At 38.4% G+C, this 55,922-nt stretch carries 62 protein-coding genes and 2 tRNA genes (1 of these 64 running past the window's edge); 26 read left to right on the top strand and 38 right to left on the bottom strand.

Going from position 1 to position 55,922, the window contains the following annotated elements; translation table 11 throughout:
• Positions 1-2,246: the 3' portion of a PQQ-dependent sugar dehydrogenase gene (locus tag ACLCDL_RS16150; protein ID WP_423149440.1), read on the top strand. 640 nt of this gene lie to the left of the window's left edge; only the last 2,246 of its 2,886 coding nucleotides appear in the window; its start codon lies beyond the left edge, outside the window; the stop codon is at positions 2,244-2,246.
• Between the two features lie 68 nt (positions 2,247-2,314).
• Here the strand turns inward: ACLCDL_RS16150 and ACLCDL_RS16145 are convergent, their stop codons facing one another.
• A complete protein-coding gene (locus ACLCDL_RS16145) occupies positions 2,315-3,022 on the bottom strand; it encodes an NUDIX hydrolase (RefSeq protein ID WP_423149439.1) in 708 nt (235 codons plus the stop codon).
• 343 nt (positions 3,023-3,365) lie between these two features.
• Between ACLCDL_RS16145 and ACLCDL_RS16140 the strand changes: the two genes are divergently transcribed.
• Positions 3,366-3,734 carry a hypothetical protein gene (locus ACLCDL_RS16140; protein ID WP_423149438.1) on the top strand — a complete coding sequence of 123 codons (369 nt, stop codon included), beginning with the start codon at positions 3,366-3,368 and terminating at the stop codon, positions 3,732-3,734.
• An 84-nt stretch (positions 3,735-3,818) separates the two neighbouring features.
• On the top strand, positions 3,819-4,181 hold the full coding sequence (locus tag ACLCDL_RS16135) for a response regulator (RefSeq protein ID WP_423149437.1): 363 nt from the start codon (positions 3,819-3,821) through the stop codon (positions 4,179-4,181).
• A gap of 104 nt (positions 4,182-4,285) precedes the next feature.
• Here the strand turns inward: ACLCDL_RS16135 and ACLCDL_RS16130 are convergent, their stop codons facing one another.
• The 3 genes from ACLCDL_RS16130 to ACLCDL_RS16120 all read right to left on the bottom strand — a co-directional run bounded on the left by ACLCDL_RS16130 (position 4,286) and on the right by ACLCDL_RS16120 (position 7,530).
• The gene (locus ACLCDL_RS16130; protein ID WP_423149436.1) at positions 4,286-5,827 is read right to left on the bottom strand and encodes a vanadium-dependent haloperoxidase; all 1,542 of its coding nucleotides are present in this window, start codon (positions 5,825-5,827) and stop codon (positions 4,286-4,288) included.
• A 59-nt stretch (positions 5,828-5,886) separates the two neighbouring features.
• Positions 5,887-6,819: a hypothetical protein gene (locus ACLCDL_RS16125; RefSeq protein ID WP_423149435.1), complete on the bottom strand. Its 933-nt coding sequence runs from the start codon at positions 6,817-6,819 to the stop codon at positions 5,887-5,889.
• Between the two features lie 273 nt (positions 6,820-7,092).
• Positions 7,093-7,530, bottom strand: a complete 438-nt coding sequence (locus ACLCDL_RS16120) for a hypothetical protein (protein WP_423149434.1) — start codon at positions 7,528-7,530, stop codon at positions 7,093-7,095.
• Positions 7,531-7,831: 301 nt separating this feature from the next.
• Between ACLCDL_RS16120 and ACLCDL_RS16115 the strand changes: the two genes are divergently transcribed.
• Together ACLCDL_RS16115 and ACLCDL_RS16110 are read left to right on the top strand one after the other, a co-directional pair.
• Entirely contained in the window at positions 7,832-8,236 is a 405-nt protein-coding gene (locus tag ACLCDL_RS16115; RefSeq protein ID WP_423149433.1) for an EVE domain-containing protein, read from the top strand.
• A gap of 16 nt (positions 8,237-8,252) precedes the next feature.
• Positions 8,253-8,750 (top strand): hypothetical protein, encoded by a 498-nt coding sequence (locus ACLCDL_RS16110; protein WP_423149432.1) that lies wholly within the window; start codon positions 8,253-8,255, stop codon positions 8,748-8,750.
• 4 nt (positions 8,751-8,754) lie between these two features.
• Here ACLCDL_RS16110 and ACLCDL_RS16105 read toward each other — a convergent pair whose 3' ends face one another.
• The 4 genes from ACLCDL_RS16105 to ACLCDL_RS16090 form a co-directional block, all read right to left on the bottom strand.
• Complete coding sequence (locus ACLCDL_RS16105) at positions 8,755-9,270, bottom strand: acyl-CoA thioesterase (protein WP_423149431.1); 516 nt, start codon at positions 9,268-9,270, stop codon at positions 8,755-8,757.
• A gap of 52 nt (positions 9,271-9,322) precedes the next feature.
• Positions 9,323-10,606, bottom strand: coding sequence for a type IX secretion system plug protein (locus ACLCDL_RS16100; protein WP_423149430.1), 1,284 nt, complete (start codon positions 10,604-10,606; stop codon positions 9,323-9,325).
• Positions 10,607-10,620: 14 nt separating this feature from the next.
• Positions 10,621-12,543, bottom strand: coding sequence for an ABC-F family ATP-binding cassette domain-containing protein (locus ACLCDL_RS16095; protein WP_423149429.1), 1,923 nt, complete (start codon positions 12,541-12,543; stop codon positions 10,621-10,623).
• Positions 12,544-12,612: 69 nt separating this feature from the next.
• Entirely contained in the window at positions 12,613-13,041 is a 429-nt protein-coding gene (locus ACLCDL_RS16090) for a VOC family protein (RefSeq protein WP_423149428.1), read from the bottom strand.
• An 87-nt stretch (positions 13,042-13,128) separates the two neighbouring features.
• Between ACLCDL_RS16090 and ACLCDL_RS16085 the strand changes: the two genes are divergently transcribed.
• Positions 13,129-14,157, top strand: coding sequence for a quinone-dependent dihydroorotate dehydrogenase (locus ACLCDL_RS16085; protein WP_423149483.1), 1,029 nt, complete (start codon positions 13,129-13,131; stop codon positions 14,155-14,157).
• Positions 14,158-14,266: 109 nt separating this feature from the next.
• On the opposite strand, the gene ACLCDL_RS16080 is transcribed toward ACLCDL_RS16085, so the two are convergent.
• The 3 genes from ACLCDL_RS16080 to ACLCDL_RS16070 all read right to left on the bottom strand — a co-directional run bounded on the left by ACLCDL_RS16080 (position 14,267) and on the right by ACLCDL_RS16070 (position 15,336).
• Positions 14,267-14,446, bottom strand: coding sequence for a spore protein (locus ACLCDL_RS16080; RefSeq protein WP_423149427.1), 180 nt, complete (start codon positions 14,444-14,446; stop codon positions 14,267-14,269).
• A 25-nt stretch (positions 14,447-14,471) separates the two neighbouring features.
• Positions 14,472-14,542: transfer RNA gene (locus ACLCDL_RS16075), tRNA-Cys, on the bottom strand.
• A 53-nt stretch (positions 14,543-14,595) separates the two neighbouring features.
• Complete coding sequence (locus ACLCDL_RS16070) at positions 14,596-15,336, bottom strand: TrmH family RNA methyltransferase (RefSeq protein WP_423149426.1); 741 nt, start codon at positions 15,334-15,336, stop codon at positions 14,596-14,598.
• On the opposite strand from ACLCDL_RS16070, the gene tamL reads away from it, so the two are divergent.
• Positions 15,327-17,666 carry a translocation and assembly module lipoprotein TamL gene (gene tamL / locus ACLCDL_RS16065; RefSeq protein WP_423149425.1) on the top strand — a complete coding sequence of 780 codons (2,340 nt, stop codon included), beginning with the start codon at positions 15,327-15,329 and terminating at the stop codon, positions 17,664-17,666. The genes ACLCDL_RS16070 and tamL overlap by 10 nt on opposite strands.
• Here the strand turns inward: tamL and ACLCDL_RS16060 are convergent.
• Positions 17,663-18,199, bottom strand: a complete 537-nt coding sequence (locus ACLCDL_RS16060) for a hypothetical protein (RefSeq protein ID WP_423149424.1) — start codon at positions 18,197-18,199, stop codon at positions 17,663-17,665. The genes tamL and ACLCDL_RS16060 overlap by 4 nt on opposite strands.
• A 128-nt stretch (positions 18,200-18,327) precedes the next feature.
• Positions 18,328-19,005 (bottom strand): outer membrane beta-barrel protein, encoded by a 678-nt coding sequence (locus ACLCDL_RS16055; protein ID WP_423149423.1) that lies wholly within the window; start codon positions 19,003-19,005, stop codon positions 18,328-18,330.
• Positions 19,006-19,258: 253 nt separating this feature from the next.
• Between ACLCDL_RS16055 and ACLCDL_RS16050 the strand changes: the two genes are divergently transcribed.
• Positions 19,259-19,411: a hypothetical protein gene (locus ACLCDL_RS16050; RefSeq protein WP_423149422.1), complete on the top strand. Its 153-nt coding sequence runs from the start codon at positions 19,259-19,261 to the stop codon at positions 19,409-19,411.
• A gap of 117 nt (positions 19,412-19,528) precedes the next feature.
• Here the strand turns inward: ACLCDL_RS16050 and ACLCDL_RS16045 are convergent, their stop codons facing one another.
• From ACLCDL_RS16045 to speB, 7 genes are all read right to left on the bottom strand, one after another.
• Positions 19,529-19,939: a VOC family protein gene (locus ACLCDL_RS16045; RefSeq protein ID WP_423149421.1), complete on the bottom strand. Its 411-nt coding sequence runs from the start codon at positions 19,937-19,939 to the stop codon at positions 19,529-19,531.
• Between the two features lie 308 nt (positions 19,940-20,247).
• On the bottom strand, positions 20,248-20,571 hold the full coding sequence (locus ACLCDL_RS16040) for a DUF3817 domain-containing protein (protein WP_423149420.1): 324 nt from the start codon (positions 20,569-20,571) through the stop codon (positions 20,248-20,250).
• Between the two features lie 613 nt (positions 20,572-21,184).
• The gene (locus ACLCDL_RS16035) at positions 21,185-21,775 is read right to left on the bottom strand and encodes a TetR/AcrR family transcriptional regulator (RefSeq protein ID WP_423149419.1); all 591 of its coding nucleotides are present in this window, start codon (positions 21,773-21,775) and stop codon (positions 21,185-21,187) included.
• A 294-nt stretch (positions 21,776-22,069) separates the two neighbouring features.
• Entirely contained in the window at positions 22,070-22,720 is a 651-nt protein-coding gene (locus tag ACLCDL_RS16030; protein WP_423149418.1) for a hypothetical protein, read from the bottom strand.
• A gap of 143 nt (positions 22,721-22,863) precedes the next feature.
• A tRNA-Arg gene (locus ACLCDL_RS16025) sits at positions 22,864-22,935 on the bottom strand.
• Between the two features lie 88 nt (positions 22,936-23,023).
• Positions 23,024-24,124: a redox-regulated ATPase YchF gene (ychF, locus tag ACLCDL_RS16020; protein ID WP_423149417.1), complete on the bottom strand. Its 1,101-nt coding sequence runs from the start codon at positions 24,122-24,124 to the stop codon at positions 23,024-23,026.
• Between the two features lie 48 nt (positions 24,125-24,172).
• On the bottom strand, positions 24,173-25,078 hold the full coding sequence (gene speB / locus ACLCDL_RS16015; protein WP_423149416.1) for an agmatinase: 906 nt from the start codon (positions 25,076-25,078) through the stop codon (positions 24,173-24,175).
• 118 nt (positions 25,079-25,196) lie between these two features.
• On the opposite strand from speB, the gene ACLCDL_RS16010 reads away from it, so the two are divergent.
• Entirely contained in the window at positions 25,197-25,667 is a 471-nt protein-coding gene (locus ACLCDL_RS16010; RefSeq protein ID WP_423149415.1) for a hypothetical protein, read from the top strand.
• Between the two features lie 74 nt (positions 25,668-25,741).
• Here the strand turns inward: ACLCDL_RS16010 and ACLCDL_RS16005 are convergent, their stop codons facing one another.
• Together ACLCDL_RS16005 and ACLCDL_RS16000 are read right to left on the bottom strand one after the other, a co-directional pair.
• A complete protein-coding gene (locus ACLCDL_RS16005) occupies positions 25,742-26,071 on the bottom strand; it encodes a DUF3276 family protein (protein ID WP_423149414.1) in 330 nt (109 codons plus the stop codon).
• A gap of 91 nt (positions 26,072-26,162) precedes the next feature.
• Complete coding sequence (locus ACLCDL_RS16000; protein ID WP_423149413.1) at positions 26,163-27,947, bottom strand: ABC transporter ATP-binding protein; 1,785 nt, start codon at positions 27,945-27,947, stop codon at positions 26,163-26,165.
• 109 nt (positions 27,948-28,056) lie between these two features.
• Between ACLCDL_RS16000 and ACLCDL_RS15995 the strand changes: the two genes are divergently transcribed.
• The 9 genes from ACLCDL_RS15995 to ACLCDL_RS15955 all read left to right on the top strand — a co-directional run bounded on the left by ACLCDL_RS15995 (position 28,057) and on the right by ACLCDL_RS15955 (position 34,126).
• Complete coding sequence (locus ACLCDL_RS15995; RefSeq protein WP_423149482.1) at positions 28,057-29,142, top strand: Glu/Leu/Phe/Val dehydrogenase dimerization domain-containing protein; 1,086 nt, start codon at positions 28,057-28,059, stop codon at positions 29,140-29,142.
• Positions 29,143-29,176: 34 nt separating this feature from the next.
• Complete coding sequence (gene nusB, locus ACLCDL_RS15990; protein WP_423149412.1) at positions 29,177-30,124, top strand: transcription antitermination factor NusB; 948 nt, start codon at positions 29,177-29,179, stop codon at positions 30,122-30,124.
• A gap of 16 nt (positions 30,125-30,140) precedes the next feature.
• Positions 30,141-30,575 carry a DUF1573 domain-containing protein gene (locus tag ACLCDL_RS15985; RefSeq protein WP_423149411.1) on the top strand — a complete coding sequence of 145 codons (435 nt, stop codon included), beginning with the start codon at positions 30,141-30,143 and terminating at the stop codon, positions 30,573-30,575.
• Positions 30,576-30,586: 11 nt separating this feature from the next.
• Complete coding sequence (gene yajC / locus ACLCDL_RS15980) at positions 30,587-30,895, top strand: preprotein translocase subunit YajC (protein WP_423149410.1); 309 nt, start codon at positions 30,587-30,589, stop codon at positions 30,893-30,895.
• A gap of 104 nt (positions 30,896-30,999) precedes the next feature.
• Positions 31,000-31,947, top strand: coding sequence for a CdaR family protein (locus tag ACLCDL_RS15975; RefSeq protein ID WP_423149409.1), 948 nt, complete (start codon positions 31,000-31,002; stop codon positions 31,945-31,947).
• A complete protein-coding gene (gene coaE / locus ACLCDL_RS15970) occupies positions 31,947-32,549 on the top strand; it encodes a dephospho-CoA kinase (RefSeq protein WP_423149408.1) in 603 nt (200 codons plus the stop codon). The genes ACLCDL_RS15975 and coaE overlap by 1 nt, the downstream gene beginning before the upstream one ends.
• Positions 32,546-33,496 (top strand): MBL fold metallo-hydrolase, encoded by a 951-nt coding sequence (locus tag ACLCDL_RS15965; protein WP_423149407.1) that lies wholly within the window; start codon positions 32,546-32,548, stop codon positions 33,494-33,496. The genes coaE and ACLCDL_RS15965 overlap by 4 nt, the downstream gene beginning before the upstream one ends.
• Positions 33,486-33,641, top strand: a complete 156-nt coding sequence (locus ACLCDL_RS15960) for a C1orf53 family protein (RefSeq protein ID WP_423149406.1) — start codon at positions 33,486-33,488, stop codon at positions 33,639-33,641. The genes ACLCDL_RS15965 and ACLCDL_RS15960 overlap by 11 nt, the downstream gene beginning before the upstream one ends.
• A 38-nt stretch (positions 33,642-33,679) precedes the next feature.
• Positions 33,680-34,126, top strand: a complete 447-nt coding sequence (locus tag ACLCDL_RS15955) for a MarR family winged helix-turn-helix transcriptional regulator (RefSeq protein WP_423149405.1) — start codon at positions 33,680-33,682, stop codon at positions 34,124-34,126.
• Between the two features lies 1 nt (position 34,127).
• Here ACLCDL_RS15955 and ACLCDL_RS15950 read toward each other — a convergent pair whose 3' ends face one another.
• The 3 genes from ACLCDL_RS15950 to ACLCDL_RS15940 are packed head-to-tail and all read right to left on the bottom strand — an operon-like array spanning position 34,128 to position 36,227.
• Positions 34,128-34,841, bottom strand: a complete 714-nt coding sequence (locus ACLCDL_RS15950; protein ID WP_423149404.1) for a ZIP family metal transporter — start codon at positions 34,839-34,841, stop codon at positions 34,128-34,130.
• Positions 34,823-35,404 carry a phosphatase PAP2 family protein gene (locus tag ACLCDL_RS15945; protein ID WP_423149403.1) on the bottom strand — a complete coding sequence of 194 codons (582 nt, stop codon included), beginning with the start codon at positions 35,402-35,404 and terminating at the stop codon, positions 34,823-34,825. The genes ACLCDL_RS15950 and ACLCDL_RS15945 overlap by 19 nt, the downstream gene beginning before the upstream one ends.
• On the bottom strand, positions 35,397-36,227 hold the full coding sequence (locus ACLCDL_RS15940; RefSeq protein WP_423149402.1) for an SAM-dependent methyltransferase: 831 nt from the start codon (positions 36,225-36,227) through the stop codon (positions 35,397-35,399). The genes ACLCDL_RS15945 and ACLCDL_RS15940 overlap by 8 nt, the downstream gene beginning before the upstream one ends.
• A 17-nt stretch (positions 36,228-36,244) precedes the next feature.
• Between ACLCDL_RS15940 and glmM the strand changes: the two genes are divergently transcribed.
• Both glmM and ACLCDL_RS15930 read left to right on the top strand, forming a co-directional pair.
• Complete coding sequence (glmM, locus tag ACLCDL_RS15935) at positions 36,245-37,633, top strand: phosphoglucosamine mutase (protein ID WP_423149401.1); 1,389 nt, start codon at positions 36,245-36,247, stop codon at positions 37,631-37,633.
• Between the two features lie 90 nt (positions 37,634-37,723).
• A complete protein-coding gene (locus tag ACLCDL_RS15930; protein WP_423149400.1) occupies positions 37,724-38,848 on the top strand; it encodes a cysteine desulfurase family protein in 1,125 nt (374 codons plus the stop codon).
• 17 nt (positions 38,849-38,865) lie between these two features.
• On the opposite strand, the gene ACLCDL_RS15925 is transcribed toward ACLCDL_RS15930, so the two are convergent.
• Complete coding sequence (locus ACLCDL_RS15925; RefSeq protein WP_423149399.1) at positions 38,866-39,420, bottom strand: GAF domain-containing protein; 555 nt, start codon at positions 39,418-39,420, stop codon at positions 38,866-38,868.
• A 9-nt stretch (positions 39,421-39,429) separates the two neighbouring features.
• On the bottom strand, positions 39,430-39,570 hold the full coding sequence (locus tag ACLCDL_RS15920; RefSeq protein ID WP_423149398.1) for a hypothetical protein: 141 nt from the start codon (positions 39,568-39,570) through the stop codon (positions 39,430-39,432).
• Between the two features lie 206 nt (positions 39,571-39,776).
• Here ACLCDL_RS15920 and ACLCDL_RS15915 point away from each other — a divergent pair, with 206 nt between their 5' ends.
• Together ACLCDL_RS15915 and ACLCDL_RS15910 are read left to right on the top strand one after the other, a co-directional pair.
• Positions 39,777-40,217 (top strand): hypothetical protein, encoded by a 441-nt coding sequence (locus ACLCDL_RS15915; RefSeq protein ID WP_423149397.1) that lies wholly within the window; start codon positions 39,777-39,779, stop codon positions 40,215-40,217.
• A 10-nt stretch (positions 40,218-40,227) separates the two neighbouring features.
• Positions 40,228-40,410: a hypothetical protein gene (locus ACLCDL_RS15910; RefSeq protein ID WP_423149396.1), complete on the top strand. Its 183-nt coding sequence runs from the start codon at positions 40,228-40,230 to the stop codon at positions 40,408-40,410.
• A gap of 51 nt (positions 40,411-40,461) precedes the next feature.
• Here ACLCDL_RS15910 and accD read toward each other — a convergent pair whose 3' ends face one another.
• The gene (gene accD, locus ACLCDL_RS15905) at positions 40,462-41,307 is read right to left on the bottom strand and encodes an acetyl-CoA carboxylase, carboxyltransferase subunit beta (protein WP_423149395.1); all 846 of its coding nucleotides are present in this window, start codon (positions 41,305-41,307) and stop codon (positions 40,462-40,464) included.
• Between the two features lie 145 nt (positions 41,308-41,452).
• Here accD and fbaA point away from each other — a divergent pair, with 145 nt between their 5' ends.
• The 3 genes from fbaA to ACLCDL_RS15890 all read left to right on the top strand — a co-directional run bounded on the left by fbaA (position 41,453) and on the right by ACLCDL_RS15890 (position 43,507).
• Complete coding sequence (fbaA, locus tag ACLCDL_RS15900) at positions 41,453-42,532, top strand: class II fructose-bisphosphate aldolase (protein WP_423149394.1); 1,080 nt, start codon at positions 41,453-41,455, stop codon at positions 42,530-42,532.
• A gap of 74 nt (positions 42,533-42,606) precedes the next feature.
• Complete coding sequence (locus ACLCDL_RS15895; protein WP_423149393.1) at positions 42,607-43,089, top strand: low affinity iron permease family protein; 483 nt, start codon at positions 42,607-42,609, stop codon at positions 43,087-43,089.
• Complete coding sequence (locus ACLCDL_RS15890) at positions 43,079-43,507, top strand: GNAT family N-acetyltransferase (RefSeq protein ID WP_423149392.1); 429 nt, start codon at positions 43,079-43,081, stop codon at positions 43,505-43,507. Before ACLCDL_RS15895 ends, ACLCDL_RS15890 begins: the two co-directional genes overlap by 11 nt.
• Positions 43,508-43,605: 98 nt before the next feature.
• Here ACLCDL_RS15890 and ACLCDL_RS15885 read toward each other — a convergent pair whose 3' ends face one another.
• The 7 genes from ACLCDL_RS15885 to ACLCDL_RS15855 all read right to left on the bottom strand — a co-directional run bounded on the left by ACLCDL_RS15885 (position 43,606) and on the right by ACLCDL_RS15855 (position 51,319).
• The gene (locus ACLCDL_RS15885; RefSeq protein ID WP_423149391.1) at positions 43,606-44,910 is read right to left on the bottom strand and encodes an NAD(P)/FAD-dependent oxidoreductase; all 1,305 of its coding nucleotides are present in this window, start codon (positions 44,908-44,910) and stop codon (positions 43,606-43,608) included.
• 98 nt (positions 44,911-45,008) lie between these two features.
• The gene (locus tag ACLCDL_RS15880; protein WP_423149390.1) at positions 45,009-45,329 is read right to left on the bottom strand and encodes a 2Fe-2S iron-sulfur cluster-binding protein; all 321 of its coding nucleotides are present in this window, start codon (positions 45,327-45,329) and stop codon (positions 45,009-45,011) included.
• Positions 45,330-45,332: 3 nt separating this feature from the next.
• Positions 45,333-46,337: an NAD(P)/FAD-dependent oxidoreductase gene (locus ACLCDL_RS15875; protein ID WP_423149389.1), complete on the bottom strand. Its 1,005-nt coding sequence runs from the start codon at positions 46,335-46,337 to the stop codon at positions 45,333-45,335.
• Between the two features lie 4 nt (positions 46,338-46,341).
• On the bottom strand, positions 46,342-46,776 hold the full coding sequence (locus ACLCDL_RS15870; protein WP_423149388.1) for a MarR family winged helix-turn-helix transcriptional regulator: 435 nt from the start codon (positions 46,774-46,776) through the stop codon (positions 46,342-46,344).
• Between the two features lie 89 nt (positions 46,777-46,865).
• Positions 46,866-49,826 carry a protein translocase subunit SecDF gene (gene secDF / locus ACLCDL_RS15865; protein ID WP_423149387.1) on the bottom strand — a complete coding sequence of 987 codons (2,961 nt, stop codon included), beginning with the start codon at positions 49,824-49,826 and terminating at the stop codon, positions 46,866-46,868.
• A 107-nt stretch (positions 49,827-49,933) separates the two neighbouring features.
• Positions 49,934-50,470, bottom strand: coding sequence for a dihydrofolate reductase (locus tag ACLCDL_RS15860; RefSeq protein WP_423149386.1), 537 nt, complete (start codon positions 50,468-50,470; stop codon positions 49,934-49,936).
• 54 nt (positions 50,471-50,524) lie between these two features.
• Positions 50,525-51,319 (bottom strand): thymidylate synthase, encoded by a 795-nt coding sequence (locus ACLCDL_RS15855; protein ID WP_423149385.1) that lies wholly within the window; start codon positions 51,317-51,319, stop codon positions 50,525-50,527.
• An 82-nt stretch (positions 51,320-51,401) separates the two neighbouring features.
• On the opposite strand from ACLCDL_RS15855, the gene ispE reads away from it, so the two are divergent.
• A complete protein-coding gene (ispE, locus tag ACLCDL_RS15850) occupies positions 51,402-52,205 on the top strand; it encodes a 4-(cytidine 5'-diphospho)-2-C-methyl-D-erythritol kinase (protein ID WP_423149384.1) in 804 nt (267 codons plus the stop codon).
• On the opposite strand, the gene ACLCDL_RS15845 is transcribed toward ispE, so the two are convergent.
• The 3 genes from ACLCDL_RS15845 to ACLCDL_RS15835 are packed head-to-tail and all read right to left on the bottom strand — an operon-like array spanning position 52,202 to position 55,862.
• Positions 52,202-52,720 (bottom strand): hypothetical protein, encoded by a 519-nt coding sequence (locus ACLCDL_RS15845; RefSeq protein ID WP_423149383.1) that lies wholly within the window; start codon positions 52,718-52,720, stop codon positions 52,202-52,204. The two genes, ispE and ACLCDL_RS15845, sit on opposite strands and share 4 nt — an antisense overlap.
• 3 nt (positions 52,721-52,723) lie before the next feature.
• Positions 52,724-52,996, bottom strand: coding sequence for a hypothetical protein (locus ACLCDL_RS15840; protein WP_423149382.1), 273 nt, complete (start codon positions 52,994-52,996; stop codon positions 52,724-52,726).
• A gap of 1 nt (position 52,997) precedes the next feature.
• Positions 52,998-55,862 carry a TolB family protein gene (locus ACLCDL_RS15835; RefSeq protein ID WP_423149381.1) on the bottom strand — a complete coding sequence of 955 codons (2,865 nt, stop codon included), beginning with the start codon at positions 55,860-55,862 and terminating at the stop codon, positions 52,998-53,000.
• Positions 55,863-55,922 lie beyond the last annotated feature (60 nt).

Here is a 55,922-nt window from a genome sequence, read left to right as displayed (position 1 = left end):
AGCGTTCTGCAGGAAATACGAACGACTTAAGGGGTAAAATTTTGCGGATACATCCCGAAGATGATGGAAGTTATAGCATTCCTGAAGGGAACTTGTTCCCGAAAGGAACAGCAAAAACACGTCCCGAAATATATGTTATGGGCGATCGTAATCCATGGAGAGTATCTGTTGACAGTAAAACAGGCTATCTTTACTGGGGAGAAGTTGGTCCTGATGCTTCAATTGATACAGTTTACGGTCCCCGCGGATACGATGAATTTAACCAGGCACGTAAGGCAGGTTTTTTTGGCTGGCCTTATTTTATTGCCGATAACAAACCGTATGTAGATTATAATTATGCCGACAGTTCTTTTCACGGAAAGTTTGACGTAAATAATCCGGTAAACAATTCACCAAATAATACCGGCTTAAAAAATCTTCCTAAGCCTCAAAAAGCATTTATCTATTATCCATATTCTACATCTGAAGAATTTCCCCTTGTTGGAAGTTCCGGACGAAGTGCAACAGGAGGACCGGTATTCAGACAGGCAGATTTTGAAGGTGCTAAACGGCCGTTTCCTGCCTATTATGAAGGCAAATGGATGATCGTTGATTTCATGCGGGGCTGGATCATGTCGGTTACCATGGATGACAATGGCGATTATAAATCAATGGAGCGCTTTCTTCCTAAAGAGAATTTCAGCAGTGCTATTGATATGAAATTTGGCCCTGAAGGAGATCTATATGTTTTGGAGTATGGATCTTCTTGGTTCCGTGGAAATGCAAACTCAGCACTTGTTCGTATCGAATATAATGCCGGAAACAGGAAACCTGTTGTAGAGGCATCGGCAAATAAGCTTGCGGGAGCTGTTCCGTTTAAAGTAAATCTTTCATCTAAAGGTACTCTTGATTATGATAAGTACGATAAAGGAGAATTAAAATATGAGTGGAAGATAAATCTGGGCAATAAAGTAATAAAAACAATTACCGAAGAAAACCCGGTATTAACTTTAGACAAACCTGGAGTATACCAGGCAACTTTAACAGTAACAGATACCAAAGGCGAGAAGAATAGTAAAACCTTGAAATTGAAGGCTGGCAATGAGCCTCCGGTAGTATCTGTTGATATTTTGAAAGGAAATAAGAGTTTCTTTTTTCCAAATCAACCTATTCAGTACGCAATAAGTGTAAGCGATAAGGAAGATGGCAGTGTAAAGAACGGAAAGATCAGTCAGGATGTAGTATCGGTAAACTTCGACTATGTACCTGAAGGTTTTGACCCGATAGCGATTGCCCAGAACCATGTGGCGGCTGATGAAAAAGCAGGGTTCTCAGCAGGGCTTAGTCTTATAAATTCGAGCGATTGTAAATCGTGCCATGCCATACATAAAACATCTATCGGCCCTAGCTTTAACGCTGTTTCTTTGAAATATAAGAAAGACAAAGAGATTGTTCCTCACCTTGCTACGAAAATTATAACAGGCGGTTCCGGGGTTTGGGGGCAGCATGCCATGAGTGCCCATCCGCAAATAACGCAGCCGGAAGCAGAAACTATGGTGAAGTATATTCTTAGCCTTACAGAAAAGAAAGCTGTTGCAAAATCACTGCCATTGTCAGGCAGTTATGTGCCCCAGGTGCCTGCAGGTGAAAACGGAAAAGGAGGGTTTTTATTGAGAGCAGCTTATACAGATAAAGGAACATCGGTAATGCCGCCGCTTTCTACAGAAAGCATCGTAGCCCTTCGTAATCCACTTTTAGATCCGGAGAAGGCTGATATTCAGAAGGGCACTCAGTTGATGACGACACCTTCCAGGTCATTCTTTATGACGGGTAATAACTCACATCTTGCTTATAATAATTTAGACCTTACGGGTATTAAGCAAATTGACTTTCTCGTTCAGGCTTCACCAAATTCAGGTGCTCTGGGAGGGGTTATTGAGGTGCACCTGGACTCGCCGACAGGTAAATTAATCGGTCAGACAGAAACGGTTGTACCTAAGGCCGTAAATTTTGCCCGTATTATGGAAAACATGGGAGGAGGAAAAGCTAAACCCGGAACAAAAGCTAAAGCTGAAGGGCCAAACAAAGGCGGACCTCCTAAAAAGATCGATTTTTCGATGATAAGAAGGCTGATGGCAAAAGAAGTAATAGCTCCTCTGCAACCTGCAGACGGAAGGCATACTATTTACTTCGTTTTCAAAAATGATAAAGCGAAAGACAACCAGATAATTATGCAAATGCTTGAAATCAACTTCAAAAACAAATAACAGCATAATAAATACATAAATGACGATGTCCTGCTTTTGGGACATCGTCATTTATGTATAAAAAGAAACTAAGCGATTAGTTTATCCGGATTGGGTATAAGCGTGAGGAAGGCCTCAAAGTTTTCTTTATAATGTTTTTTATCCAGTTGGAAATAGTAGGCTCCTTTTTTTGAAGAGGATTTATCCTTCTCGGTTGTTTTGATTAGAAGGCCGGTGGAAAGCAATTTACGGCTGAAGTTGCGACTGTCCAGGTTGACGCCATATACGCCTTCGTATAAGTCCTGTAATTGCGGAATGGTAAACTTTTCCGGGAGCAGTTCGAAAAGAATAGGATGGAGGGCCGCCTTATAACGCAATTGCTTTTTAGCTCGCTCAACCATTTCGTTATGATCAAAAATCAATTCCGGAACTTCATCTAATAAAAACCATTCGGCATGGTAGTCTTCTTTTAATTGTTTTTCGTATTTCTTTATATCGATCAGCGCAAAGTAGGCAATGCAAATTGTCCGCTCAACCGGATCCCTCTTTGGGTCACTGAATGCGTGAAGTTGTTCCATATAAACGCCTTCCAAACCGGTTAACGATCCAAGAATTCTGACAGCTGCATCCTTCAATGTTTCATGCGGTTGCAAAAAACCTCCCATTAAACTCCATTCCCTGGCTCGTGGTTCAAACCCTCTTTGTATCAGCAAGAGCTTTAAATTTTCTCCGTCAAATCCAAAAATTATACAATCTATCGCAACCAATATTCGCGTTTGGCCCTGGTATCTCAGCATGCTGTTAATTTACTCTTAAAAGGTTTTACTCGAAGCTAATATAAAAAAAGTACTCCAATAAACTTTAGCATTTGCACTCTTGATCAGTATTTGAAGATCTTATTTATTAAAAAGCATCGAACTGTTATTCATTGATTTTAAGAAGGCAGAATGTCTTATCTTCTTTTGATTAATATAAATTACTGTAACGAAAATATTAATTTTATTTTAAAAAACTTTTCTTCTGGTTTTATGTTTATTAACTTATTGAATCTCATACATATTACGTTATGAATTGTTTTTATTTTTTTAATTTTATTTTATTCTTTTTTATAACTTTACAGTCCACGTTAAATCAATTACTATGAAAAAATTTTCTACTTTAAAACTATTTGTATTCCCTTTATTTGTATTAACCTTTGTTGTAGCCTCCTGCGATAAAGACAGCGACCAAAGTTCAGTTCCGGTTGGAATGTTAAGCATTGATAGTGTAGTGCACGAAAAAATAGCTTCAAATAAATATGTAGATCATATTTATATTACTACTAAAATGCCTCCTAATATTTCAATAGTTGAACCTTGCGGCTGTCCTAATCCCTACGAAGCATTAAACAAGCTGAATTCGCCCAAAAAGCATCATTATGTTTTTGATAGCTACAGGCAGAATAATAAACGTTATCAGGTTATCGTTAACGCTGAATTTTCTTCCACTATTGTAAAAAATATAAATTAAGCTAAAGCTTTTTCTCTTCTTTCTTTTTCGTCTTTTACAGATTAGCACAGTCTTTGTTAGAGTTCTGATAAATCATTTTGTGTTATGGATAAGCGGATATTGGTCGTGGATGATGAGAATGATATTTTGGAGATATTGGAATTAATACTTTCTGAAGAAGGTTATAAGGTTGCTACTTCTCCAACAGCAGAGGGAATTTTGGATAAGATCGAGGCAATTAAGCCCGATTTAATATTAATGGATGTTGATATAGGTGAGGAAGACGGAAGAAAGATATGCAGCGTTATTAAGGCAAATGCAAAAACCCATGATATTCCTGTTATCATGATCTCTGCCTATTCAAGTATTGCCGACACTGTCCAGGAGGCAGGAGCAGAAGACTTTATTCCGAAACCTTTCAGTATTTACACGTTAATAGATCACATTGAAAGGCAGCTGGCTGCCTGATTAAATAGATTTAGTACAGCTTGTTTGAGGATGCGTCGTTGAACTTATACGCCTTTTAAAAGTCCCCCTTGAAAACTATCAGGGGGACTGGAGCTTATTTTTTGCTAATTTGAACCGTCGCTTTTAGCTCTGTTTATTGCATAACTACCTATTTTTTCTCCAACTTCAAATCCTCCATCGCAATCAGCCCGGTAATGTATACCGCCGTACATTCGTGAGTTAGATGCCTCTAATGCCATTTCATCAAAATCTTTTGCACGTTGAGGAAGTAGAAAACCCAGTATTTTGGACGCAGCCGAACTAAAGGTAGCGTGACCGGAAATATAGGAAGGAAAGTTAGGAACTCCTGTTAATGTTTTAATCCGTGGATCTAATTGAGAGGGACGAGGATTAAAATAATAAAATTTGGTATCCCAGCATGCTATTGCTGCATCCATCATAGCACTGTTTAGTAAAGCGTAGTTACGGGCAAAGCGGATTTCACTGTAGTTATTTTTAACGAACTCCACTGTTGCAATAGCGTTCCAATGCCCCGGCGGCGTTGATGTTGCTACCCCATCAGCCCAAAAGTTTACTATGCGCATTCTTTCTCTGCTGGGATTCTTGGTGTAATCCAGGATTTCATCCAATTCTTTTCGCATTTTCTCTGAATTAGCAGATGGTGGAGGCCCCGGACGCAGGCTTGGGATTATTGAAGCATCAAACAATAGCGGCTTTACATTGCCAAATAAAGGCAGCATAGGGGGGCGTTTTGGCGATTCAAGTGATATCCATGGAGTTTCTCCTTTAGCTTTGCAGTCTTCTTCCAATTTTGTCCACACTGCCTGATTTCCGCCAGAAGCACCCATGCCATCCGTTTTCGCTCGCTGAATAATTTTACGGGCAACCCATCTTCCTAAAGAATCTCCGGCAGCAAGGTCGCTTTTTACATTTGCGCCACTCCATATACGATAATTCTTTTCATCTTCCGCCATTTTTGTTATATAATCAACATCTGCCGGAAATAGTAATTTCATTAACTCAACCGAAGCTCCTGCAATTACAGCGTCTTCTGAAGGATAGGAGGGAAGTTCACTTTTAGGAATACTCACACTAATGGAGCCGTCAATATTATAAGGGGCAGGACGATTGTACTGTTTCTTAAACTTCCACGCCATTATCAGCGCATCGTATTGCGCAACGCTAACATACGCATAAGCTCTTGCCGCGTATGGAGGGTTTGAAAATGGAAATATAGGATAAGAAAATGGATTGTTAGCATTTGGGGCCGGATAAGTGCCATCTTCGTTTTGATAGGGTGGGATGTTGTGTTTTGCTACTAATTCACGCATGATTTCGTTCCATCTTAAAACACTTCCAACTTTCCAGAAATCAATGATTTTTCTTTGTTCTGCAGTTAAGTTCTCACTTTTAGCTTTAAGATCTTTTAGTTCAGCCTGATAAGTTTCACTGTTAATATCTGATGGTGCAGGTATAGGAAAGTCTGTTGCTGAGGTAACAATAAACGGTTTCCATTCACTTGCACTAAGGTCAAGGCTTGAAGGAGATAATGTGGGCAAATTAGCATTTGATTCAACAATGTCTTTATTGCAAGACAGTATTAGTATAGCACAAATGCCTATCAGGTATGTAAAATTCTTTTTCATTTTCTTTTTAATATTGAGTGCGAGATTTTTTTAAAAATCTTCGTTATAAAATAGGTAGTTTATTTCTTTATGGATCTTTTCAAATTGAATGCATAATCAACTCCTGCCATCATTCCTGTAGCTTGTCCTACATTTCGTCCCGCTATAGTGTGCCATACACTTGCATGAAAGCCTAAAGCCGAAAGTTTTGGCAAATAGTATTTCATTTCCAAGCCTGTATTGGTAGTATTCATTTTATTGCTGATAAATGGCATGTCGTTTTTTCGGATATCAAATCCTCCTATCGTAGTCATATTATCCAGAAATGCTTCGGCGATAAAGAATCTGCTTCTGTAGCCAGTTCTAACTTGTAAGTTTCCGGCATTGGGCATTTTTACTTTGTCAGAATTTATGAGGTGGTCAGTATAATAAGCATCTCTGTCGATAGTTACATTACTTCTTAAAAGATAGGCACCTGATAAACTTGCATAGATTTTATTGATTTGTACGTCAGCTATTAATCTTCCGCTTAAAACATTACAACCCATACCAATATTCATGGGCATAAAGTCGACGTTATATTTGTTTGTTGGTGCTGTAAATCCTCCAACAGCAAAAACCGAAAACTTTTGTTTGCCTGATTCAATTCTTACCGGACGCCATTTTACAAAAAATCCCAGGTCTTGAAATCCATTAAGCCCGCTCAATGTTCCTTTGCTGGCGTGTGTAGAAACAAAGGGAAGAGAGGCCAGGAGATTGAGGTTTTTATTTACCCCATAATTTAGCATGACCATGGCGGATTTTGTAGATAAGCGCCCTATATTATCGTTGTTGCGTTTAAATGTGCCTTCCCAATAGTTTGTCCAGCTATTGTAGCCAAAAGTTCCTGCAACGCACAGTCGATTTTCCGGCATCATTAAAGCATCTTGTTCTGTTTGAGCGTTGCCTGAAACAGAATAAAACGAAAGAATAGCTAAAAGGTAGCCGCATAAAGGCTTAAAAAATGTTTTCATCTTGTATTATGGTTAGTCAAATGATTGAGAGAATGTTCTGATTTATTCAGGCTTCAGCTATCGAAACCCCTTTTGAATAAGCATTACTTCTCCCGTTCATATAATAATTGGTTAGTACGCGTATTGATTTATAGCCATATTTTTGGTCATAGTTTTTCAATACAAAAATCATCGATCATTTAGAAAATGGTCTTTTAGTGACCTGGCACATACGGATTTAATCCAATAATCTCAGAAGCAAAGTTCTGGTACTATTGTATGCCTGCACTCTAACTATATTTCTGATTCAGGAGGGATTGAAATTGAATGTAGATGTCCTGTTTTAGGTTGCAGAACTTTATATGAAAGATATTTGTGTGCGTGTTCTATATGACTAAGTGTATTTTTATGTTCTTTTACTTCCTGAAAATAATCTGCCTTACATTCTTTAAAGCCGGATTTTTTTGAAGAATTAGCGGTAAGGGAGTTTACTTTCTTAAAATAATCATCACTCTTTTTTTGAATTCTCGATTTCTCCGTATTCTTTACACAAAGTAAAACCAGAGAGTCCCGGTAAACTTTACGTTTAACACATTTATATGTATCTCCTTTATAACTTATTTCTCCCCGTACATCCTCATATTCTTTCCAATCATACAGATATGGTAAATTAATAGGGATTTTAATTGAAACTAATCGTGTGTCACTTTCAGATATATCTTGTATAGACATTTCCATACGTACATCTGAAGCTATGTTCAAATAAAAGAACATAATCTTGTAGCCCACTATATTGAACAGCAGGATACTAAGTAACAATATTGTTGTTATTTTTTTCAATACCCGAATATATAATCTTTTTTATTAAATTCTGCAATCGACTTAAAATGTTGAAAAATAATCTAACTCAGGTAGTTAGGTTCCTTTTAAAGGCCCATCATGGGTTAAACAACATTTATTTCTCATTTGGCCCAATAAATTTATTTTTGCAGGAATAATTAATTAAGAAAAATACGTAAGTATTAAAAATAAAATGAACTATTGGTTAGTCAAATCTGAACCGCATAAATACAGCTGGGAGAAATTTAATGAAGACGGACGTACCTTTTGGGATGGTGTTCGAAATTTTCAGGCCCGAAATAACCTGAAGGCAATGAAGGAGGGGGATTTAGTTCTTTTTTATCACAGCAATGAAGGAAAATGTGTGGTAGGAATAGCCAAAGTAGTTAAAGAATTTTACCAGGACCCCACTACTGAAGATCCCAATTGGGTAGTAGTAGACTTGTCTCCGGTAGAAACATTAAAAAAGCCGGTTACGCTCGAGCAGATTAAAGCAGATGATCGGTTGAAAGATGTTTCGCTGGTAAGGCAGGGACGATTATCAGTAATGCCTTTAAAACCCGAGGAATTTGACAGGATTTTAGAATTAGCAGGTTAAAATCTTATCTTGGATTATGTTATTGAAAATTTGCACTATCCTGTTATTCCTTTCTTCATTCCTTGTTGCACAGGAAAGCCATGCTCAATATAAGGCAAAGCGTTATAATGCTATTGTGCGTCCGTTAAGCGGTAAAAGATACAAGGGAATTCTAGAACGGGTTGACGAGAAAGGCCTGACCATCCGTTTTCATAAAACTTCTAAATATTTTCTTGCTGATACCGTCCGTAAAATCCGTATAAAAAAATACAATGCTCAAAATAAAAGTTTACTTGCAGGTAGTATTCTTGGTTTAGCAGGCGGACTTGCAGCGTATACTATTCAGGAAGATAAGGGCAATACAAGTCCGATTATACTTCCGGTAGTTATTGTTTCTTCGGCTTTGTCTGGGGCTGCCCTTGTTGGAACGATTAATTCTTTTACCGCAGTAAAAACGTATAAAAATGTTAACAAGCTCGAAAGTTTCAAACCGGTATCGCTCGAGCTGAGAAAATACTCCTTAAGTAAATTGTAGGATTTTAATCTATTACAAAAAGTGCTTTTAGTTCGGTAGCTTCGTTAGGCTTCATTTTTCCTGCCAGTATCAGCCTTAATTGTCTGCGTCGTAATGCTCCTTCCCAAAGTAAGCGCTCTTCTTCAGTTTCCGGCATCAATTCGGGTACCCGTATGGGTTTTCCTTCATTATTAAGCGCTACAAACGTGTAAAAAGCTTCATTGGATTTTACTTTTGTTCCCGAAGGTATATTTTGTGCCCATACCTCAATTTTTACTTCCATCGAGGTATTAAAGGTTCGGGAAACCTGCGCCTGAATAGTTACCACATCTCCTAATTTGATAGGATGTTTAAAAGAAACATTGTCAACCGAAGCAGTTACCACGATATTATTCGAATGTTTTTGCGCTGAAATAGCTGCCGCAATATCCATCAGATGCAAAAGGCGTCCTCCCATCATGTTATTTAACGTATTGGTATCGTTGGGAAGAATAAGCTCATTCATAGTTACGAATGACTCTTTTGCTGCTTTTCCGTTCATAGTTTAAATGTAAGGTTTTAGGGTGATTCGTGTAAAGCGATTTTACGGAACGCTACCTTCTGTTCGCTGTGTTTATTTCAGAAAATCCTACCAGTTCTTCCCATCTTGCCCCCGGTTTTTTGTAGTAAACCAGGATTTGATAGGAGTTACGTGTTTCGTAAAATGATCCGTTGAAGGTTGTATAATCGACTGTTTTATCATTTTCCGACCAAACATATTGGTAATCGTACACACCTTGCTTCAGCAATTGAGAACCGAAAAATTGTTTCCGGCTTTCATCATAACTCAATCTGTTTTCTGCTCTTAAGGTATATTGATTAAATTTTCCAACTATATAAGCGTTTCCTTTAGCGGAGGGTTTTTCAGCATTTAAAATGAAGTTAACAAAAGCATAGTCAGCATCTGTACGGTTATCACGGCCATCCTGGTTACGGATATAAAATTTTCCGTTCTCGTCAAAGTTAAACGCGTATGCCGCAGTGCTAAGATCTGCATCGGGGAGAAGATAAACGCGGTTAGATGTATCACGGTAAATATTTGCAACTCGTTCCGACTGTAGACGGAGGCTTCTTATATCAAAGCGTCTGAACTCATTGCCTCCCGGAAATATAAGGCTTTGGAGATCGTTATAGATCAATTGATTTGGCCGCAGAAAATTTGGTCGTAATACAAGCTGTGATGTAGATGAAATTTCATTTTGCATCACCTGCGTTTTTACATCCATATAGGGGTTTTGAATCTGCAACTGACCGGTACTTACAACCAGGTTTATCTTCTGTTGCTTTTCTCTTTGTCCTATATTGGGGCTTGGAACCATTTCTGCCGAAACAGTTGTCAGCGGATTTATAATATAAAAGCGTTGTGTTAAAACTAATTTACGCTGATCATTGTCTTCATAAACTTTTAGCAGATAGTTACCCGAAATTTTAGGTTTTATATTAAAGTTCGGTAAGCTTACTTCGTAATGGGTAAACTTCTGGTATGTATTGAATGAATAGTGATAATCTGTTATCCGGTCTTCGGTAAAGCTCTCCAGGTAATCCATAGCAGATAACCTGCTGCTGCTCCAGTTTGCATCGCAATGTTCAATTGTATAGGAGAAATTACGGCTTCCTACTCTCAAGTCATCAAAGCTTAAAACTAATTTATCAGGGCTCCCTAGGTTAAGTACAGGGAAAGATTGCTCCTGCGATTGATTATAAAACCGGACGGTTTTAATTTCGGGCAGATATACAAAGTCTTCGTATCGTAATAAGCTCCTGTTGTTGTTTCCTTGGCCATCAGAAATAGAAAAAGTAGCCAAAAGCAGTGCAATAATTGCAAGTAGTTTTCCCATTTCCTGATGTAATTCTACGATTCTAATTCCAGGATCTGATCAGCAAGCTTTTCCCAATCCGCCTGTACCGATTCCAGTTCTTCTTTTGCTTTCTGGTAGCGGTTGTTTGCTTCCTGGAATTTCAATTTATCACTGTAAATCTCTTCTTCTGCAAGCTCTGTTTCTGCAATTTTTACTTCTTTCTCTAAAGCAGCAATTCTATCTTCCATTTGTTGGAGCTCCTGGTTCATTTTTTTTAGCTGCTTGTTTTTATCTTCCCCATTATCTTGCTTCGGCTTCTGTTCAGGCTTCTTTTCTTCTTTTTTAGGAGCTGCTGCTACAGTTTTTTGAACAACAGCTGGCCTTTTTGCCTGCCATTCTTCATATTCTGCATACGTACCCGGATATTCTTTGATCTGTAGATTTTCAATGTACCAAATCTTATTGGCAACGTTGTCCAAAAAATACCGGTCGTGAGAAACAGCAATTAAAGTACCCTGAAATTGTTGTAACGCTTGAATTAGAATATTTACAGATTGTATGTCAAGGTGATTGGTAGGTTCATCCAGAATAAGGAAATTTGCATCAGCGGTAAGTGCTTTTGCTAATGCGACACGAGATTTCTCTCCTCCCGAAAGTACTTTGATCTTTTTAAAAACGTCATCTCCTGTAAAAAGAAAACATCCTAAAATTGAGCGTAATTCTGTTTCTGTATGTTTTGGAGCAAATGCCTGAAGCTCTCTTAAAACCTCGTTTTCCAGGTGAAGTGATTCCAGCTGATGCTGTGCAAAAAAGGTTGTAGTTACATTATGGCCTGTTTCGCTCATTCCTTCAAATGACTTATCCGTGCCTGCAATAATTCGCAGTAAAGTAGATTTTCCTTTACCATTTGCACCAATTAATGCTATTTTATCGCCCTTTTCTATAACAGCATGTGCATCTTTCAAAATTTGTAAATCAGGATAAGCTTTACTTACATGTTCCATTCTTACTACGTGCCTGCCCGATTGCTTACTGAATTTGAAGCTGAAGTTTACACTCGGATTATCATCATCCACATCCTCTACGCGTTCCATTTTTTCTAAGGCCTTAATACGGGATTGTGCCATTTTAGCCTTACTTGCTTTGGCACGAAAACGTTCAATAAGGCGCTCTTCCTGTCGGATTTTAGCCTGCTGATTTTTATATTGCCCGCTTTGTATTTCTTCGCGTAAAGCTTTTTCTTCTAAGTAAAAACTATAATTGCCAGCATACGGAATAAGTTTTCCTTTACGAGATTCAACAATCTTTTTTACCACACGATCCAGGAAATACCTGTCGTGCGAAACAATCACAATCGCTCCTTCAAAAGATTGCAGATAAGATTCAAGCCATTTAATGGAAGGTAAATCAAGGTGATTGGTAGGCTCATCCAGCAACAAAATATCCGGTGCCTGAAGCAGGATTCGGGCAAGCATGACACGCATGCGCCATCCCCCGGAAAACTCGGCCAAAGGACGATGCTGATCTTCGTCGGCAAAACCTAGCCCGGCAAGGATTTCATGTGCCCGGTATTCAATATTATAGCCGTCCAGCGCTTCAAACTCGTGCTGCTTATCGCTCAGTTTGTGAAGAAGGTCGTCTGTATACTCAGTTTCAAGTTTTTTAAGCAGGTTCTCAATTTCTGTATGCAGCTGGTTCTGCCGTTCAAAGGCTTCCATAGCTACATGTAAAATGCTTTTATCAGACTGATAAGAAAGCAAATCCTGGTTAAGGTATCCGATTTTAAGATCCTTTGCTTTAGAAATTGTACCGCTTGTGGGAGTATAATCTCCTACAATAATCTTTAAAAGTGTTGTTTTTCCGGTTCCGTTAGCTCCAATTAAGCCTATTTTTTCTCCTGGTTTTATATGCCAGTTGGCCTCATCATATAATGCCCTTGCACCAATCTCAAAGGTTAAGTCGTTTATAGCAATCACAATGCAAATTTACTAATTCCATACGAATTGCAGGGTGCTTAGTTTCGGGGATTGGTCGAAAAGCGGAGCTTACATCAGCAGGTTAAAGTTGTCGTTTTCGTCAAGTTCCCAGAAAGGGTTATAAGCTACTTCAAACAAATGTCTGTCAGGGTCTTTAAAATAACCGCTGTAACCTCCCCAAAATACTTTCTGCGCAGGTTTTACTACAGTAGCTCCAAGTTTTTCAACCAGTGCTAAAACCTGGTCGACTTCTTCCTCGCTTTTTGTATTGTAGGCGAGAGTAATACCTGAAAATCCGTTTCCTTTTTCATCAACAAGCGCATCTTCTGCCAGGAGTTTTCTCGGATAAAGAGCAAGGGCAATTCCTCCTAAAGGAAAAACAGCCAGATCGTCCATGCTTACCGATGATTTTTTCCATCCCAAGCCTTTTTCATAAAAATTAATTGCTCTTTCAAAATCATCTACTCCAAGTGTTATCAGATTTAGTTTTTGTCTCATTGTTTTTAAATTAAGATGTTTTAAAATTAGGGTTTAAATCCTGTATGCGATAGGTTTTTGAATTTAACTTTTGTCTATCTTCGCACCATGTATCAGTTAATTAAACCCATTTTTTTTCGTTTCGATCCGGAAAAGATCCATCACTTTGTAACGGGTTCGCTTAAAACCGCGAACAAGATTTGGGGTGTATCTGCTCTTACAAAGGCAATATGCCTAAAAAATGATCCGCGTTTAGAAAGACACGTGTTTGGATTAACTTTTAAAAATCCGGTAGGACTGGCGGCTGGGTTTGACAAAAATGCTGAATACGTGGAAGAGATGGCGAACCTTGGTTTTGGCTTTGTGGAAATAGGAACAGTTACTCCATTGCCCCAACCGGGAAATGACAAGCCCCGGATGTTTCGGCTTACTCAGGATGAAGCACTGATTAACCGGATGGGATTTAACAACCAGGGAGCAGAAATAGCTGCACACCGGTTAAAACATGTAAAACGAAATGGATTGCTGATAGGAGGTAACATCGGGAAAAATAAAATCACTCCCAACGAGGATGCTGTAAGTGATTATATTAAATGCTTTGATGCACTTTTTGATGTAGTTGACTATTTTGTGGTGAATGTCAGTTCTCCCAATACACCTGGCTTACGTGCTTTACAGGAAAAAGAGCCGTTAAAGAATATTCTGAATACGCTTCAAAAAAGAAATCTGAAGAACGATATTTCGAGACCCATACTTTTAAAGATTGCTCCCGATTTAACAAACGAACAATTAGACGATATTGTGGAAATTGTAGTTGAAACAAAGATTGCCGGTGTAATAGGTACAAATACCACTATTTCACGGGATAATTTAAAATCACAGGAAAGTTTAAAATCAGAAACCGGGGGTTTAAGCGGAAAGCCGCTTACAAAACGATCAACAGAGGTTATAAGATACCTTTCGGAAAAATCAGGAAAAGCCTTTCCGATTATCGGCGTCGGAGGAATTCATTCTGCAGAAGATGCGATTGAAAAATTAAACGCCGGAGCAAGCCTTATCCAGCTATATACCGGATTTATTTACGAAGGCCCCGGGCTGATTAAGCGAATAAACGAAGCGCTATTAAAAGAGGGCTAATTAAGAAAGCCAATAAAGTTTTAAAGCTTATTGGTTAGCAAAAATGAGTTTATACTAAAAAACCCGGACGAAATATCCGGGTTGAATTTTATTATTAAGTGTGTTAAACTTATTTCGACTGTGCTTCTATCTGAGCCAGAACTGCATTGTTTTTTGCAATCTGACCTGTTTTTGATTCAACAGAGCGGCTTCCGGTTTCAATGTTGCGCCCCAGTTTAAGGAACTGAACTTCTAAACGTGATACCGTTTTATTTTTTCTGTCTTTTCTTTTTAAACGTGTAACTCCCATGACTTTCTTTTTTATTTTTTTCCTGAGGTCGGAAGCGGATTCGAACCGCTGTAGAAGGTTTTGCAGACCTCTGCCTAGCCACTCGGCCATCCGACCATTATTAAAGGCTGCAAAAATAATAAAATAAACTTCCTGCCCAATACTTTTAATTATTTTCTTTTAATTTCTGAGCAGAATATGGCTGCAGAGATGGCAACATTTAAAGATTCGGCACTGCCAAACCGTGGAATGGTAACTGCATCTGTAATTAATTCTTTTATTTCGGCTGAAATTCCTTTGCCTTCATTTCCAAGTATCAGAATGCCTGGAAGTCGAAATTCGTACTCATAAACAGATTTCCCCTCGAGCAAAGCTCCGTAAACAGGCAACTTGCTATTTTGTATAAAAGCCTTAATACCTGTATAATGAACTTTAATGCGGGATAGAGAACCCATAGTAGCTTGTACAACTTTGGGGTTATAAGCATCTACCGTATCGTTAGAACATACGAGGTGAGAAAAGCCAAACCAGTCCATTGTTCTTATAATAGTGCCTAAATTTCCCGGATCCTGTACTCCGTCTAAAACCAGGGTAAAATTTCTTTGAAAGCTTTCTGATTCAATTGTCTGTTCTGCGGGTATTTTAATAAGGGCTACTGCATCCTGCGGTGTAGTAAGGTTACTGATTTTAAATAATTCTGCATCAGTTATTTCCTGCAGTTTTACTTTTTCAGCATATTTGCTCAATTTTGAAAAAGCCCTTGAATTTGCAAAAATGGTTTCCACAGAATAATCTGAGGAAAGAAATTCCGTTATCGATTTCAAACCTTCAGCAAGAAAAAGGCCGTGTTCTTTTCTGTATTTTTTTTGATTGAGAGCATTAACAAAACTGATTTGAGATTTTGAAAGCATTTTTTACAGGGCATTTTCTAAACAGGGCAATATTACTACTTTTAACGCTTAGTTTCAGTGCTTGTTCGCCTACCCGCTTTTTATCTAAAGACGAGGCGCTCGTAACGAAAGTTAAGCTTAAAGGCTTCAGCAAAGAATTTTCTGAGCAGGCTTATCAATACGTTCAGAAAGATATCCGGCCAAATTCGAAGTTTAATCTGGCGCTTTATAACCTGGTAAATACAAAGAACGGTAAATACAGAACCGACCGCATTAAAAACATAGGTGAAGCTCCTCATATTCTTGACAGTGCTCTTGTTGATATTTCGCGTACCCAATTGGAAAAATTTTTAAAAACCAAGAGCTTTTTCAATGCAAAAGTGAGCAGTGATATCGTAATAAAAAATAAGAAGGCGCATTTAACTTTTTCTGCCGATGAAGGCCCAAGTTTTCATATCAGGAATTACAGGTACACTATAGCAGATTCGGCTATGAGACAGCTTTATACTGCTAACAGATTACCTGAAACAGCTGTAAAAACCGGCCGCAGATACGATGCAGATTCACTGGCAAGAGAAAGAGAACAGGTTTTCCTGCTAATGAAGAGGAACGGATATTTTGATTACCTGCGTCAGTATGTACGGTTTGAAATAGATAGCAATTTATCGAACAGCCAGGCCGATGTACACCTATTTCTTGATAATCCTTCTGACAGTACCAGGCATAAAGTTTACAGCATTAATAATACCTATATAAATATCCGTAAAGGCGACGGGCTGGAAGATGGAAATCCGGATACAGCCACTATTGATTCCCAGTTTTTCTTCAGAGATTTTTCCCACCGGTTTAAACCTTCGGCTTTAAGCAGGTACATTTTTTATAATAAGGGTGATCTTTATAATTTGGATAAGGAAAACCTTACTTACGAGCGTTTATATTCGTTAAACGTGTTTAAGAACCTTAAAATTGAATATGTAAAAGCAAAAGACAGTACGATACTTAGTCCGAAGATAGAGGCTATCCCCTTGAAGAAAATGAGTAACCGCATTGAAGGTGAATACACCTTTAATTCCGGAAGAAATGGATTTAATATCGGTAATACCTTTACTAACCGTAACTTGTTTGGGGGAGCAGAACAACTGGAGATAAAATTAAGGTACGGAAATCTTTATGACACCCATACCAAAGGCGTTTTCAACCAGGAATTTCAGGTGGGAGCCAATCTTATTTTCCCTAAACTATTAATTCCGTTCAATACGCGTAAACTCGAAATGAATGGCCTGGCTCACACCACTTTTTCAAGCAGCTTGCAGGTTTTTGATCAGGTGCACACGTTTTCAAACCGTACTTTTATTAATTCACTTACCTACGATTGGGTAGAAAATCGCTATAAACTGCATACGCTAACACCCATTAATGTTGAATACCGCGACGGCCGGTTTGACCCTTTAGTAGCAGAAGCCCTACGTGATTCGGGATTTGTATATTATGTAAACACAAATAACCGGCGTTACTTCAGCCTGGGAAGCCAGTACACGTTTACTTATAATGCGTTGCGTTTATCTTCTTATGATAACTTCCTCTATTTCAGAGGGCTGATTGATATGGCTGGCAATACGCTGGGCCTTCTCAGTAAAACACTGGGTTTAAGAAAAGATCCTGCTACCGGAACACGTACAATTTTTGGATTGCCCTATATTCAATATGCTAAAACTGAACTTGATTTGCGTTGGTACAGGTACCTGGGCAAAGAGCGGCAACTGATTTTGAGGTTAAATCCCGGCATCGGTTATCCATATGGTAACAATCGTTTTTTACCGTTCGAAAAGAATTTTTATGCAGGCGGATCCAGCGGGATACGTGCCTGGCAGGCAAGAACATTAGGCCCCGGAAATTATAACAGGGAAGTACTTCAAAATGATACGTTACGGAAAAACCTGCGCAATCTGGATCAGCTTGGGGAAATAAAGTTTGAAGGAAACCTCGAATACCGTTTTAAGATTTTAAATGATTTTTTTGGCGCCAAGCTTAAAGGAGCTGCTTTTACAGATTTCGGTAACGTTTGGCGTATCCGACAGGCTGCAGACAATCCGGGAGGCGAGCTGAAATTAAATAAGCTGTTAGACCAGATAGCTATCGGCGCCGGCGCCGGTTTACGTTTTGATGTGGATTATTTTGTTTTCAGGTTTGATGCAGGGATTAAAATAAAAGATCCACAGTTCCAGGGCTCCGACCAATGGGTTATAAAGAAAATCTTCAATCAGGATTTTAAGACGCAGTACGAACAAACACATAATCCCGATACCTACCGGTTTATACAGTATAATTTCGGTATTGGAATGCCTTTTTAAAAAGCCGATTTCAGACCATCAAAAACAGTTTCAAAAAAGGTGGAAATATCCAACCCTTTGGAGTGGTTGAAAAAAAACAGTACAATAAGAATAATTGCCGCAAAAAGCAGGAACTTTCTGAACATACTTGCCAGCAATATTAAAATTACAGGTATTGCCACCAGCAGAACCCAATTGATTTTTATCGGATTCAGATCTTCATTTTTTTTAAGTACGTAGTATAGCTTGCCGTGTGTGCCGCTATCATTGGTGTGTTTTATATAAATAAATGCCGATTTATCTATCTGCTGAGGAGCAACGGCAACTCCGTCATGAAAATTTAATTCCTGCCTGAAACCGTTAATTGAAAAAAGAAAAGTTCCGTTTACATTCTCAACAGGCTTTTCATTTTCATCCGCTGCTATAATTGCCAGCTTTTCATTCTTCAGTAAATTCTCTTTTACTATAAAATTATTAATAGCTACTGTTTGTGCAGAAATGGCGGTCGATAAAAAAATACCAAAAAGAAGTAACAGGTAAAACTTGGTTTTCATTACAATCACTTTAGACTTTGTGCCTAAAATAAGCTTTTCTCCAGTTTTAATACAGGATTTGATAAAAAAGAAAGATCCTGCTAAAATTAACAGGATCTCTCTCTTGTGAAATGTTTAGGCAATAAGTTTTAGAAAGAATAACCCACAGAGAATGATAATACCCTGTTGGTAACTTTACCGTCGCCACCATCGGTAGTAGGACGAAGATCGGTTAAACCAAGGCCATATCCGGCGCCAACATTAAAGCCGCTGCCTAATTGTACGCCACCTAAAAAGTTTACACCTAAATCGGTTCCTTTCAGGTCATCACCAGAATCCTTACCAAAATTTAAATCTCTGTTTCCTTCATAAGTTACATTACCTACAGATCCTTTTCCTTTTCTTTCTCCTGAAACTCCAAATGCAACATATGGACCGGCGCCTAAGTAAATATTAGATCCGCCTAAACCAAGAGGAATTTTTCCTACAAAGTTTACAGGTACTTCTACCCACATTGAATTATCTTCAACTGAGGCAGTAGATCCGTACTCTGTTTTTCCACCTTTTCCCTGAAGGGATATTCCGGGCTGCACATATAAAGGCCCAACAAGGGGAGCATCTAAATAACCTGTTACATGGAAATTAGTAGTGTTTTTTGTCTGGAAATCCTCTCCATCGGTATTTGCCACATTATACTTAGGCAAATTAACACCCACTTTTAAACCGAACTTTAAAGGAGAAGTTGTAGTGGTTGTACTTGTTGTTGTTTGCGAGTATGCCGAACTTCCAATAAGTGAAGCAATGGCAAGTATAAATAGCTTTTTCATAGTCTTAATTTTAATTTACGTTAGTCCTTATGCAATTGCCAAGCCAAAATTTATTAAAAAGCCTTATTTTACTGAGATGCAGGAGCTTTTATCTTCTTTTTACAGAACAACTAACTTTAAATCTTGCCCAGTTTTTTAATCCATTTTTGTATGGAAAACTGAACGAAAGGGGAAAATAAATTATAAAATTAATAGAGAAAATTTTGTAACTATTAGTTTAAAGCAACGTAGAAAGAAAAACTAATTAAAATCAATGGAATTCCAATATCAGGATGAAAACCTGGATAAACGAAGTATAAAAAAAAGGAAACTTGAAATAGTAATTATAGTGGTTTTAGCTTCCGGTGGCATATTAATCAATTTTCTGATCTATCTTTTCGCCGTAAAGCCCTTAACGTTCCCCTGAAGTTTTTTTAATGACTTAATTTACTGCTAATTTCTGGCGATCAAAATAAAATTACGCCATCAAAAGCCACGACTCCTTCGTCAGGCCGCGTTGCCAATACTATTGTTATCGGCAGGCTTATTTTTTACCGGCAAACTTCTCTATTGCTTCCGGTGTAACCGGTGTAAATAAATTTATCAGGTTTCCATCGGGGTCACGGAATAAAAACGATTTATTACCCCAAGGCATGGTTGTGGGCTTTTGAACGATGTAATTTTGAAGATAGTCAGCTAATCTTTCATAGTCTTTCTCAACATCATCTACTTTAAATTCTATTATAGCACTACTATTTTGTGCGGCTTTGGCTACTTCGTCTCCGCCGAAAAATTGTAGCGTATTAGTGCTGCCGATTGCTAACGTTGCTGTTTGGGTTTTTAATTCAGCAAAGTCCGGGGTATATTGTACCACAGCCGTACCTGTTACTTGCTCATAAAATTTCACTAAACCCTCGAAGTTTACAGTAATAATGCGAATTGATAATAAATTCATGTCTTTGTTTTTATGGTTAAGCACCAAAACTAATGCGGCATTATGACAACAGTATGTCAGGAGTCAGAACATATTTCTTTTCCGGCTAAATATTCTGCTAGCGTCAGCTGGGTGGGTTGAATTTTTAGAATTCCATCTGAGCTTGGTCTTTGCTTTTACCGCTAACCGTTCGGGTATTGGCGTAGTGGCGGCATTCTAGCGCTGCACTGATACAAAGTACCGTCGCACAAATTCAGCAATAATGTTGATAAGAAGCCGTTAGCCTCATCAAGCCAATGCCATGTTACCTGCTGCCCTTTTTTAGCCAATTAACTTTCGTCTGTTGTTATGTTTATGTCACGAAGAATTTTGTAGTCAATATAAAATGTCCCGAATGGAATGAAACAAGCAACAATAACTTTCCAGGTTGTTTCTTTAAATTTCCATTGTTGTTCAACGCCTACACGTAAAGCGTTAAACACAAATAACAGAAATAATGCGCCGTGAATTGGTCCGAGATTTTTTGACATTGAAGGATTATCAAAATAATATTTCAAGGGGACTGCTATAAAAACCAAAACAAGTAACGAAATTCCCTCTAAGAAAGCTAATAATCGTAAACGTCCCAGTGTTGTTGTGAAATACTTTTTCATAATTAAAATGTTCTGAAATTAGGTCTGCTTGAGAATGGTGAAAAAGACCAGGGTATAGCAATAAAAATGATAAGTAATGCAATAGAAAACCAAATCAACATTGTTTTAAATTTTTCTTTGTCCGTTGGTTTTCGTTTTGCTAATGCAGATCCGATTGTCAATACAATAATAGAAGTCAGCATTAAAATAATATGTATTAAACCGTAAAATGTTAAGTCCAAATTTTGAAAACCCATTTCGGTATCATTCCAAAAGTATTTTACAATCGGACTTAGTGTGTAAAGTATTATTCCAAACATTAGTTGAATATGTGCAACAGTTGCAGTCCAATGTCGGAGGGCATTGTCGGTTTTTGAAAAATCTTTGTTGCTGACGTAGCCAACATACGCTCTGTAAATGGAATACACCAAAAAGGCTAAAACAAGCCATCGTGTTAACGAGTGTAGAACTAATAAAGTTGGATACATTTTATGCGGTAATTGTTTTTTGTTTTCTGAATACGTTCCAAATTGCCGGTACTTCAAAGAAGAACCACAACGCAAGAATTGCGGCCTACTTTCGGGGACAAAGATATAACAAAAACATACCGATTAGTATGTTTTTAAAGAAAAAATTATACCAAACTGTTTAAGTAGATTTTAAGTTGCTTTAAATAGGGTAGATACGCCTTTTTGCTGTTCTCTAATTTTCCAAAATTTCGTATTCCCCAATAACCCGACATTACGAACATTGTTACTTGTTTTGCGTTTACATCATTGCGAACAAAGCCGTTTTTCTTTCCTTTTTCAATAGTGGCGGTCATAACCTTTGTCCATTGTTTGGTTAGTTCGTTTAATGCGTTGTTGAAGGCAGCGTTCCAGGGTGTCATTTCTTGTGTAAAGTTTGAAGCGGGACAACCATACTCAACTTTTAAAAATTCATTTTTCATTAAAAGATTGTCCATCAGGTTGTAAATGGCATCCAGCGGATTTTGTTCGTTTTGGAGCGGTTCAACGAAGCTACTTGTAAGTGTCGGTTTTAGGATTTCGTTTATGATTGCAAGCCCCATTTCGTCTTTGGTTTTAAAATGGTAGTAAAATGCACCTTTTGTAACTTTTGTTGTGGCGATGATGTCGTCAATGCTTGTTGTCTGATAACCTTTAACGTAAATCAGTTCAAATGCTTTTTGTAGAATTGTCAGCCGTGTTGCCTCTGCTTTTTTCATAAAAGATACTGTGTAGTATTTTTACAAAGGAACGAAAAGTTGTTGGACTGTTAGAGGTTATTCTGGGAATTGTCGTCCTGTCGTTCACAAAGGCCATAAGGCAATGAATTGCTGTCGGCGAAAGTGAACGCAAATAGAAAGAGCCGGTGTTACTGTTGTTGAATTTAGCACTAAACCCGCCATTTTGCCAAACTGAGGAAACAGCATCAGTTCTTGTATAAAAGAACAAAGCCTTGCAAACTCTTTACAAGGCTTTGATTTACGTTCAGATGCTAGCCAGAACTATATTGCCAGCTATCCTTTACTATAAGGAAAATTGCGAGACACTTTTCGCATCATCCTTTCAACCAAATCATCTGTAGATGTTGTAATGTTATCATCCATTGATTTAAAAAATCTCCATAAAAGTTCTCCGTCAGAACCGTTATTCAGGGTTAGGAATAAACTTCCGCTTCCGGTTTTACCGCCCAAGCCACCAAATACTACAGCACTTGCAATGGCAGCACCTTCTGATTTTGACTGTTCCGATTCGAATCTTCCCCCCATTACAGCATCTACTCCTAAAACTTTCGCAATTTCATCTTTAGTGAACTCATCTAACTTATCAAGCATACCTGCTTTTTTCAATAAAATATTTGTTTTATCTACATCTTGAAAAGTAACAGTGTAGTCTTTCGATTTACGAAGTAAAAACGTGTACATACTTGCCTGAATGGATTTCGCCATTGAATGCTCCTGATCCCGATTAGCTTCAGTACTAAAGTTTTTAGGCTGTTTCCTGTAACTAATTTTTACTTCAAATGGCAAAATTGCTACTGTTTGATGCTTCGACACTTCAGATTGAAGCTTTGGACTTTTAAATATTTGCTTTGCGCTTTCTAATTGTGCGTTGGCAAAAAAACTTAAGCTGGTAAGAAAAAGTAATAAAAAAAGTGTTCTTTTCATAATTGCGAGTTAATTTTTAATAAAAGTAAAGAAATAAATCTATAATGTTATTAGTACAGACAATTTCTTATTACTCGCATTAGAAGGAGTTAATATAAGAGAGCATCAGGGGGAACTTTGTTTATAAAAGAAAGTAATGTAAGTGCACCCGAAGGGATTCGAACCCCTATCATCAGAACCGGAATCTGACATTCTATCCATTGAACTACGGGTGCTGTTATTAAAAATCCTGCGGCATTTAATCCTCCAGGTTTCTTAACTGTGCGCAAAGATATACATTCATCCCTTACAGGACAATAGCAGCTAAACATTAAAACGGAAGTGCATAATGTCGCCGTCTTCTACTACGTAATTTTTGCCTTCTACGCTTAATTTGCCTGCTTCTTTACATGCTGCTTCAGATCCCAGGGTAATAAAGTCCCGATATTTTATTACTTCTGCACGAATAAAGCCTTTCTCAAAGTCCGTATGAATTACCCCGGCTGCCTGCGGAGCAGTAAAGCCTTGTGTGATGGTCCACGCCCTTACTTCCTGCACACCGGCTGTAAAATAGGTGGCCAGATTTAGCAGCTTATATGCCGAATGAATTAGTTTATTTACACCAGATTCTGTAAGTCCCAGATCTTCAAGGAAAAGCTGACGCTCTTCATAACTTTCAAGCTCGGCAATTTCAGCCTCTATCCTGGCAGAAATAATCAATACTTCCGCATTTTCATGTTTAACGGCTTCCTTAACCTTTTCAACATACTGGTTTCCGGTGTTTACAGAACCTTCATCCACGTTACACACATACATAACCGGTTTGGCAGTCAGCAGGAAAAGATCGGCAATGTATTCTTTATCCTCTTCGCTTATTGGTGCGGTGCGTACAGAATTGCCTGATTCGAGGTGGCTTTTTACTACCGAGCAGACTTCAAAAGCTTTCTTAGCTTCTTTATCTCCGCCTGTTTTAGCCATCTTTTCAACTTTCTGAATCTTTTTAGTAACTGTTTCCAGGTCTTTCAGCTGTAATTCGGTATCTATAATCTCTTTATCACGTATCGGGTCGACAGAGCCATCCACGTGAACAACGTTTCCGTCATCAAAACAACGCAGCACGTGAATAATGGCATTTGTAGCACGGATGTTTCCTAAAAACTGGTTGCCTAAGCCTTCGCCTTTACTGGCTCCTTTTACTAATCCAGCAATATCAACAATTTCGATGGTGTTCGGAACAATCCGATTGGGCTTTACCAATTCAGCAAGTTTAGTTAATCGCTCGTCCGGTACGGTAATAACGCCTACATTCGGCTCAATGGTACAGAACGGAAAGTTAGCTGCCTGGGCCTTCGCGTTTGATAAACAATTAAAAAGTGTTGATTTTCCTACATTCGGTAATCCTACGATTCCACACTGTAATCCCATGTATTTTATTTATTGAATTTTATTAATCTGTGCTCCGTTATCCGGGTCTTAACCTTTTACCTCTGACCTTTTTTCTGCAAACACATATCCCATTAAACGATAAGCAAGTTTGGCCAGGGTGTATTCAGATAGAATACTGCCTTCTGCAGGAGCGCATTCTACAATGTCAAACCCTACCACATTTCGTTCATTACAAACTTTTTGAAGGAATTCAAGTGTTTCAGTCCAGAATAAACCATTCGGTTCGGCTGTACCTACGGCAGGAATTACAGAAGGGTCAAAGCCATCGGCGTCAATGGTAATGTACACATTGTTGGTCATGGGTGCTATCAGCTCTTCCATCCATAAAGGGTTTTTCCTGATCTGATGAGCATAAAACGTATGAATGTTATTGGAGCTTTTTATCAGTTCGGCCTCTTCAATGCATTGCGCTCGTATTCCTGCCTGGCAAATGGTTAAACCAAGTTCATTGATACGTGCCATTACGGAAGCATGGGAGTAGATATTGTTGTGATAGCTTTGGCGCAGATCGGAATGAGCATCAATTTGCAGAACTGTAAGATCGTCGTATTTGCGGGCAAAGGCCTTTACAATACCATAAGTTACGGTATGTTCTGCTCCCAGCGACACTACAAATTTATTATCTTCCAACAGCTTTTCTGTTTCCAGTTCAATCAGTGTTACGGCGTCAGCATCTACTTTATCCCCAAAATCCACGGGTGGCAGAGTAGCTATTCCGGTTTTCAGATACGTTTCCTGTTCCAGTTCTTCATCATAAAACTCTACATATTGTGAAGCTTTTATAATGGCGCCCGGGCCTCTCGAAGAACCGCTTAGGTATGACGAAGTATATTCATACGGTAACGACTGAATAACAACTTTACTGTCTTGGTAGTTGTAAAACTTTTCTTCAGGCAGGCCAAGAAAATTGTCGGCGGTATCTAAAACGTTCATTTTGTATAATTTTCGCAAAGATATAAATTTATAGGGGAGCGGCCTTTTATGTTTTTAGTATTTCTTTGGCATGCGGCTTGCTTTCGTTTAAGCAAAAGCTTTTTATTATTTAGAAAATATGGATTCAGAAATACTGTATGATGAAAAAACAAACGGCGGCCTTCGAATAAATTACGACAGCCAAAATTATTTATACCAATCTGCCAAATGGTGTAAGCTGCTTGCAGTAATTGGGTTTATTTTTGCGGCGGTGCTGCTTTTTTTCGCGTTCTCATTAAGTAAGGCGTTAACCTTTCTGGAACCGGTTTTTCCATTATTTGAAAAAATTCCTAAAAAGGGAATAAGTACAGGATTTTTTGTACTGTCTTTGATTTACTTCTTTCCATCCTTGTTTCTTTTTCAATTTGCTGTTAATATAAAACACGGGCTTGCCAAAAATAATTCTGTTAAACTTACCAAGGCTTTCCTGAAGATGAAATCCTTTTTTATGTTCTGGGGGATTGTTGCACTCGTAATCCTGATATTTTATGTTTTGATGATAGCTTCGGTTATAGTAGGCGGATTAAATTTTATAGGGAGTTTGAAGTAGGAGATAAGGTTGTTCCAAACAAAAAAGCCCATCCTTAAGAAGGATGGGGCACAAATATCGTGGGTTAAATACAGTTAAATGTCGAAAGAAAAATCATCGTCTGCTTTTGCAGCTTCTGCATGATTTTCTGAAAATTCATAACGTTTTTCTACAACTTCCTGGTTGGCTTTAATATAGTCAACAGTTTCTTTCAAACCTTCAGCAAATTTTTCAAAATCTTCTTTGTATAAGAATATCTTATGTTTTACAAAAATTCCATCTTCAAGACGTTTTTTGCTTTCTGTAACCGTAATGTAATAGTCATTTGATCTTGTAGACTTTACATCAAAAAAATAGGTACGTTTTCCGGCTCTTACTTTTTTTGAAAAAACTTCTTCTCTCTCTTTGTTTTCAAAATCTCCCATTGTCAGTAAAGTTATGTTTGCTTTGCGGTAAATATAAAGGAATAATTTTTAAACTTCAAAATGCTTTTTTAAAGTAAAATTAATTTCATTTCTAATTTTCTTGTTCCTCAAGCAGTTGCCGTTCGTATAGTTCAAAATAATTGCCCTGGAGGTTTAATAATTCCTGGTGTGTTCCTTCTTCTATTATTTCTCCTTTATCCAGTACTATAATTTTATCTGCGTTTTTAATGGTCGAAACACGGTGAGCGATCAACAGGCTGGTTTTACCTTTCATATTTCTGCCCAGGTTGCTTAAAATTTCTTCTTCGGTTTTGGTGTCAACGGCAGAAAGGCAGTCGTCGAAAATAAGTATCTGCGGATTTTTGATAAGTGCCCGGGCAATAGCGGTACGTTGTTTTTGTCCGCCCGATAATGTAATTCCGCGTTCCCCGATAAGTGTCTGAAATCCATTTTCCAGTTCTGTGATATTCCCATAAACGGCAGCATCGCGGGCAGCCTGTTCTACTTTACCAAGGTCGGTATTTGTTTCACCAAAAGCGATGTTGTTGGCTATTGTATCAGAAAAAAGAAATACCTCCTGGGGCGCAATCCCAATCTGGCTTCTGTAATTAAAAAGATCCAGTTCTTTGATCGGCTTATCATCAATCAGAATTGTACCTCCGGTAACATCATACATTCGCATAATAAGATTTGCAATTGTAGATTTTCCCGATCCGGTACGTCCAATCAATGCTAAAAATTCGCCCGGCTCTACAACAAAAGAAACGTTATCAAGCGCCTTTATTCCGGTATCGGGATAAATAAAAGTGACATTTCTGAACTCTATTTTTCCGCTTATCCGGATCTTTTCATTTGAATAAGAAGTTATCTCAGGTTCTGTATGAAGAAATTCATTGACCCGTTTTTGCGATGCCGCGGCACGCTGAATGAGTGAGGTAACCCAACCTAAGGAAGTAACAGGAAAGGTAAGCTGGTTAACATAAACAATAAATTCAGCAATGTTACCTGAAGTAATACTTCCCTCCATTACTTTAATACCGCCTATGTATACAGTAATTATAGTGCTTAAGCCTACCAGCAGCAGCATGGTAGGGTAAAAAAGAGCCTGCACCCTTACCAGGCCCATCGCGTTGGTTTTGTATCGTTCGCTTTCTGTGGCAAATGTTTTTCTTGTGTCTTCTTCGCGGACATAGGCTTTTATAACCCGGATGCCCGAAAATGTTTCCTGTACAAAACCTGAAAGCCTTGACAACTGCTCCTGTATTTGCTCGCTCCGGTGATTGATGATCTGGTGAACGTAGTATATTGTAAATGCAAGAATCGGAAGAGGTAACAGGCAATATATAGCCAGTTCTGCATTCACATTTACCATAGCAATAATTATTAGGATAAAAAGTACAACGGTGTTTATGGTGTACATAATGGCCGGGCCCAGGTACATACGTACCCTGCTTACGTCTTCTGTAGCACGATTCATTAAATCCCCGGTATTATTTCTTCTGTAAAATGCTAAAGAGAGTTGCTGATAATGCTGGTAAATGCTGTTCTTGAGATCATATTCTATATGCCTCGACATCAAAATGATAGTTTGCCGCATGAAAAACAGGAACAATCCCCGCAGTAATGCCAGGACAAGTACGGTGATGCCAAAAAATATTAAGCTGGAACCAAATATCTGGTAAACAAGGCCCTGGTTGTCAAAACCATCAAATAAATGATAAATGCTTATATTCTCCGTAACCAGGTCAAAAGCAATGCGGATAACCTGGGCAGGGAGGACACCGAAAAAGTTTGAAATAATTACAAATAATATCCCCGGAATAAATCTCCAGCGGTATTTATAGAAGAATTTATTGAGATAGGCTAAATCTTTCATACCGGATGGAGCAAAAGTAAGGAAATTTACTCAACCGCTTTAGCAGGCTTAACGGAGAATGCTTAAAAATTACTACTTTTGTTACGGGCAAAAGGTAACAGGTATCTGCATGACTTTTAGTAAAGAAGAAAATTCGGTATTCGGACAATTAGATATTTTAAAGCATCAGAATGTTGTATTCTGTAGTGATGAGGATACCGGATTAAAAGCTATTATTGCTATTCATGACACTACCCTCGGCCCTGCACTTGGCGGAACAAGAATGTGGCCCTATCGTTCAGAGTCGGAAGCACTGAAAGATGTATTACGCCTTTCACGTACCATGACCTATAAAGCATCCATTACCGGACTAAATCTTGGAGGCGGAAAGGGAGTTATTATCGGCGATAGCCGGTTAGACAAAACAGAGGCCTTGATGAGAAGGTACGGACGTTTTATAAAAAACCTTAACGGCTCTTTTATCACTGCAGAAGAAGTAGGCACCAATCCTCGTGATATGGAATTTATCCGCATGGAAACGCAGCACGTTACCGGTTTCCCTGAGTCGATAGGAGGAAGCGGTGACCCTTCACCTATCACAGCTAAAGGAGTTTACATGGGCATCAAAGCCTGTGTGAAAGAATGTTTCGGGAACGATACCCTTGCCGGAAGAACGGTAGCCGTACAGGGAATAGGGCACGTTGGTGAAAGTTTAGTGCGTTTACTCCGTGAAGAAAACGCCAAAGTATATATCAATGATATCAACGAAGAACGGGTGCGTTCTGTAGCAAAAAAATACGGGGCAGAAGCTGTTTCTAATAACAGTATTTTTGATCTTGAATTTGATATTTATGCCCCCTGTGCCCTTGGTGGAACGGTAAATTCTGACACGATTCAAAAAATGAACTGCGCTATTATAGCAGGATCGGCAAACAACCAGCTTGCCGACGAAGAAGTTCACGGGCAGATGTTGCTCGAAAAAGGAATTTTATATGCTCCGGATTATCTTATTAATGCCGGGGGACTGATAAACTGCTATTCGGAACTTGCTGGCTACAGCAAAAAAAGAACCATGCAGCTTGCAGAAAATATTTATGAAGCAACCCGCGTTGTTTTAAGAAAATCGAAAAAAGAAAATATATCAACTATTAAGGCAGCCGATATAATTGCGGAAAAGCGGATAAATGATATTAAGAAAATAAAAGCGTCGTACTAATTTTTAAAGGTTTTATACCAATCGTTCTTATAACATGTTAAATAGAAGGCACCTCCGGGTAAAAGTGTTGCAGGTTTTATATGCTTACCATCTGTCGGAAAATAAAGCAATAAAAAGTTTTGAGAAAAGTTTACTGGAAAGCATAGACCAGGTGAATGAAATGTATATTTGGTTGCTTTCGTCTTTAATAGAAGTGGCAGACTATACCCTGATTGACGCTGAAGAACGTGCAAATAAATATCTTCCTACAGAAAGCGACCTCAATGCCAGTACTAAATTATACCATAATAAATTCATCGCTTCACTTCGTGAGAATACCGAGTACCTGGATGCGGTAAAAAAGTATAAAATATCCTGGAGTTTTGACCCTGAAATTATTCGCACAATTTTTAATGCCTTAAAAGGCAGCGCCGAATATGAAAGCTACCTCGTTCTGGAAGATCATAGCATAAGAGCAGAGAAGGATATCATCAAGCATATTTTTAAGAAAATTATTCTTAAATCACCCGGGATTGAGCAGGTTTTTGAAGAGAAATTTATTAACTGGCAGGTAGATAAGGAGGTTCTTCAGGCTTTGGTTTCTAAAACTTTTAAAAACTTTCAGAGTGAAATACCCGCAGAAAATAAACTTGCACAGATATCTCCCAATTGGATAGAAGACCGGCAATTTGTGATCGAGTTGCTAACAAAGACAGTTGCTTTTGATTCGGAATGGCAGGAGATGATTGCAGAAAAAACCAGGAACTGGGAAGCTGAAAGGATTGCGCTGATGGATACGTTGCTAATGAAAATGGCGATAACCGAACTGACGCAGTTTCCATCTATCCCTGTAAAGGTAACGATAAACGAATACATTGATATCTCCAAGGATTTCAGTACACCTAAAAGTAATTCGTTTATTAATGGTATTTTAGATAAAATTTCGTACGATTTGAAATCTACAGGCAGAATTCGTAAAATCGGCCGGGGTTTGGTAGAATAAATCTTTTAAAATTTTGATGAAAACACTAATAATTACAGCTTCCCTGCTGATTGCGTTAACAGCTTGCAATAATCAGCAAAAAACTTCGGCGGTTACTTCAGAAGTTTCAACCGAGAGCACTAATGCAGCAAATGCTCCTAAGATTGAATTTAAAGAGTCGAGCTATGATTTTGGAAAGATCAGCGAAGGGGATAAGGTTGCACATACTTTTAAGTTTGAAAATACCGGAAAAAGCCCTTTAATAATTTCGGGCGCAACCGCTACCTGCGGTTGTACACAACCTGAATATCCGAAAGAACCGATTAAACCTGGCGAAAGCGGAGAGATAAAGGTGGTATTTAACAGCGCAGGAAAATTTGGAACTCAAAATAAAATTATAACCATTACTTCAAATGCAGTTCCTCAAACCACCGAAGTGAATTTAGTGGGAGAGGTATTGGAGAAAAAATAAATAACAGAAAAATGATAACAAGTATTTTATTACAAACCAGTACATCAGGGATAATGAGTTTCCTTCCAATGATCCTGATCGTAGTTGTATTTTATTTCTTTATGATCCGTCCGCAAATGAAGAAGGCGAAAGATCATAAAAAATACATTGAAGAGCTGAAAAAAGGCGACCGTATTATTACTACAGCCGGAATTCACGGGAAAATTATTGACATCAACGAAACTACTTTTTTAATTGAGGTAGAAAGCGGTACCAAAATCAGGTTTGATAAATCAGCCATTTCTTTAGATGCTTCAAAAGCGTTAAATACAAAAGCTTAATTTACAATTTACGGTGTTCAAAACAGCTTTCCCCTCATAACGTTATGCTTTTTTGAACACCACTTTTTATATAGGTACAAGAGTAGAAGATTAAAACCTGTACCATGCCAATATTTAAACTAAGCAGAACGGAACATTACCGGCTTACTCTTTTTATTATCTGTTTACTTGTTGCTATTGCTGCTTGGTTGTTTTTTGCCCTATCTAACCGTTATACCTATACTATAACCGCTAATCTTCAGTACATAAACCCTCCTCAAAACAGGGCGTTTCATCAGTTACAGCCCGATACGGTTACCATGCAGGTTGAAGGTACGGGATGGCAAATGCTGTTTTCTAATATTCATCTACAGGAAAAAGCGCTGGAAGTGGATTTAAGAAATCTGAGTCGCAGAAATTATATCACCTTTACAGAGCAGATGCGAAAGATAAACCGGCAGTTTGAATTTAACCAGCATGTTATATCCGTTAGCCCTGATACACTTTATTTTGATTTTTCTTCACGTGCTGTAAAAAAAGTGCCTGTTAAGTTAGTTTATAGCCTGCTTTTTCAGAAACAATATGGAGTTTCGGGACCGATACATTTAAATCCGGCTTATGTGACAGTAACAGGACCCTCTGAAGAGCTAAAATCAATAGACAGCTGGAAAACAGACAGCCTTAAAGTAAAAAAGATAAACACAAGTATTAATACTTCGGTAGCGCTAATCCCGAGTGAAAAAGCCAACGTTAGTATTTATCCTCAAAAAGTATCTGTCCAGATACCGGTAGATGAATTGACCGAAGCAACTATGGAAATTCCTGTAAAAGTTCGCGGAAATCCGACAAGGGAAGTAAGGTTGCTGCCAGAGAAAGTGAAGCTTACCTATCTTGTATCCTTATCGGCGTTTAATAAATTAACCCCTGACGATTTTGAAGCGGTAGTGAATTTGCAAAAGTGGTCGGAGAAAAAATACAAACAGTTGCCGGTTAAATTGGTACAAACACCAAAGTATATAAAGGTCATCAGGATGGAACCCCAAATTGTTGATTTTATTATTAGCGAAGAATAATGCTGAAGATTGGTATTACAGGTGGAATAGGTAGCGGTAAAACCGTTGTTTGCAGGGTTTTTGAGCTTTTGGGTATCCCTGTATTTTATGCAGATACCGTAGCAAAAGAAGTGATGCAAACAGACAGCTTACTGATCAGGGAACTTATAGAAACATTCGGCCCTGAGACTTATTTTCCTGAAGGAGTTTTAAACCGGAAATATCTGGCAAACATTGTTTTCAGGGATGAAGCTGAATTGAAAAAATTAAATTCTTTAGTTCATCCTGCTGTTTTTCGTGCTTTTGACTATTGGACAGAGCAGCAAAAAAATGTCCCTTATGTGCTGAAAGAGGCTGCGTTGCTATTCGAAAGCGGGTCGTACAAAAAATGCGATTATACCATACTGGTTACTTCGCCCATACAGTTGAGAATAAAGCGTATTATAGACCGTGATTCGATTTCTATAGAACAAGTACAAGAACGAATAAATAAACAGATGAGTGATGATGAGAAGAAAAACAGGGCTGACTGTTTCATTAAAAATGACGAAGCCGAACTAATCATTCCGCAAGTTTTAGCGCTTCACGAAAAGTTTTCAGCAGCAAGCCGGCATTCTCAATGATAGATCCTGATTTTTTAGCTTTTGACAAAAATGGATTGTATTGCCGGGAGGGTGATTTTTACCTGGATCCGCAAGAACCTGTAAAAAACGCGGTAATATCTCATGCTCACGGCGACCATGCCCGTAGCGGAAATACACGGGTTTATTGTACCGCTCCAACCAGAGATATTATGCAGTTGCGGTTTAAAAAAAATGCGGCAATAAACTTTTATCCTTTTTCTTATCATCAGCAATTTAACATAAACGGAGTTGGTATAACTTTTTTTCCGGCTGGCCATATTTTAGGTTCTGCACAGGTTTTAATGGAATTTAAGGGTATGACTTACTTGTATACCGGCGATTTTAAATTACAGCCTGACGCTACATGTGAACCGCTGGAGTTTGTGAAAGCAGATGTTTTGATTACCGAAAGTACATTTGCCAATCCCCTTGTGCAGCATCCCGATCCTGTTTCTGAGATCCAAAAACTAAATGCTGTTCATCATAATATTTTATTAGGAGCTTATTCTTTAGGTAAGAGCCAGCGGATTATAAAACTGATTAACCAGTTTTGCCCGGAGCGAAGAATTCTCGTTCATCATACCATTTTACCAATTAATAAGGTCTATGAGAAATTTGCATTTAATTTAGGCAGTTACCAACCCTATAACCGGAAGCTTATGAAGCAGCCGGTTACAAATTATGTTTATATCGTTCCACCTCTCACGTTCGATAGTTATTTTCGTGCAAAGAATGTGTTGCGTGTTTTTGCCAGTGGCTGGAAGAATTTGATGGCACACAATGATTTGGAATTGCTGATTTCCGACCATGCAGACTGGAAGGATATTTTAAAAATGGTAACGGAAGTAAAACCAGCGGAGATATGGACTTTACACGGAGAAGGTAAATTTTTGAAAGAATATTTTTCTGAGTCAAAAAAAGTAAAAATATTGCAGCATGCTAACTGACAAAGATTACTACCTGGAGGATGGAAATATTGTCTTTACCGAGCAATATCATTTAAAACGCGGTTATTGCTGCAAAAATGGATGCAGGCACTGTCCCTGGAAGTCAGCAGAAAAGAAACAGAAAAGAGATAAAAAAATAACATAATAGATAAAACTTCTTATTTTGATACAAATTTACCTTTGATGGAACTCGAAAAAGAAATAACTACCACGTTTGAAAATGAATACCATAAAACCATTGTAAATGTTGTTTACACTTATGGCTGGCTTATTGATATATTAAAGAAACGGGCAAGTAAATTTCATATCACCACGCAGCAATACAATATTTTAAGGATACTGAGAGGACAATATCCCAAACCTGCAACTATCAATTTATTGAAAGAGCGTATGCTGGATAAGATGTCGGACGCATCACGGATAGTGGAAAGGCTTGTAAATAAAAATCTGGTTTGCCGTACCATTAATCAAAAAGACAGGAGAGCCGTTGATATCCTCATTACAGAAAAGGGACTGGAGCTTCTTAAGAAAATGGATAAGGAAATGTCTTCTATCGAGCTATTGGAGACAAATATTACTCCAGCTGAGGCTCAGCAACTTAACATCATTCTGGACAAGCTTCGCGGATAGCTTACTCTAAAAGAAAGCTGCCCAACGCTATTGCTATACCGCATAAAACAGCCAGTAATTTTCGCAGGTTAAAATGATGGTCTACACTTGATTCAAACAGGATGGTTGTAGATATATGCAGAAATATTCCGATAACTATTCCCATTATCCGGTCAAAATAACTGTTAATATCTCCGATAGACCCAGTACTAATTGCATCACTGAATAAATATCCCAATGGAGACATGGAGGCAAAAACAGCCAGCAGTACAATGGTTTTATTTCTTTCAACCCTTTTTTCGAGTAAAACGCTTCCCAAAGCGAACGCTGCAGGGATGTGGTGCAGGCCAATACCAAATAGTAATTGCTGCTGCGGCCCACGCGAAAGTGGCATTCCCTCAAGAAAAGCATGAAGGCATAAACTGATCATGATGCCGAAAGGAAAAGCATAGTGGTCGTGGCTGTGCTTATGAATATGGCCATGTTCTATTCCTTCCGAAAACTGTTCAAGTAAGATCTGGAAAAGAAAGCCTCCTAAAACAAAAATTCCTATTTGCGGATCGCCACCGCTGTATACTTCCGGAATAAGGTGAAGAACCGTAATGCCAAATAAATACGCACCACTAAAGGAAAGAATCAGCTTAAGGGTTTTCGTGTTATCTTTTTTAAAAAAAAAGACGGACAATCCGCCCATAAGGCAACTTATAAATAGTATTATCAGGATCCAGAAGGCCATGTTTTGTGTGAATAAAAGTTAAGGTAAATGGTTCCGGTAATATAGCCGATTATACTGCCGATAATTGCTCCGGTAGTAACATCTACCGGATAATGAACGCCCACATAAACCTGGGCGAAAGAGATACAAAAAGCCCATAGCAAAGCAAGAGGAAGGAGGGGTTTCCAACGGTTGCGGAAAACAACTATCAGGAATAATGCTATCCCGAAATGGTTTGCAGCATGTGATGAAGGAAAACTAAATCCGGTACCACATGCTATTAAAGAATTCATATATGCTTTTAAAGCCGGGTCGTTGCAGGGCCTCAATCTTTCAAATACAGGTTTCATTATACCCGAAGTTAAATAATCGGCCAGGCCAAAAGTTACCAGTAAAAACAAGATCAGTATCCATCCCTGCTTTTTATAATTGCGTACAAAGAACACGATTAGGAATACGTATAAAGGAGTCCAGAAAAACCGGTTGCGCAGCAGCGGCATTATGTAGTCAAACAAGGGATTGGATAATCCTTTGTTAATTGCTATAAATATTTGCTGGTCGTATTGTAGTAACTGGTTAAGCATTGGCTTTTTTACAAATGAATATTAAGCGGTCTGATTTATTTGCATCGTACTCATTTAAAGAGTAATCGCCAAAAAGATGCAGGATATTAAAATTACTTGCTTTGAAAATACGTTCAAAATCTTCTTTTCTTAAGGCTTTTACCTCTTCTGTAAAAAGAAAACTCTTGTGCTTATGATCAAAGGAAATAGTCTTTATGATCTTATCTTTAACCACTTTTTTATTTATATGAAATTCAATTCCATCAACTGTTTTTATTTCCTGTCCGGTTAAATGCTGTAGGATCTTTTCGGTGTTAAAAAAGTCAAGTACAAATAAACCATCCTTTTTTAAAGCTCTGCTAAAAGTTTTTAGCGCTTTTATATGTTCTTTCTCAGTTTCAAAATATCCAAAGCTGGTAAATAAGTTTAAAGCAATATCGAAATAATTTATGTAAAGGAGGTGTCGCATGTCGTGTACATAAAAATGCAGCTTTTCATTTTCAAACTGTTGGGCGAATTTTATGTTAGCATACGACAGGTCGATTCCGGTAACGTCATATCCTTTTTTATTAAAATAGATAGAGTGCCGGCCCCGGCCGCAGGCAATATCAAGCAGGCGGGCGTTAGAAGTCGGTTTTAAAAAAGAACAGAGATTATCAATAAAGTATTCAGCTTCTTCATCGTTTCGTTGGTGATATAATATGTGATAATAAGGAGAATTGAACCATTTTTGATACCATTTTCTTTGCATAAATCCAATAAGAGCTGGTGCAAATATAGCTAATTCCGCCTTGTGGATTTTTTCAAACTTGAAGGCTTGGCTTTTATTTTTATTTTTGGACACATTTAAAAATTAGTATTGTGACGTTAATTAAATCAATTTCGGGGATAAGGGGAACAATAGGTGGACTACCTGGAGATAGTTTAACACCTGTGGACATTATTAAATTTACAACTGCTTTCGGAAAGTGGATTGTAAATAAAACCGGTAAGAAAAAGATTGTAATAGGACGTGATGCCCGTTTATCCGGCGATATGGTGCGAAACCTGGTAGTGGGTACATTACAGAGCATCGGTATTGATGTGGTAGATCTAGGATTATCGACTACTCCTACAGTGGAAGTTGCTGTTCCGGATGAACACGCCGGCGGAGGGATAATTTTAACAGCCAGTCATAACCCCAAACAGTGGAATGCACTTAAATTATTAAACGCTCAGGGTGAATTTATAAGTGATACTGACGGGAAAGAAGTTTTAGAGCTTGCCGAACAAACTTCTATAGAATTTGCGGAGGTAAATCAACTAGGTAAGGTAAGTTTTAACGATACCTATCTGCAGAAACATATTGACAAAATTTTAGCGCTTCCTTTAGTAGATGTAGAGGCAATCAAAAACGCTAACTTTAAAATAGCCATTGATTGTGTTAATTCTACAGGTGGAATCTTTATTCCTGCTTTGTTAAAGGCATTGGGAGTAAATACTGTTTACGAATTATACTGTGAACCAAACGGTGAATTTCCTCATAATCCGGAGCCTTTGCCTGAAAATCTGGTAGCGCTTTCGCAGGAAGTTGTTTCTAAAAAGGCTCATCTGGGAATAGCAGTTGATCCGGATGTTGACCGCTTATGCTTTGTTTGTGAAGACGGAGCCATGTTTGGAGAAGAATATACCCTTGTTGCGGTAGCTGACTATGTTTTGAAGAACACACCGGGAAATACCGTTTCAAATCTTTCGTCTACAAAAGCATTGCGTGATGTGACCGAAGCTTCAGGCAACCAATACAATGCGGCGGCAGTGGGAGAGGTGAATGTGGTAAATAAGATGAAAGAAACCAATGCCATAATCGGCGGAGAAGGGAATGGAGGCGTTATATACCCTGAATCCCATTACGGCAGAGATGCGCTGGTTGGTATTGCGCTGTTCCTTACGCATCTGGCTAAAAGCGGTAAAACGGTATCTGCTTTAAGAAGCAGTTATCCCGGTTATTTCATATCTAAAAATAAAATCACGCTTACTCCTGAAATGGATATTGATGGTTTGCTGGAACAGGTGCGTCAAAAGTACCAGCACCAGCCACACAGCACAATTGACGGATTAAAGATTGAATTTGAAAATGAATGGGTGCACCTGCGTAAATCAAATACAGAACCTATTATACGTATCTACTCTGAAGGTGCTACCGAAACAATAGCGAATGATTTTGCCAATAGGATAATAACAGATATAAAAGAAATATTGCAATTAGTTTAAAGTAAAGGTTCAAAGCATAAAGTTTAAAGATTATAACTTTAAGCCTTAACTCAAAACCAGTAACTTACACCCTAAAACTTACAACCAACCGTGCGTGTTTATCTGGATAATGCGGCTACAACTCCTGTAGATAAAGAAGTACTGAAAGAGATGTACCAGGTGATGGAAAATCAGTTTGGTAATCCTTCTTCTATTCATGCTCATGGACGTGAAGCACGTACGCTTATTGAAAAAGCAAGGAAAAAAGTAGCATCATTAATAAATGCGTCTCCATCAGAAATATTTTTTACATCCGGAGGTACGGAAGCTGATAATACAGCTATCAAAGCAGGCATAATTGATCAGAAAATAACTCATGCAATTACATCACCTATAGAGCATCATGCTGTTCTGCATACGCTGGAAGCTCTCGAAAAAAGTGATGTTATAAAATTAAGCTTTGTAAAAGTTGATGAAAAAGGAAATATTGATCTGAATCATCTGGAAGAGCTTTTGAGCAAAAGTCCCCGTTCTTTTGTTTCTTTAATGCATGCTAATAACGAAATAGGCACTTTAACCGATATCAGGAAAGTTGGAGAGATCTGTCGGCAGTATAATGCGGTATTTCACTGTGATACGGTACAAACTATGGGACATTATAAACATGATGTACAGGAGCTGAACGTTGACTTTTTAGTTTGCGCAGCGCATAAGCTTCATGGCCCCAAAGGTGTTGGATTTTTGTACGTTAATCCCGAAATTAAAATTTTGCCGATGATTCACGGAGGTTCGCAGGAACGGAACCTTCGGGGAGGAACAGAAAATATTTACGGTATAGTTGGCCTGGCAAAGGCCTTGGAAATAGCCTATACCGAAATGGAGGGACACAGAAACTATATTCAGCAGTTAAAAAGTTATATGATAGCTGAGTTGAAAAAATACATTCCCCACGTTGAAATTAACGGAGAAGAAGAGCCGGAAAAAAGCCTCTATACAGTTCTTAATGTTTCTTTTTCAGCTCCCGAGATTGCTGATATGCTGCTCTTTAAACTGGATATAGCAGGAATCTCAGCTTCGGGAGGCAGTGCCTGCAGTTCGGGCACCAATATAGGCTCTCATGTTTTAATGGGAATTGCAGCACAGGCTGATAATCCTGCTATCAGATTTTCTTTCAGCAAATACAATACAAAGGAAGAGATCGATTATGTGGTACAAACGCTGGTGGAAGCGCTTTGAGTATTTTCGTCAAATCCTTAATGGATATTAGTGTAATTTACAATCATTTTTATTTTCTCATCCAGCTGTTTTACTGCTTGATTTAATATTAAGAGATAATCGCTGTTTAAATCAGCAGGCTCTTCATTAATAAGATGCATAACTCCAAGAATGGAAGATACAGGAAGTCTTAATTCATGGGATTGAACTCTGGCAATTTCTGCCAAGGCCAGGTTTTGTTTTTGCAATGTTTTTAATGCATAATCAAGTTCCATAATATGACTTACCTGATCCGCTAAGGCCGATAGGCAACTTTTCTGCTCAGCATTTAACGTTTTAGGTTGTACATCATACACACATAATGTTCCTACATTATATCCATCATGGGATTTTAAATTGGCACTTGCATAAAAGCGGATATGAGGATTGCCGGAAACAACAGGACTATTCGAAAAACGTTCATCCAAAGAGGCATCTTCAACAACCATAATGTTTTGATCTTCAATAGCATGTGTGCAAAAAGAAGTTTCCCTTGGCATTTCTTGTACATCTACACCTAATCTGGCCTTTATCCATTGAACATCTTTATCCATTAGTGTTATTTATGAAATCGGAGTTCCGCAAATCTGCGACGCTAACATCACAAGTTGATTCAGCTCTTTTTCTCTGTCAATATGAAAATTCAGATACCGATGGGTGGCATTAAGCCGGGAAATTTCTTTGGCAGTGTTAAGGGCCTCCATATTTATACTCAATGTTACTATTACGCAATTTATAGCGTTATAGATTCAACTATCTCATGGAGAAATTACATTTGACAGAAGCTCTATCTGGAGAGAGAAAAAAGATTTTCAAATGTTTCCGATTGTATATCTGACCTTTTTTAAAACAAACAGGGTAAGGATAGCTGTTTATCATATACATAAACAACCTTAAGCAAAAGAAACCTATGAAAAATTTCCAGGAAGAATTCTTAAATGATCAGGAAGACAATTTAGGAATAAATGATCCTCACAACTTCTCTTCTGGTCCCGGTCCTGATGATGACGATTGGTTGGACGACGATGACGACGATGATTTCGATATAGAAACCGGCGATGATATTGATGACGATGCGGATGAAGAATTGGTTAATCCTAACGTAATTCCGGAGGTGGCTGACGACGACGATGATGAAGAAGGAAGCTGGGCAGATGATGATGACGATTTACTTGCTGATGACGATGAAGACGAAGATGACGATTTGTTAGCGTCGGCAGATGATAATGATAGAAGTGTTACCCACGATACCGACTTTAATACAGATTTTGCTAATAAACCATACGGCCGTACTACCGGCCGTATGAAAGATCACGAACCAGGTACTCCGGGCCCTGATACAGGAATATAACAATGGTACCATGAATTTGCAGGAAAAAATAGAAAGGAAAAATCAGAACGGAGAAGAGCCTACTGATGAACCTTCAGAAAAACTAAAAAATCCACCTTCATCCAATCGCCCAAAGAAGCAAAATCGAAAAAGCGGATTCAATTCAACAGCGAAAGATCCTAATCTGGGTAAAAGAAATCCAATTGAAAGATAGAACAGCTGTCTCTGAGCTTATTTAATATAATGCAGGAGGCAGCCTTTCTTTTTAATGTGCCATCAGCGAAAGAAAAGTTGAAAGTTTTGATTTCATTACTCTTCTGTCTACTATAAAATCTAAAAACCCGTGTTCCAAAACAAATTCTGCGGTTTGAAACCCTTTGGGCAGATCCTTTTTAATAGTTTCTTTAATTACACGCGGTCCTGCAAAACCAATCAGGGCTCCGGGTTCTGCAATGTTAATATCACCAAGCATCGCGTATGAAGCAGTAACTCCTCCCGTAGTAGGGTCTGTTAACAAAGAAATATAGGGGATTTTAGCTTTGCTTAATAAAGAAAGTTTTGCCGATGTTTTTGCCATTTGCATCAGCGAGAAAGCAGCTTCCATCATCCTGGCACCGCCTGATTTTGAAATCATCAGGAACGGAATTTTATGTTCTATACAATGATCAATGGAACGGGCTATTTTCTCTCCAACAACAGAGCCCATCGAGCCACCAATAAAGTTAAAATCCATACAGGCTATTACCAGTTCCTGCCCTTCCAGCTTACCATGAGCAGCACGAATAGCATCTTTTAATCCTGTTTTCGCATAGCTTTCCTTCAATCTTTCAGGATATTTTTTGGTATCCTCGAAATGGAGAGGATCTCCCGACCGTAAGTTCTCGAAAAGCTCCGTAAATTCATTATTATCAAATAAAAACGAAAAATATTCTTTAGAACCTATTCTCAGGTGGTAGGAACAATAATGACATACGTAATTGTTTTCTACCTGCTCTGCGTAATGTAAAGGCTTTTTACAATTAGGGCATTTATTCCAGATGCCATCCGGTGCCTCTTTTTTTTCTTCTGTAGAAGTTATAATTCCTTTTTTCTCTCTTTTAAACCAAGCCATGTATAAATGGAATATAGCATGCAAATAAACAAAATTTTAACAAAAGCAGCCGGCTAAATCTTATTAAATCTACAAATTGAAAGGATTATAGGCGATAGTTTGCATAATTTTTTTATTTTCGTGTTCTTTTTTAACTCCTTAAAATATGAACTTAAAAGAATATAAGGGTGTTTTGTACGGAGATGCCGTTCAGGAATTGTATGAACAGGCAAAGAAACACCAGTTTGCCCTTCCAGCCGTAAATGTAATAGGCACAAACTCGATAAATGCCGTAATGGAAACAGCAAAGGCTGTTAACTCACCGGTTATTATACAGCTGTCAAATGGAGGCGCACAGTTTTATGCCGGTAAATCGTTGAATAATGATAAGCTTCAGGCTTGTGTTTTAGGTGCGGTATCAGCAGCACAGCACGTCCATTTGCTTGCCGAGCATTATGGTATAGCGGTTATTTTACATACGGACCATGCCGCTAAAAAATTGCTTCCCTGGATAGACGGCCTTTTGGACCACGGTGAGAAGTTTTACAAGCAAAACGGAAAACCTTTGTTTTCTTCTCATATGCTTGATCTTTCTGAAGAACCAATTGAAGAGAACATTGAAGTTTGCAAGAAATATCTTTCTCGTATGAAAGATCTTGAAATGGCCATTGAAATTGAACTTGGGGTTACTGGCGGTGAAGAAGACGGAGTTGATAACAGCGATGTGGACAGCGCCCGCTTGTATACTCAACCTGAAGAAGTGGGGTATGCCTACCGTGAATTAAGCAGCATAAGCAGCCGTTTTACAATCGCAGCAGCATTTGGAAATGTTCACGGTGTTTATAAACCGGGAAATGTAAAATTACAACCCATTATCTTAAAGAACTCTCAGGAATATGTGCGTAAAGAAAATAATTTAAGTGCAGAGAAGCCTGTCAATTTTGTTTTCCACGGCGGATCCGGTTCTTCCGAAGCTGAAATTCGGGAAGCTATCTCTTATGGTGCCATTAAAATGAATATTGATACTGATATGCAGTGGGCGTTTTGGGAAGGTATTCTTGAAAATTACAAAGCAAAAGAAGCATACCTGCAAGGACAGATCGGTAATCCGGAAGGAGAAGATTCTCCAAATAAAAAATATTACGATCCTCGTGTTTGGCTTCGTAAAGGTGAGGAAACTTTTGTTAAGCGTTTAACTCAGGCATTCCAAAATCTTAACTGTATCAATGTAAACGAGAAATTATAAAAAGTTTTTTAGATACTTAAAGGCCGTTCTGAACAGGAATGGCCTTTTTTATTTACATTAGAAATTAAAAACTCATGGCTAAGAGGAAAAATAAAAATTCACTTTTCGAACGTTTTGCAAACTGGGCAACTACGTTTACCGGAAGTTCTACAGCTTTTTTAGGAGCAAGCGCAATTGTAATATTATGGGCGGTAACAGGCCCTGTGTTTCAATATTCACAAACATGGCAGCTTGTCATTAATACCGGAACTACGATAATTACTTTCCTGATGGTTTTTTTAATTCAGAAATCTCAGAATAAAGATTCAAAGGCAATACAGTTGAAATTAAATGAGTTAATAGCTTCCAGCGAACGTGCCAGCAACAGGATGGTAGATATTGAAGATTTAACAGAAGAGGAATTAGATAAACTACATAAATTCTATTCACGTATTGCTCAATTAGCGAAGAAGGAGAATGATATTTCTACGTCACATTCTATAGGAGCCGCAGAGGAAGTTCATAACTCAAAAAGCAGGAAAAGAAAATCTTTAAAGGAGAATACCGATGGCAGATGAAATAATTGTTAGAAAAGTCAGCCTTCCCGCAGATCTTGAAAAAGTGTATGCAATTCGCACTGAAGTATTTGTAGAAGAACAAAGTTGTCCTCCGGAACTGGAGTGGGAATTTGAAGATGAATCAACCCATTTTCTTGCTACAATAAATGGCAGTGCCGCTGGTGCTGCAAGATGGCGAAAAACAGATAAAGGATACAAACTGGAGCGGTTTGCTGTACGAAAAGAATTCAGGGGAAAAGGGGTGGGGATAGCGCTTGTTAAAACAGTGCTTTCAGATCTGCCCGCTGATGCTTCATACGTTTATCTTCATGCTCAGGTACAAGCAATGAACTTATATGAAAAAGCTGGTTTTAAAGCAGAAGGTGAACTCTTTGAGGAAGCTGGAATTCTTCATTATAAGATGGTTAGGAAGAAGTAAAGGTTGTCAACCTATTCATTCTTTTACCGTGTTGTAACATGATTAACAATGTTCGGCTAAAAAGCTTTTTTATTTTTGTTTTTCACCACCGCGGTAAGTTATTTAGAAGAAGTGTCCTCCGTCATTGATTCACGGCTAAAACGCCTTATTATAAGCCGGGTACCTCGATCGTAGCTGAAATAACTCCATACCCAGTTTACAAATACAACCAGTTTATTTCTAAATCCAACCAAAGACATCAGGTGGACAAACATCCATACGAACCACGCAAAAATTCCTTGAAAGCGGATCTTTCCTAAATCAACAACTGCACGGTTTCGTCCTACAGTTGCCATCGAGCCTTGATCATTATATTCAAAAGGTTCTAAAGTTTCGTTATTAACTATCCGCAAAATGTTTTTTGCAAGAAGCTTTCCCTGTTGCATAGCTACAGGTGCTACTCCCGGCAGTCCGTTAGGGTATTTTTCCGTAATCATTCCCGATACATCGCCGATAGCAAATATATTGGTATATCCAACCACACGGTTGAATTCATCTACCTGAATGCGGTTCCCTCTTGCAATTTTTTCCTTGGGTATACCGGGGATAACTTCGCCCATAACTCCCGCCGACCATAGAACACTTTTACTTGCAATTTCCCGTTTATTAGACAATATAATCCTTTCTCCATCATAGCTTTCAACACGTACGTCCGTTATTACCTCTACACCCATTTCTTCTAAAAACTCCTTGGCACTTCTTTTCGCCTGTTCAGACATAGGCCCTAAAAGTTCATGTGAGCCTTCTATCAGATAAATATGTATCTGATTTATATCCAGCTCACGATAATCCTTTTTTAAAACATGCCGTTTTAATTCAGATAAGGCTCCTGATAGCTCTACACCGGTAGGCCCGCCGCCTACTACCACAAAGTTTAATAAGGCTGCTTTCTTATCAGGATCTTTTTCTACCAGGGCTTCTTCCAAATTCTGCAACAACATACTCCGCAGATTTAATGCTTCGGGTATGGTTTTCATAGGCATGGTATAATGTTCCAGTGTTTTTGAGCCAAAAAAGTTGGTGTCAGAGCCGGTTGCAATTACTAAGTAATCATAAGGAAATTCTCCGATGGTAGTTTCCACAACATTACGTTCGGGGATTATTTGAGTAACTTCTGTATTTCGAAACTTAAAGTTCTTTTGATTTTTAAATATCTTCCGTAATGGGAAAGCAATCGAATCTGCTTCAAGGCCCCCGGTTGCAACCTGGTAAAGCAAAGGTTGGAAAGTATGATAATTATGCCTGTCAAGCATTAATACTTCTACTTCTTTGTTCTTCAAATTTTTTGCTAATTGTATTCCACCAAAACCTCCTCCTATAATTATTACCCTTGGAAAATTTGTTGATCGATTTGCTAAATCCATGTGGTTTATGTTAAAGTAAAAGCTTAATTAAAATATAAAGAAGCAGTGTATTTATCGCTTGTTTAAATTATAACCCAATTGAGGGTGAAATGTTGGGATTACTGTTCATCCCCTAAAATTTTTATTAAAATCCCGTTTAAGTTATCGTTTACACGAATCTGGCAGGAAAGACGACTGTCAAAACCTGCGTCGGGCAGAGTATCCAGCATTTCAAGTTCAGCATCAGTAGGTGGAAGAAGTTTTTCTGCCCCTTCCTGCACTTGTATATGGCATGTTGCACACAAAGCCATTCCACCGCAGGTGGCAAGAATGTTATAATCAGAACCTTTTAATACTTCCATCAGACTCAGGTTTATTCCTTCCGGAATTTCTATGGTTTGTCTTTCGCCGTTTCGGTCTTCAACTGTAATAGCAATCATATTTTAAAATGCGTTCACGCCGTTTACTGTGGTATATTTAAAACTCAATTTTTGTTCAGGAAATACAAATTTAAAAGCGCTTTGTGCCATCAGGGCTGCTTCATGAAATCCGCAAAGGATCAGCTTTAACTTGCCGGGATATGTGTTAATATCTCCGATAGCAAATATCCCTTCGACATTCGTAGAGTAATCAGTGGTGTTTACGCTGATGGCAGATTTGTCAATATTCAGCCCCCATTCAGCTATCGGCCCTAACTTCGGACTCAACCCGAACAATGGAATCAGGAAATTTGCTTCGATAGTTTGTACGCTTTTATCCCGGCTTTCTATTGTAATGTGAGTAAGATGTCCCTTACCATCAACGCGTGTTATATTTGATTGCAGTATAAGGTCTATCCGTCCTTCTTTTGCTAATTCAAATATTTTTTCCGCCGAATCAGGTGCTCCTCTGAAAGTATCACCCCGGTGAACTAAAGTAACCCGTTGTGCGATATTTTCTAAAAAGATTGTCCAGTCAAGTGCAGAATCACCACCACCTGCCAAAACTACTTTCTCATTTCTGAACAGCTCCGGGTTTTTAACCATGTATGCTATTCCTTTTCCTTCATAAAGTGCAAGGTTATCAATTTCCGGTTTCCGGGGTTCAAACGACCCAAGCCCGCCGGCAATTACAATAACTTTAGAGTGTACCTGAGTTCCGTCATTGGTTTCAGTAATAAAAGATCCGTCCTCCTTGCGGGTCAGGGTTTGCACCCGTTCTCCCAAAGTAAAAGTTGGTTTAAATGTATCAATCTGCTCCATCAGGCGTTCTACCAGGTCCTGTGCTTTTATCTCAGGATAGCCAGGAATATCATAAATGGGTTTATGGGGATATATTTCGGAGAGCTGGCCACCAACCTGCGGCAGTGCATCAATAAGGTGACATCGCATTTTCAACAGTCCTGCTTCAAAAACTGCAAACAAACCGACCGGGCCGGCGCCTATGATGCAAATATCTGTGCTGATCATATTTTTATAAATTCAGATTTGTATAAATTGTGTTGAGAATTCGTTTAAGTGTTTCAAAATCATCTAACGACAAATTTTCCCATGCTTTCATCCTGATCGCTGATACTTTTGGGGAAAGTTCTGCTACCTTTTGAGAACCCTGCTCTGTTAAATGAACTGTGAAGCTCCGCCTGTCGGCCGGATGAACTCTTCTTTCTGTTAAGTTTTTCTTACACAGCAGGTCAATAATCCGGGTTAGGGTAGGATTATCTTTTCCGGTGAGTTCTGCTAATTGACTTTGATTCAGGTCATTTTCATCATTCAGGCTTTTTAAAACCAACCATTGATCAACCGTAATATCAAATGCCTGCTGGTTGAATTGTTGCTGTGCATACTGTTTTACCCTTCGGGCTGTGCGATCGAGCAGGAAAGAATAGGTACTAAACTTTTCTTTTGCCATACAAATAATTAGTACAACAAATATATAGATATTTTTACATAAAAAAAGCCCCGGAAGCATCCGGAGCTTTTGACATATTTTATTTTTTATTAAGCTTTATTCTCGTTCTCTTTTTGGAATTCTACTACTACCGGAGTAGCAACACAAATTGAAGAATAAGTTCCAAAAATTACACCGATAAGAAGAGCAAAAGAGAATCCACGAATTACTGGTCCACCGAAGATAAACAATACGGCGAGAACGAATACAACCGTTAAAGCAGTTATTACTGTTCTGCTTAATGTACTGTTTATAGCATCGTTAATTACCTCCTTCATGTTATCTTTCTTGGAGTGGTGAAGATTTAGGTACTCACGCACACGGTCAAATACAACCACCGTGTCATTTATTGAATATCCGATAACGGTTAAGATAGCCGCAATAAATGCCTGATCAATATCTAAAGAGAAAGGCAATATTCCGTTAAATAAGGAGAAGAAAGAAAGCACTAATAAAACGTCGTGTGTTAATGCAATCATCGCACCTATACTAAATGCTAATTTTCTGAAACGTACCAGGATATACAATGCAATAGCAATAATGGAGAAGATTACAGCATAGATAGCAGAAACCTTGATATCATTCGCTATAGTTGGCCCTACTTTTTGAGAGCTGATCACTTCAGCTTTGGGGTCGATTTTTGACAATCCTTCCTGCAGCTTATTTTGTACTTTTTTATCAGCTTCATCAGTCGTATTATCAATTTCGTATGAAGTTGTGATACGAAGTTTATTTTCTGAATTGAATGTTTTTACCTCAGTGGTGGTACCAAACGTCACATCAAGGGCTTGGCGTACACTTTCTGTTTCTACCGGCTTGTCAAATTGAACGATATACGTTCTTCCGCCTTTAAAATCTACTCCTAAACTGAATCCACGGGTGAACATGGAAACTAAGCCGGCTGCAATAAACAACCCTGAAATGATATAGAATTTAGAGCGATTTTTTACAAAAGCATAATTTGCATTCTTAAATGTATGAGAGCTCCATGGATGGGAGAATTTGATTGACATATTCTTATCAAGCATCCATTCGAATACCAGGCGTGAAATAAAGATAGCAGTAAACAGGGAGGTGATAATACCTACCATCAGCGTTGTAGCGAAGCCCAGAATTGGCCCTGTTCCGAAAACGTAAAGAATAATACCAGTTAAAAAGGTAGTGATCTGAGAATCGAGGATTGACGGCATGGCATGTTTAAAACCATCTGCAATTGCCAGCCGGATAGATTTACCATGATCCAGTTCTTCGCGAATCCGTTCATAAATAAGTACGTTCGCATCTACGGCCATACCCATTGTTAACACAATACCCGCGATACCTGGCAGTGTTAGTACGGCCCCTAAAGATGCTAATACACCCATCAGGAAGAATACGTTTACAAAAACCGCTACGTTGGCTACTGTTCCTGCACGGTTGTAATAGAACATCATGAAAACCAATACCACAACTAATCCTACTACCGATGAAATAAGACCGGCGTTGATGGCAGCCTCTCCCAATGACGGGCCTACAACAGCTTCTTCAACTATTACAGCCGGAGCGGGTAATCTCCCTGCCTTTAAAACGTTTGCTAAATCTTTGGTATCTTCAACAGTAAAGTTTCCGCTGATAGAAGAAATACCATTAGGAATTTCATTTTGAACTGTAGGTGCAGAGTAAACATAATTATCAAGTACAATTGCAATGCTTTTCTTATTGTTCGGATCGGCAGATGCAGCAGCTGTTAACGTTCGCCATGCTCGGGCCCCTTCTGTGTTCATTACCATTACAACTTCCGGATTATTCCGCTGATCATAATCGCTTCTTGCATCGGTAATTACATCGCCTTCCAATGCGGCAGAACCATCAAAACCAGAAGTTTTAAGTGCATAGAGTTCAAAAACTTTACTTTCCGGACTTACAGGTTTTACACCCCAGAACAAACGTACGTTTTGAGGAATAACTGCCTTTACTTCCGGCATTGTAAGGAAATGATTTACTTTAGAGGTGTCTTTTTGAGCAACATATCCTACCACAGGGCCCGGACGTAATGCCTGCTGGCCATTTTGTTCCTGGTAAGTTGCAGGAGCAAGCACAGAGAACAGCGGATTTTGTCTTGCCTGTTCTGCCTGGTTCTTAGCCAAGCCGGCACTATCTTTACCCGCTGAATCTCTTTTAACGCCAAGATTTGCTAATTTACTTCCGCTTGTATCCTGTTTAGCCTGTACAACAGGTTTTGTAGTATCGCCAACAGTTTTTTGGGTAGCAGCAAGAACTTTGTTAATATTTTCCAGTAACGGGAAAATTTCTGTGTTATCGTATGTTTCCCAGAATTGAAGTTTTGCAGAACCTTGCAGAAGTTTACGAACACGTTCAGGTTCAGTTACTCCAGGTAATTCGATTAATATTTTGTTTGTACCTGCCTGTTGCTGAATGTTAGGTGAAGTTACTCCGAATTTATCAATACGGGTACGAAGAATGTTGAAAGAACGATCAATCGCACTTTTGGCTTCGTCCCGAAGAAAGTTTAATACATCCGAATTACTTGCATCAATCTTAACACGAGAACCGTTTTCTTTAGTAGCAAAAATAGAAGCAAGGCGACCATTTGGTTTTAACTTTTCGTATTCTTCTCCAAACAGAGTTATAAAATCACTCTGGCTTGTTCTCTGCCGAATTTGTGCATTGTGTAATGCTGTATTGAATGCCTGCTCTGTATTGTTATTGGATAAATTCTTTATCAATTCAGTCAAAGAGATTTCCATGGTAACATTCATACCACCCTTTAAATCCAGCCCCAGAGGAATTTCCCTTTCTTTAGCGTATTGATAAGTTATATATTTTATGCCACTGAAAACGGGTTGATTTGATACGGAATCCAGATAAGCTCTTTCTTTTTCCGGATTGCCTTTTGCAAACTCCCTCGCATCTTTTTCAACTTTGTTAGCTATCCACGTGAAAGAAAGTGAATACAAACATGCAATAGCCAGCGCTATTGTGACAAATTTTATCAGTCCTTTACCTTGCATTTTAAATTAATTGTGTAATTCTTTTCTCTAAGCCTGTTTTGGTTAAGAGGGCAAATCTAACTAAATTTTTAATTTATGAAATTGTTAATTGAGAAAATATCAAACAGTTAGAATCGTTTTTTGTATGTGATGAACGTGTAAGCAAAAGGGTTCTTTTCGTCGGCCTCGTGATACTCTTTTTCTTTCTCCTCCCAATCGTCCGGATTAAGTTCAGGATAAAAGGTATCGGCTTCAAATGTGTGATGAATACGTGTTAAATAAATAGTGTTTATTACATCAAGCGATTGCCGGTAAATGGTGGCTCCGCCAACAATGGAAACTTTTTCTTCTGTTTCGCATTTTTGCAAAGCTTCTTCAATAGAATGAACAACTTCGCATCCAGGAATTTGCATTTCCTGCCTGCTTATTACAATATTCCGCCTTTTGATTAATGGCTTTTGAATAGAATCAAAGGTTTTACGCCCCATAACTACCGGAAAACCGATAGTAAGGTCTTTGAAGTGCTTCAAATCTGCAGGTAAATGGCATAGGAGTTGGTTGTCTTTGCCGATACCGTTGTTTTCATCAGCTATAACTACGTGAGATATTTCTTTAGTCATAGGGTTATCAGGTTCATGGGTCAATAGCTTATGCGGATAGATCATAGCTAAATGGCTTATGGCTCATTGCTAATACACTTTATCTTATATTTTTACTTTTTAAACCGCTACCGGAGCTTTAATATGTGGGTGGGGATCGTATCCTTCAAGTTTAAAGTCTTCAAATTTAAATTCAAAGATATCTTTTACATCCGGATTTAATTTTAGCTGTGGCAACGGCCGGGGTTCGCGGCTCAGTTGCAGATGTGCCTGTTCAATGTGATTGTTGTAAAGATGGGCATCTCCAAAGGTATGAACAAAGTCACCCAATCCTAAATTGCAGGTTTGTGCCATCATCATTGTCAGCAATGCATACGATGCGATATTAAAAGGAACGCCCAGAAAAATATCGGCACTGCGCTGGTACAGCTGGCAGCTTAATTTTCCTTCTGCTACATAAAACTGGAAGAAGCTATGGCAGGGTGGAAGAGCCATCTTTTCTATATCAGCAACATTCCAGGCAGAAACAATGATGCGCCGGGAATCCGGATTGTTCTTAAGCTGATTAATTACCTGACTGATTTGGTCGATATGCCTTCCATCCGGTGTGGGCCAAGAACGCCACTGATAACCATAAACGGGGCCTAATTCGCCATTTTCATCAGCCCATTCGTCCCAGATGCTTACACCATTATCTTTCAGGTATTTTATATTGGTTTCGCCTTTCAGAAACCAGATCAGTTCATGAATGATCGATCTGAGATGCAGCTTTTTTGTAGTTACAAGCGGGAAGCCTTCTTCTAAATTAAAACGCATCTGGTAACCGAAAACGCTGATGGTTCCGGTTCCGGTGCGGTCGTGTTTTTGTGTGCCGTTCTCAAGCACGTGCTTCATCAGATCAAGATATTGTTTCATGTAATGTTTGCCTGCTGCAAAGGAAATAAATGTAATTTTGTCTTCCTACGATTGTTTAAAAATCGTGGAATGTCTAAAAGTAATGATAAGCTTTCCAAATGCCAAGATCAATATCGGGTTAAATGTTATCAGCCGCCGTAATGATGGCTACCATGATTTAGAAACTGTTTTTTATCCAATACGGATTTACGATGGTTTAGAAATAGCAGAAGCACCTGAATTAAGTTTTGAAACTTCCGGAAACGAAATTCCAGGTTTTGCAAATGAAAACCTTTGTTTGAAAGCCTATCAGTTAATAAAAAAGGATTTTGACATTCCTTTTGTTAAGATTCATTTGCATAAAAAAATTCCTATAGGTGCGGGGTTAGGGGGAGGCTCTTCGGATGCCGCTTTCCTTATCCGACTTATTAATGAAAATTTTAATTTGAACCTCAACCGGGAGCAAATGGAAAATTATACCAGGCAATTGGGCGCAGACTGTACTTTTTTTCTCCATAATAAACCTGTATTTGCATATGGCAAAGGAGATAAGCTGGAATACTTAACCTTAGACCTCTCATCTTATTTTGTTGTTTTAGTAATGCCGGAAGTTCATGTTTCAACCGGAGAAGCTTACCGTGGAGTTAAACCACACCGGCCCGAACAATCATTAAAAGAGCTTATAACGCTGCCTGTTGAAGAATGGAAAACCTATGTTAAAAATGATTTTGAAGAATCTGTATTTAAAAATCATCCTGAAATAAGAGGGGTAAAGGCAGCTTTGTATGAATCAGGAGCCGTTTATGCCTCCATGAGCGGCAGCGGTTCATCTGTTTACGGAATTTTTAAAGAAAAGACAGATTTAGAAAATCTGCAAAAAGATTGTACGGTATTTTTTAATATTTAATTACCGGAATCAGTATGTGTTAGGCGAGGCTTTACCCAATCTTCCAGTTTTCCGCTTTTTTGTAAGCTTATCAGGGTTTCTATCTGCTCGTCTTTTTTAAAAACTTCTTTATTTCGGATATAATCATCAATTAGATGAGTTATCCCCGCAATATTTGCGTTCAAAAGATTCTTATCTTCAGCATGCTCCAACTGGTATAACGTATAGCCAAAAATAAAGCTAAGTAACAGATCGGGATTGGTTTTAGACAGCTTCATGGTATACGGTTCAATTATTACCTGAACGTCAGGCGTGCCCTTTACCCATAGTACCAGAAAGTCTTCTATCAGTCCGCGGGTTTCTTTTGATTCTGTCCGTGGGGTAGATGCCAGCCAGTTAATGCCGCGAATTACATTAGCTTCATATTGCTTGTAATCTTCAGCTTTATCAAAATGATACCTTGATGGAAGTATTTCCTGCGCCCTGGAAAACACGGCCAGTAAAAGAAGCAAAAAAAGGGTAGCTGTTTTTTTCATTACTTAGCTGATATAGTCACGATCCTCCTGGCTTAGTCCTGATTCTTTGTTGTTTTCATCTTCAGATACTGGCGAGGGAGTAAGCACTGTTTTTTTACGAGGACGGCCTGCAATTAATCCGAGCAGAAAGCCTGTTAAAAAGAATACAGCAAGTATGGCAAGCTTTGAAATCCGGATTTCACCAAACAGCCAGAAAGAAACTTCATCTGTGTTGTTCATTAAAACAACTGTAACAAGTACTGTTACCGCAATTATAAAAATTGTTTTTAAGCTCATTTTAAAAGCTATAAGAAATACTTGTTTCGAATATCGGGTTTTGTTGTGGTTTTTTATTTATAAATATGATTTTTCCTCCAATATCAAAGTTGGGCAGGTAGAAGCGCAGCAAATTCATGTCTGCACTTAATTCAGCTCCAAACGTTTGGGGGCTAAATGAATGATGAAAGCGAATGTTTTCAAAATCAGTAAAAAAACCGGCTTTAATCCTTTTTATGTATGCTATCGGCCCTAAGGTCCAATCGGGATAGAAGAGAGGAAATTTATAGTCAAGTAAAAGTGTGTTATTCAGTTTTTCCCGGTTTCTCAGATAATTGTATCCCCGAACTCTCGGAATATCAACGGTAGTGTTATAATACCTGCTTGCATTTTGATAATTAAAAGAGGCCTGAAACGAGTGGCTTGGTGCTATTCCGGGAAAATACAAAACGGTGCGTAATGTAAGCAGTTCTCCTTTCACATCTTCTTCAAATGGGAAATGGTGATAAGTTAGACGGACGTTTTGCCCCCACCTCGGAGCCAGGTCTTTTACACTTTGCCTTACATTGTGGTTAAAGTAAACTTCATAATGCAGGGGGAAGATCAGCGTTTCGTTAAAGTTTGCCGGGCGGTTTACAACATTATAACGTGCAGTATAACTTGTTCCGCTTGTAAATCCTGCCGCAAAATTATGATTAAGCTGATTGAAAATAACAGGAATAGTTATTTCGGCTTTAAATACATTTTCACGCCAGCTGTACGGTATAAACTTCGTTTCCTCCTCAGAGACTACTTTAAGAAAGTTTTGCTGAGCAAGATTTTTATAAGAAATATCGAATACAGGAAAATATCGCCGGTAAGTAAAACCTGTTAGATACTCGCTTTTTTTCAATGTATTGTTAAACTGGTATCCGGCATAAAAACTAAGCGTATTCAGTTTATTGTCCGACTGCAGTTTTAACCCGTAATTGTTATTTCCATACGTATTGCTTTCTGCAATCGGTATCAAGCTGTGAAAATAAAAGAGGTTGTAACGTTCAAGGTAAGGTTTGGAAGGATATTTCTTTTCAGCAATAGTGGAAAACACGTCCGCATGCCCTTCTTGTTTTGCTACAGGCCCGATGTAATTGATAGAGGTATTTTCCAGCGAATCTGTTAAAGTTCCAGCCTGTGCATTCCAGGGGATAGAAGAAATATCGTATCCGTTAACATGGTAATTATTGAAATATATTTTTTGAGTTTTACTGTCATACGTCGGGTTATAAGCACCGAAGCGTGCTGAAATTATCTGGTAAATCTTTCCATCCGTACTTAAGCGGTAAATATTATCAATCCCATTGTAATGAGCTTTAAAAATCAGCTGACCTTCAGCATAAGCAGGTTTTGATATTAATTGCTTCTGGAACGGAATGAGCTGGTGGAAAGCTTTTTGTTCACGATCAAATTCGAGTAAGGTTTTCCCTTGTTGATTTACACCTACCAAAACTATTTTATTCCCTTCAGGATTAAAAGCGGGTGTTTGAAGCATCGTATTTGCTGGAGATGGGTAACGACGGAGTTCGCTGCCGTTTTCGGCGTCAAGCTCTACCAGGAAAACCTGGTTTGAGTAATTGACGTCAATTGCTGCAATTGTTTTTCCATCCGGGGAAAGGGCCGGAGCAAACAGCCGTGTTTTATGAGTTAGCTGATGGTATGAATGCGTACTGATATCGTACACGTTTATTACGTTAAAAGAGCGTTTGTGGAACCGGGCGTCATACCTGAATTCATCCCAAACAATTTTATTGTTAGCATAGCTGAAATTTGGAATTTCCTGAATTCCGATCCTGACTAATGTTCGTTCATTTCCGTTCGAATCAATAACAGAAATAGCCGACGTTTTTAACCGGTTTTGTTTTAAAAAAATTAGTTCGCCTTGTTTCGAAGAAGGAGTAGGAAGAAGATAAAATTCCGGTTGGGATTTTCGCTTTACATTTAAAATCGGATAGTCTTTTGCATTAACTTTTTTCAGTTGTTCGGCCCATAAATTTTTTAGTTCAGCAACTGTACTGTCATGAAGATTTCGGGTGCTCAAACCGGTAAATTTTTTTATCGAATTACTGAGATTGTAAGGTCTTAACGGAGCCCTTTTCATCCTCCTGTAGATACTGTCTAATATTCCATTTCCATAATCTCTTCTAAGCTTGGTTGTGAGGAAATATCCAAGCTGATAATAACCCGGTGTTAAATCGCGGACAGAACCAAGGTAATTTTTTGAATAACTATATTCTTTCTTACTTAGTGTATTTGTTCTGAATGTTAGCTCCCATTCCGGCAGCCGCCCCCGGCCGGCAGAAGTAAGAGCCGTTTCAATGCCGACAGCATCCCCCTCATAGAACCAGGGAGGGAGGGTAATTCCAAAAATGGCGAAGGCCAGTTCTTCAAATAAAGGCGCATTCAAATTTCCTGTCAATTTGTCAAATTGAACTACGTGTCGTAGCTCATGAACAGCTAAACTGTTAAGCCAATCCTGGTAGTCAAACTCCTGCGAGGGCGTAGTGAAAAATTCAGAACGACGGGGAGCAAGTTGTACAAATCCGTTGGATGTAGTACCCTGGTTTTGCAGAATAACAGAGATTTTTTTCGGACGAATATTTAAAGAGAAGCTAACTCTTTGGATCAGGATTTCTAAAGTATTAGCCATTCGCTGAGCTTCATCTCTTAATGCAGAAGGATAAATTATTTGAAAGGAGGGAATAGTTATTTGTTCCCATTCAATACCTGGAGGGTTTTGTTCAGCATCAAAAACCTGGGCCGAAGTAGAATGTATATTAAAAATTAATGTAATTAATATAAATAAACTGATTATTAGTTTTTTAAATGTAAAATTTTTACTCGGAAAAGTCACTTGCTAAATATTTTAGTATATTTTTAAATTTTGTGCTACTCGTATATTAATTATTTATTT

The sequence above is a fragment of the Rubrilithobacter danxiaensis genome (assembly GCF_047272945.1).
GTDB lineage: Bacteria > Bacteroidota > Bacteroidia > Sphingobacteriales > Sphingobacteriaceae > Rubrolithibacter > Rubrolithibacter danxiaensis.
This window is presented reverse-complemented; position numbering and strand designations above follow the sequence as displayed.

Bases quoted from the DNA above. Each gene is read 5' to 3' on its own strand.
- ACLCDL_RS16045 (WP_423149421.1), bottom strand. From the start codon at position 19,939: ATGAATTTATTATCAATTCGCATTATTACTGTAAACTTCGAGGGTTTA.
- ACLCDL_RS16010 (WP_423149415.1), top strand. From the start codon at position 25,197: ATGGATTCAGAAATACTGTATGATGAAAAAACAAACGGCGGCCTTCGA.
- ACLCDL_RS15975 (WP_423149409.1), top strand. From the start codon at position 31,000: ATGCCAATATTTAAACTAAGCAGAACGGAACATTACCGGCTTACTCTT.
- ACLCDL_RS15925 (WP_423149399.1), bottom strand. From the start codon at position 39,420: ATGGATAAAGATGTTCAATGGATAAAGGCCAGATTAGGTGTAGATGTA.
- ACLCDL_RS16100 (WP_423149430.1), bottom strand. From the start codon at position 10,606: ATGGGAAAACTACTTGCAATTATTGCACTGCTTTTGGCTACTTTTTCT.
- ACLCDL_RS15880 (WP_423149390.1), bottom strand. From the start codon at position 45,329: ATGATTGCTATTACAGTTGAAGACCGAAACGGCGAAAGACAAACCATA.
- ACLCDL_RS15965 (WP_423149407.1), top strand. From the start codon at position 32,546: ATGATAGATCCTGATTTTTTAGCTTTTGACAAAAATGGATTGTATTGC.
- ACLCDL_RS16070 (WP_423149426.1), bottom strand. From the start codon at position 15,336: ATGCTTTCAAAATCTCAAATCAGTTTTGTTAATGCTCTCAATCAAAAA.
- ACLCDL_RS15955 (WP_423149405.1), top strand. From the start codon at position 33,680: ATGGAACTCGAAAAAGAAATAACTACCACGTTTGAAAATGAATACCAT.
- ACLCDL_RS16145 (WP_423149439.1), bottom strand. From the start codon at position 3,022: ATGCTGAGATACCAGGGCCAAACGCGAATATTGGTTGCGATAGATTGT.
- ACLCDL_RS16130 (WP_423149436.1), bottom strand. From the start codon at position 5,827: ATGAAAAAGAATTTTACATACCTGATAGGCATTTGTGCTATACTAATA.
- ACLCDL_RS15855 (WP_423149385.1), bottom strand. From the start codon at position 51,319: ATGAAACAATATCTTGATCTGATGAAGCACGTGCTTGAGAACGGCACA.
- ACLCDL_RS16030 (WP_423149418.1), bottom strand. From the start codon at position 22,720: ATGAAAAGAACACTTTTTTTATTACTTTTTCTTACCAGCTTAAGTTTT.
- ACLCDL_RS16055 (WP_423149423.1), bottom strand. From the start codon at position 19,005: ATGAAAAAGCTATTTATACTTGCCATTGCTTCACTTATTGGAAGTTCG.
- ACLCDL_RS15920 (WP_423149398.1), bottom strand. From the start codon at position 39,570: ATGGAGGCCCTTAACACTGCCAAAGAAATTTCCCGGCTTAATGCCACC.
- coaE (WP_423149408.1), top strand. From the start codon at position 31,947: ATGCTGAAGATTGGTATTACAGGTGGAATAGGTAGCGGTAAAACCGTT.
- ACLCDL_RS16135 (WP_423149437.1), top strand. From the start codon at position 3,819: ATGGATAAGCGGATATTGGTCGTGGATGATGAGAATGATATTTTGGAG.
- ychF (WP_423149417.1), bottom strand. From the start codon at position 24,124: ATGGGATTACAGTGTGGAATCGTAGGATTACCGAATGTAGGAAAATCA.
- ACLCDL_RS15910 (WP_423149396.1), top strand. From the start codon at position 40,228: ATGAATTTGCAGGAAAAAATAGAAAGGAAAAATCAGAACGGAGAAGAG.
- ACLCDL_RS15950 (WP_423149404.1), bottom strand. From the start codon at position 34,841: ATGGCCTTCTGGATCCTGATAATACTATTTATAAGTTGCCTTATGGGC.
- ACLCDL_RS16050 (WP_423149422.1), top strand. From the start codon at position 19,259: ATGGAATTCCAATATCAGGATGAAAACCTGGATAAACGAAGTATAAAA.
- ACLCDL_RS15885 (WP_423149391.1), bottom strand. From the start codon at position 44,910: ATGGATTTAGCAAATCGATCAACAAATTTTCCAAGGGTAATAATTATA.
- ACLCDL_RS16060 (WP_423149424.1), bottom strand. From the start codon at position 18,199: ATGAAAACCAAGTTTTACCTGTTACTTCTTTTTGGTATTTTTTTATCG.
- ACLCDL_RS16035 (WP_423149419.1), bottom strand. From the start codon at position 21,775: ATGAAAAAAGCAGAGGCAACACGGCTGACAATTCTACAAAAAGCATTT.
- fbaA (WP_423149394.1), top strand. From the start codon at position 41,453: ATGAACTTAAAAGAATATAAGGGTGTTTTGTACGGAGATGCCGTTCAG.
- ACLCDL_RS16080 (WP_423149427.1), bottom strand. From the start codon at position 14,446: ATGGGAGTTACACGTTTAAAAAGAAAAGACAGAAAAAATAAAACGGTA.
- ACLCDL_RS16040 (WP_423149420.1), bottom strand. From the start codon at position 20,571: ATGAAAAAGTATTTCACAACAACACTGGGACGTTTACGATTATTAGCT.
- ACLCDL_RS15995 (WP_423149482.1), top strand. From the start codon at position 28,057: ATGACTTTTAGTAAAGAAGAAAATTCGGTATTCGGACAATTAGATATT.
- ACLCDL_RS15860 (WP_423149386.1), bottom strand. From the start codon at position 50,470: ATGATCTATCCGCATAAGCTATTGACCCATGAACCTGATAACCCTATG.
- ACLCDL_RS15895 (WP_423149393.1), top strand. From the start codon at position 42,607: ATGGCTAAGAGGAAAAATAAAAATTCACTTTTCGAACGTTTTGCAAAC.
- nusB (WP_423149412.1), top strand. From the start codon at position 29,177: ATGTTAAATAGAAGGCACCTCCGGGTAAAAGTGTTGCAGGTTTTATAT.
- ACLCDL_RS16120 (WP_423149434.1), bottom strand. From the start codon at position 7,530: ATGTCTATACAAGATATATCTGAAAGTGACACACGATTAGTTTCAATT.
- ACLCDL_RS16090 (WP_423149428.1), bottom strand. From the start codon at position 13,041: ATGAGACAAAAACTAAATCTGATAACACTTGGAGTAGATGATTTTGAA.
- ACLCDL_RS16110 (WP_423149432.1), top strand. From the start codon at position 8,253: ATGTTATTGAAAATTTGCACTATCCTGTTATTCCTTTCTTCATTCCTT.
- ACLCDL_RS15960 (WP_423149406.1), top strand. From the start codon at position 33,486: ATGCTAACTGACAAAGATTACTACCTGGAGGATGGAAATATTGTCTTT.
- yajC (WP_423149410.1), top strand. From the start codon at position 30,587: ATGATAACAAGTATTTTATTACAAACCAGTACATCAGGGATAATGAGT.
- ACLCDL_RS15985 (WP_423149411.1), top strand. From the start codon at position 30,141: ATGAAAACACTAATAATTACAGCTTCCCTGCTGATTGCGTTAACAGCT.
- ACLCDL_RS15840 (WP_423149382.1), bottom strand. From the start codon at position 52,996: ATGAGCTTAAAAACAATTTTTATAATTGCGGTAACAGTACTTGTTACA.
- ACLCDL_RS15845 (WP_423149383.1), bottom strand. From the start codon at position 52,720: ATGAAAAAAACAGCTACCCTTTTTTTGCTTCTTTTACTGGCCGTGTTT.
- speB (WP_423149416.1), bottom strand. From the start codon at position 25,078: ATGAACGTTTTAGATACCGCCGACAATTTTCTTGGCCTGCCTGAAGAA.
- ACLCDL_RS16005 (WP_423149414.1), bottom strand. From the start codon at position 26,071: ATGGGAGATTTTGAAAACAAAGAGAGAGAAGAAGTTTTTTCAAAAAAA.
- ACLCDL_RS15945 (WP_423149403.1), bottom strand. From the start codon at position 35,404: ATGCTTAACCAGTTACTACAATACGACCAGCAAATATTTATAGCAATT.
- ACLCDL_RS15870 (WP_423149388.1), bottom strand. From the start codon at position 46,776: ATGGCAAAAGAAAAGTTTAGTACCTATTCTTTCCTGCTCGATCGCACA.
- ACLCDL_RS15890 (WP_423149392.1), top strand. From the start codon at position 43,079: ATGGCAGATGAAATAATTGTTAGAAAAGTCAGCCTTCCCGCAGATCTT.
- ACLCDL_RS16115 (WP_423149433.1), top strand. From the start codon at position 7,832: ATGAACTATTGGTTAGTCAAATCTGAACCGCATAAATACAGCTGGGAG.
- ACLCDL_RS16000 (WP_423149413.1), bottom strand. From the start codon at position 27,947: ATGAAAGATTTAGCCTATCTCAATAAATTCTTCTATAAATACCGCTGG.
- ACLCDL_RS15875 (WP_423149389.1), bottom strand. From the start codon at position 46,337: ATGATCAGCACAGATATTTGCATCATAGGCGCCGGCCCGGTCGGTTTG.
- secDF (WP_423149387.1), bottom strand. From the start codon at position 49,826: ATGCAAGGTAAAGGACTGATAAAATTTGTCACAATAGCGCTGGCTATT.
- accD (WP_423149395.1), bottom strand. From the start codon at position 41,307: ATGGCTTGGTTTAAAAGAGAGAAAAAAGGAATTATAACTTCTACAGAA.
- ACLCDL_RS15915 (WP_423149397.1), top strand. From the start codon at position 39,777: ATGAAAAATTTCCAGGAAGAATTCTTAAATGATCAGGAAGACAATTTA.
- ACLCDL_RS16125 (WP_423149435.1), bottom strand. From the start codon at position 6,819: ATGAAAACATTTTTTAAGCCTTTATGCGGCTACCTTTTAGCTATTCTT.
- ACLCDL_RS16140 (WP_423149438.1), top strand. From the start codon at position 3,366: ATGAAAAAATTTTCTACTTTAAAACTATTTGTATTCCCTTTATTTGTA.
- ACLCDL_RS16105 (WP_423149431.1), bottom strand. From the start codon at position 9,270: ATGAACGGAAAAGCAGCAAAAGAGTCATTCGTAACTATGAATGAGCTT.
- ispE (WP_423149384.1), top strand. From the start codon at position 51,402: ATGATAAGCTTTCCAAATGCCAAGATCAATATCGGGTTAAATGTTATC.
- ACLCDL_RS16085 (WP_423149483.1), top strand. From the start codon at position 13,129: ATGTATCAGTTAATTAAACCCATTTTTTTTCGTTTCGATCCGGAAAAG.